This window comes from Nonomuraea cypriaca, assembly GCF_015645445.1.
Classification (GTDB): Bacteria; Actinomycetota; Actinomycetes; order Streptosporangiales; family Streptosporangiaceae; genus Nonomuraea; species Nonomuraea cypriaca.
This window is the reverse complement of sequence record NZ_JADOGI010000085.1, coordinates 1-41,494: the sequence shown is the minus strand read 5'-3', so window position 1 is coordinate 41,494 and position 41,494 is coordinate 1. Positions and strand designations below refer to the sequence as shown.

Annotated in this window: 36 protein-coding genes; 17 read left to right on the top strand and 19 right to left on the bottom strand. The window is 70.6% G+C overall.

Features of this window, described 5'->3' with window-relative positions:
• Positions 1-302, bottom strand: a 302-nt coding sequence (locus ITP53_RS26510; protein WP_407941304.1) for a hypothetical protein, incomplete at its 3' end; no start/stop codon positions are given.
• Positions 303-520: 218 nt separating this feature from the next.
• On the opposite strand from ITP53_RS26510, the gene ITP53_RS26505 reads away from it, so the two are divergent.
• Positions 521-1,861 (top strand): glycoside hydrolase family 43 protein, encoded by a 1,341-nt coding sequence (locus ITP53_RS26505; protein WP_328815816.1) that lies wholly within the window; start codon positions 521-523, stop codon positions 1,859-1,861.
• Positions 1,862-1,876: 15 nt separating this feature from the next.
• Here the strand turns inward: ITP53_RS26505 and ITP53_RS26500 are convergent, their stop codons facing one another.
• Positions 1,877-7,444 carry a WD40 domain-containing protein gene (locus ITP53_RS26500; RefSeq protein WP_195898157.1) on the bottom strand — a complete coding sequence of 1,856 codons (5,568 nt, stop codon included), beginning with the start codon at positions 7,442-7,444 and terminating at the stop codon, positions 1,877-1,879.
• Positions 7,445-7,650: 206 nt separating this feature from the next.
• Here ITP53_RS26500 and ITP53_RS26495 point away from each other — a divergent pair, with 206 nt between their 5' ends.
• Entirely contained in the window at positions 7,651-8,823 is a 1,173-nt protein-coding gene (locus ITP53_RS26495) for an ArsB/NhaD family transporter (RefSeq protein WP_328815813.1), read from the top strand.
• A 9-nt stretch (positions 8,824-8,832) separates the two neighbouring features.
• On the opposite strand, the gene ITP53_RS26490 is transcribed toward ITP53_RS26495, so the two are convergent.
• The 7 genes from ITP53_RS26490 to ITP53_RS26460 form a co-directional block, all read right to left on the bottom strand.
• On the bottom strand, positions 8,833-9,075 hold the full coding sequence (locus tag ITP53_RS26490; protein ID WP_195898156.1) for a hypothetical protein: 243 nt from the start codon (positions 9,073-9,075) through the stop codon (positions 8,833-8,835).
• A gap of 105 nt (positions 9,076-9,180) precedes the next feature.
• Entirely contained in the window at positions 9,181-9,987 is an 807-nt protein-coding gene (locus ITP53_RS26485) for an inositol monophosphatase family protein (RefSeq protein WP_195898155.1), read from the bottom strand.
• Between the two features lie 10 nt (positions 9,988-9,997).
• Positions 9,998-10,612, bottom strand: coding sequence for a hypothetical protein (locus ITP53_RS26480; protein WP_195898154.1), 615 nt, complete (start codon positions 10,610-10,612; stop codon positions 9,998-10,000).
• Positions 10,609-11,676, bottom strand: coding sequence for a hypothetical protein (locus tag ITP53_RS26475; RefSeq protein ID WP_236051199.1), 1,068 nt, complete (start codon positions 11,674-11,676; stop codon positions 10,609-10,611). Before ITP53_RS26475 ends, ITP53_RS26480 begins: the two co-directional genes overlap by 4 nt.
• A 163-nt stretch (positions 11,677-11,839) precedes the next feature.
• Positions 11,840-12,613 carry a sporulation protein gene (locus ITP53_RS26470; RefSeq protein WP_195898153.1) on the bottom strand — a complete coding sequence of 258 codons (774 nt, stop codon included), beginning with the start codon at positions 12,611-12,613 and terminating at the stop codon, positions 11,840-11,842.
• 9 nt (positions 12,614-12,622) lie between these two features.
• Entirely contained in the window at positions 12,623-13,864 is a 1,242-nt protein-coding gene (locus ITP53_RS26465; RefSeq protein WP_195898152.1) for an SPFH domain-containing protein, read from the bottom strand.
• A gap of 1 nt (position 13,865) precedes the next feature.
• Positions 13,866-15,485, bottom strand: coding sequence for an SPFH domain-containing protein (locus ITP53_RS26460; RefSeq protein ID WP_195898151.1), 1,620 nt, complete (start codon positions 15,483-15,485; stop codon positions 13,866-13,868).
• Between the two features lie 140 nt (positions 15,486-15,625).
• On the opposite strand from ITP53_RS26460, the gene ITP53_RS26455 reads away from it, so the two are divergent.
• From ITP53_RS26455 to ITP53_RS26435, 5 genes are all read left to right on the top strand, one after another.
• Positions 15,626-16,540, top strand: coding sequence for an ABC transporter ATP-binding protein (locus tag ITP53_RS26455; RefSeq protein ID WP_195898150.1), 915 nt, complete (start codon positions 15,626-15,628; stop codon positions 16,538-16,540).
• Positions 16,537-17,391: an ABC transporter permease gene (locus tag ITP53_RS26450; RefSeq protein ID WP_195898149.1), complete on the top strand. Its 855-nt coding sequence runs from the start codon at positions 16,537-16,539 to the stop codon at positions 17,389-17,391. The genes ITP53_RS26455 and ITP53_RS26450 overlap by 4 nt, the downstream gene beginning before the upstream one ends.
• A gap of 14 nt (positions 17,392-17,405) precedes the next feature.
• The gene (locus tag ITP53_RS26445; RefSeq protein ID WP_195898148.1) at positions 17,406-17,639 is read left to right on the top strand and encodes a helix-turn-helix transcriptional regulator; all 234 of its coding nucleotides are present in this window, start codon (positions 17,406-17,408) and stop codon (positions 17,637-17,639) included.
• A 77-nt stretch (positions 17,640-17,716) separates the two neighbouring features.
• The gene (gene uvrB, locus ITP53_RS26440; protein ID WP_195898147.1) at positions 17,717-19,825 is read left to right on the top strand and encodes an excinuclease ABC subunit UvrB; all 2,109 of its coding nucleotides are present in this window, start codon (positions 17,717-17,719) and stop codon (positions 19,823-19,825) included.
• A gap of 55 nt (positions 19,826-19,880) precedes the next feature.
• Entirely contained in the window at positions 19,881-20,501 is a 621-nt protein-coding gene (locus ITP53_RS26435; protein WP_195898146.1) for a PepSY domain-containing protein, read from the top strand.
• Between the two features lie 211 nt (positions 20,502-20,712).
• Here ITP53_RS26435 and ITP53_RS26430 read toward each other — a convergent pair whose 3' ends face one another.
• The gene (locus ITP53_RS26430) at positions 20,713-21,474 is read right to left on the bottom strand and encodes an alpha/beta fold hydrolase (RefSeq protein ID WP_195898145.1); all 762 of its coding nucleotides are present in this window, start codon (positions 21,472-21,474) and stop codon (positions 20,713-20,715) included.
• A gap of 57 nt (positions 21,475-21,531) precedes the next feature.
• Between ITP53_RS26430 and ITP53_RS26425 the strand changes: the two genes are divergently transcribed.
• Positions 21,532-22,068 carry a PadR family transcriptional regulator gene (locus ITP53_RS26425; protein WP_195898144.1) on the top strand — a complete coding sequence of 179 codons (537 nt, stop codon included), beginning with the start codon at positions 21,532-21,534 and terminating at the stop codon, positions 22,066-22,068.
• Positions 22,069-22,521: 453 nt separating this feature from the next.
• On the opposite strand, the gene ftrA is transcribed toward ITP53_RS26425, so the two are convergent.
• A complete protein-coding gene (ftrA, locus tag ITP53_RS26420) occupies positions 22,522-23,538 on the bottom strand; it encodes a transcriptional regulator FtrA (RefSeq protein WP_195898143.1) in 1,017 nt (338 codons plus the stop codon).
• A gap of 72 nt (positions 23,539-23,610) precedes the next feature.
• Between ftrA and ITP53_RS26415 the strand changes: the two genes are divergently transcribed.
• A complete protein-coding gene (locus tag ITP53_RS26415; RefSeq protein WP_195898142.1) occupies positions 23,611-24,069 on the top strand; it encodes a rhodanese-like domain-containing protein in 459 nt (152 codons plus the stop codon).
• A gap of 329 nt (positions 24,070-24,398) precedes the next feature.
• A complete protein-coding gene (locus tag ITP53_RS26410) occupies positions 24,399-25,223 on the top strand; it encodes a patatin-like phospholipase family protein (protein ID WP_195898141.1) in 825 nt (274 codons plus the stop codon).
• Positions 25,224-25,306: 83 nt separating this feature from the next.
• Here ITP53_RS26410 and ITP53_RS57890 read toward each other — a convergent pair whose 3' ends face one another.
• The gene (locus ITP53_RS57890; protein WP_195898140.1) at positions 25,307-26,185 is read right to left on the bottom strand and encodes a serine protein kinase RIO; all 879 of its coding nucleotides are present in this window, start codon (positions 26,183-26,185) and stop codon (positions 25,307-25,309) included.
• Positions 26,186-26,607: 422 nt separating this feature from the next.
• Between ITP53_RS57890 and ITP53_RS26400 the strand changes: the two genes are divergently transcribed.
• Entirely contained in the window at positions 26,608-27,090 is a 483-nt protein-coding gene (locus ITP53_RS26400) for a hypothetical protein (protein WP_195898139.1), read from the top strand.
• A 130-nt stretch (positions 27,091-27,220) separates the two neighbouring features.
• Here ITP53_RS26400 and ITP53_RS26395 read toward each other — a convergent pair whose 3' ends face one another.
• The 3 genes from ITP53_RS26395 to ITP53_RS26385 all read right to left on the bottom strand — a co-directional run bounded on the left by ITP53_RS26395 (position 27,221) and on the right by ITP53_RS26385 (position 29,657).
• Positions 27,221-27,934, bottom strand: a complete 714-nt coding sequence (locus ITP53_RS26395; protein ID WP_236051198.1) for a hypothetical protein — start codon at positions 27,932-27,934, stop codon at positions 27,221-27,223.
• A 165-nt stretch (positions 27,935-28,099) separates the two neighbouring features.
• A complete protein-coding gene (locus ITP53_RS26390; RefSeq protein ID WP_195898138.1) occupies positions 28,100-28,705 on the bottom strand; it encodes a DUF4126 domain-containing protein in 606 nt (201 codons plus the stop codon).
• A 46-nt stretch (positions 28,706-28,751) separates the two neighbouring features.
• On the bottom strand, positions 28,752-29,657 hold the full coding sequence (locus ITP53_RS26385; protein WP_195898137.1) for a choline kinase family protein: 906 nt from the start codon (positions 29,655-29,657) through the stop codon (positions 28,752-28,754).
• A gap of 68 nt (positions 29,658-29,725) precedes the next feature.
• Here ITP53_RS26385 and ITP53_RS26380 point away from each other — a divergent pair, with 68 nt between their 5' ends.
• Positions 29,726-32,110: a GcvT family protein gene (locus tag ITP53_RS26380; RefSeq protein WP_195898136.1), complete on the top strand. Its 2,385-nt coding sequence runs from the start codon at positions 29,726-29,728 to the stop codon at positions 32,108-32,110.
• A gap of 4 nt (positions 32,111-32,114) precedes the next feature.
• Here the strand turns inward: ITP53_RS26380 and ITP53_RS26375 are convergent, their stop codons facing one another.
• From ITP53_RS26375 to ITP53_RS26360, 4 genes are all read right to left on the bottom strand, one after another.
• Positions 32,115-32,873 carry a GntR family transcriptional regulator gene (locus tag ITP53_RS26375; RefSeq protein ID WP_195898135.1) on the bottom strand — a complete coding sequence of 253 codons (759 nt, stop codon included), beginning with the start codon at positions 32,871-32,873 and terminating at the stop codon, positions 32,115-32,117.
• Positions 32,874-33,024: 151 nt separating this feature from the next.
• Positions 33,025-33,897 (bottom strand): ROK family transcriptional regulator, encoded by an 873-nt coding sequence (locus tag ITP53_RS26370; RefSeq protein ID WP_236051197.1) that lies wholly within the window; start codon positions 33,895-33,897, stop codon positions 33,025-33,027.
• A 150-nt stretch (positions 33,898-34,047) separates the two neighbouring features.
• On the bottom strand, positions 34,048-35,172 hold the full coding sequence (locus ITP53_RS26365; RefSeq protein ID WP_195898134.1) for an NAD(P)H-dependent flavin oxidoreductase: 1,125 nt from the start codon (positions 35,170-35,172) through the stop codon (positions 34,048-34,050).
• 40 nt (positions 35,173-35,212) lie between these two features.
• Entirely contained in the window at positions 35,213-35,797 is a 585-nt protein-coding gene (locus tag ITP53_RS26360; protein ID WP_328815798.1) for an acyltransferase, read from the bottom strand.
• Positions 35,798-36,153: 356 nt separating this feature from the next.
• On the opposite strand from ITP53_RS26360, the gene ITP53_RS26355 reads away from it, so the two are divergent.
• From ITP53_RS26355 to ITP53_RS26335, 5 genes are all read left to right on the top strand, one after another.
• Positions 36,154-37,818 (top strand): CTP synthase, encoded by a 1,665-nt coding sequence (locus ITP53_RS26355; RefSeq protein WP_195898132.1) that lies wholly within the window; start codon positions 36,154-36,156, stop codon positions 37,816-37,818.
• 50 nt (positions 37,819-37,868) lie between these two features.
• On the top strand, positions 37,869-38,477 hold the full coding sequence (locus tag ITP53_RS26350) for an NUDIX domain-containing protein (protein WP_195898131.1): 609 nt from the start codon (positions 37,869-37,871) through the stop codon (positions 38,475-38,477).
• 15 nt (positions 38,478-38,492) lie between these two features.
• Entirely contained in the window at positions 38,493-39,398 is a 906-nt protein-coding gene (locus ITP53_RS26345; protein ID WP_195898130.1) for a site-specific tyrosine recombinase XerD, read from the top strand.
• A gap of 123 nt (positions 39,399-39,521) precedes the next feature.
• The gene (locus ITP53_RS26340; protein WP_407941305.1) at positions 39,522-40,457 is read left to right on the top strand and encodes a ParA family protein; all 936 of its coding nucleotides are present in this window, start codon (positions 39,522-39,524) and stop codon (positions 40,455-40,457) included.
• Complete coding sequence (locus ITP53_RS26335) at positions 40,454-41,272, top strand: segregation and condensation protein A (RefSeq protein WP_195898128.1); 819 nt, start codon at positions 40,454-40,456, stop codon at positions 41,270-41,272. Before ITP53_RS26340 ends, ITP53_RS26335 begins: the two co-directional genes overlap by 4 nt.
• Positions 41,273-41,494 lie beyond the last annotated feature (222 nt).

The window sequence follows — 41,494 nt, the reverse complement described above, 5'->3', positions numbered from 1 at the left end:
GGGGTGGTGCGTGCGGGCGCCGGGCTCTCGGCGGGCGGGACGGTGGCGGGCCCGGCGACGTCCTCCAGGCCCCCGGTGGGCGGTGCCGGAGGGCTCGGTGTGGCCTGGACGGCCGTAGGGCGGCGGCTGAGTCCCGCGGCCAGCGGTGGGAGCGCGTTGGTGCCGGGAGTGGGGTCCAGCGTCGTACGGATGCCTGGAAGGCCGATCAGCACGCCCGCGAGCGCGAGGTTGAGCAGCCCGATGAGGACGACCACGACCTTGACGGCCCGCGCCCTGCGGCTCCCGGTGAGATCCCCGCTCACGACCGCCCTTCCCGGCCGGTGGCCATGCGTTGTCTCCTTCGTGATGTCCGGCGCAACGGGATTGATCTAGGCATGGATGCCTCGCACAGTCAAGTCGGAGAAGTCGTTGACGGAGCTGACCTTCGTCCATGACCATCGGAAAGGCCGCTCGACAGGAAGGACCGCCGATGCCGCGCTTACCGTTGTGGTGCGCCCTCATAGCCGTTGCCCTGAGCCTCGTGACAGCCCCGCCGGCCGCCGCCGGCGCCCAGACGCAGACGTTCAGGAATCCGGTGAATCCCAGCGCCGACCCCAGCCTGATGTTCCACGACGGCCACTACTACGTGGCCACCACGCGCGGCGATCGGATCGGCATCTGGAAGTCGCCCAGCCTCGCCACCCTGATGGCCGCTCCCGAGCAGGTCGTCTGGCGTGACGGCAACACCAGCCGCAACACCCAGATGTGGGCGCCGGCCTTCCGCCACGTCGGATCGCGCTGGTACATCTACTACACCGCCTCCGACGGAGTCGACGCCAACCACCGCATGTACGTCCTGGAGTCCGCGGGCGACGACCCGATGGGCCCGTACGCGTTCAAGGCCAAGATCGCCGACTTCGGCGAGTACGCCATCGACGGCGAGCCGATCACCCACAACGGGCAGTCGTACTTCGTGTGGGCCGGTCCCGGCCGCGGCATGGGCGGGCCCGCGCAGCTCTACATCGCCCGCATGAGCAACCCCTGGACGGTGACCGGCGGCCGGGTGGCCATCCCGGCCGACGGCGGCTGCGCCGAGGTGCGCGAGGGCCCGACCCCGCTCTACCGCAACGGCCGGACGTTCCTGACGTACTCCACCTGCGACACCGGCAAGCCCGACTACCAGCTCTGGATGAAGAGCATCGCGAACGGCAGGGACCCGATGGTGGCGGCCAACTGGACGCAGCACGCCGGGCCGGTGTTCTCCCGCAACGACGCGACCGGCGTGTGGGGTCCCGGGCACCACTCGTTCTTCCGCTCGCCCGACGGCACGCAGGACTGGATCGCGTACCACGGCAAGAACACCAGCACCTACACCTACGACTTCCGCACCACCCGTGTGCAGAGGTTCACCTGGAACGCCGACGGCACGCCGGGCTTCGGCCGCCCGCTCGCCGCGGGCGCCACCCAGGACCTGCCGTCGGGCGACCCGGGCGCGGCCACGTCGGTGTTCAACGACTTCGACCCGCAGGTCCGGTACACCGGCACCTGGCAGTCCGGCTCCGGCTGCGGCAACCAGTGCTTCTGGAGCAACGACCACTGGAGCGGCCAGGCGGGCGCCACCGCGACGGTCGCCTTCACCGGCACCCGCGTCGCCCTGCTGAGCGTGCGCGACCGGGGCAACGGCATCGCCGCGATCTCCATCGACGGCGGCCCAGAGCAGCGCGTCGACTACTACAGCGGCATCCGGGTCGGCGAGCAGCTCAACTACCTGAGCCCCGTCCTGCCGCCGGGCCCGCACACGCTGCGCGTACGCGTCACCGGCGACAGGAACCCCGCCTCGGGCAGCACCGTGATCAGCATGGATCGGATAGAGGTCTACTGAGGGGCGGGGGCGGGCTCAGAACGGTGAGTCGAGCGGCACCTGCCTGACGTCGGTCAGGTAGGGGTCGAGCTCGCCGAGCTCGAACCGCGCCATGCCGATGACGTGCCAGAACTGCCCGGCGGGCTCGCCCTGGACCTTGTAGCGGCCGTCGGGTGACAGGGCCGCCCAGCCCTCCGGCAGCCCGAGCAGGGTCGCCCGCCGCTCGCCCCCCTCCCAGAGGATCACCACGCCGTCGTCCCCGGCACTGGCCAGCAGGTCGGACGCCGGGCTGAAGGCGACCGACCACACCCGCCGGGCGTGCCCGGTCAGCGTGTGCCGCGACCTGCCGGTCGCGGTGTCCCAGACGCGTACCGTCAGGTCGTCGCCTCCGGTGGCCAGACTGTCGCCGGAGGCGTTGAACGCCACGCTCCACAACCGCCCGTCGTGCTGGAGGGTGCGCGCGAGCCGGGGCCGCCGTGGCTGTCCGGGCGGCACCTCCCACACCATGGCCCTGCCGTCGTTGCCGGCGCTGGCCAGGTGGCGGCCCGTGGGGGAGAAGGCGACCGAGTAGACCCGGTCGGTGTGGCCTTCGAGGGTCGCGACCAGGCCGCCCGAGGTGACGTGCCAGAGGCGTACGAGCTTGTCGTCGCAGGCCGTGGCCACGTGTTCGCCGTCCGGGCTGAACGCGATCGACCTGACCCGCCCGCGGTGGTCCGTCAGGCTGACCGTCATCCGCCCGGTCGGGCGGTACCAGATCCTGACGCTGTCGTCGTCGTTGGCCGTGGCCAGCCTGGTCCCGTCCGGGCTGAACGCCTCCGCCCACACGTGGTCGGTCTCGGCGTTGAGCTCGCGCTCGTAGTCGCCGGTGGTGGCGTTCCAGAAGTGCACGCCGCCGTCGTTGCTGGCGGTGGCGAGCACGGGCCCCGCCGGAGAGAACAAGGCCGAGACCAGCTGGTCTGCCGTGCCGCTGAACTCGCGCAGCCGCCGCCCGGTACGCGGCTCCCACACGCGCACGATGCCGTCGTTGCCGCTGGTCGCCAGCATCGACCCGTCGGCGCTGAACTTGACGGAGGAGATCCGCCGCCCGTGCCCGCGCAGCACCCGCTGGCACTTGCCGGAGCCGGGGTCCCACAGCCGCACGGTGCCGTCGTTGCTGCTGGTGGCGAGCTGCCGGCCGTCGGGACGGAACACGAACGGCCACACCGAGCTGCGATGCCCCGTCAGCTCGATCCGCTGCCCGCCGCTCACCCGCTGCAGGCGGACCACGCCGGCCGCGTCGCCCGAGGCCAATGTCTCGCCGTCGGGGCTGAACGTCACCTGGTAGACGACCGCCGCGTGCGTGGCGTGCACGCCACGCACCTCGCCGTCCGAGCCCCACAGGCGTACGCCGCCCGCCGTGTCGCCGCTCGCCAGCAGCGCGCCGTCGGGGGAGAACGCCAGGCAGTAGATGCCGCCCGTGTGCCCGGTCAGCGTGTGCCGCGCCGTCCACGTGGCGGTGTCCCACAACCTGACGGTGCCGGCCTCGTCGCCGGTGGCCAGCAGGCGGCCGTCCGGGCTGTGCAGCGTGCGGTAGACCTTGCCGCGATGGCCGTCGAGAGAGTGCCGCGGCTGCCCGGACTCCAGGTCCCAGACGCGTACCTGGCCTGCCGCGTCGCCCGTCACCAGCACCGCGTGGCCGTACGACATCGTGTAGATCGGCGAGTGGTGGCCGCTCAGCTCGTGCGCGAGGCGCCCGGTGGCCGTCTCCCACACGCGTACGACGCCGTCACCGCCCCCGGCCGCCACCAGGTCGCCCCCGGGGCTGAGGCGCAGCGGCCAGACGCCGTCGGGGTGCCCCGTCAGCGTGCGCAGCCGCTCGCCGGTGAGGGGGTCCCATAGCACCACCGTGCCGTCGCTCGCGCCGGTGGCCAGCAGGTCGCCCGCGAACGTGACGGCGTACACGCGGCCACGGTGCCCCTGCAGGGTGCGCACGGGCGCGCCCCCGACGCACAGCAGCACGCCGCCGTCCTCGTTGCCCACGGCGATGGTGGCGCCGTCGGGGCTGTAGGCGATCGGCTCGGGCAGGCGGCTGGTCTGGAAGTGATAGCCGTACGGCACTCCGATGCCGGCCGGCGCGAACCCCACCTCCACCGGCTGCCCGGGCACCACCGCCGCGCCGTGGAGGTGGGGCAGCGTGCCGGTCACGTTGATGAGCGAGGCCCGGCGCCAGCGGGCGCCCTCGGCCGTCACATCGCTCAGGTCCACCCGCGTCAGCCGCGCGCCGGACAGGTCGGCTCCGGTCAGGTCGGCCCCCGTCAGCACCGCGCCGTCCAGCCGCGCTCCCACCAGCCTGGCGTCGCGCAGGACGGCCCTGGACAGGTTCGTGCCCGCCAGCGTCGCCTCGGACAGGTCGGCGCCGGTCAGATCGACCTCGCGCAGGTCCCTGGCCGACAGGTCCTCGCCCTTGAGATTCGCGCCGCGCAGGTCGGCGCGGGCCGGCGTGCGCAGCCGGGCCGCGATCTTGACGGCGTTCGCCCCGGCGACGTCGCCGGCCGGCGGATCGGCCACCCACGCGCGTAGCGCCCGTACGTCGGCGAGGTCGCACAGGAACTCCACGATCAGCGCCGACAGCGGTCGCCGTGACAGCAGGACAGGATCGTCCAGCGTGGCGGCGAGATGCCGGGCGATGAGCCATTCCATCACCGACGCGTGGATGAACCCGAACATGCCCTCCTCGGTCCGCACCAGCAGGGAGGCCGAGCCCATCGTGTAGGCGGCGTGGGCGGGCGACAGCTGCCCGCCGGCCAGGTCTGTCAGCGTCTCGCCGAGCTCGGTCAGCTCCCGCACGCCCAGCAGCGACTCCCCGGTGTCCCACAGCCGCAGCGCCAGCGCGGTCACCACCCGCCACAGCTCCTCGGTGGTCAGCGCCGCGGGGGAGCCTGGCACCCTGGCCCGCCGCTCCTCGAAGGCCAGCCACGAGCTGAGGATCTCCTCGTACAGCAGGGCGGGGCTGATCGTGTGGCGGGCGCCCGCCACCGTACGCAGCCGGTCGGCGTCGAGGTCGGCGATGAAGCTCAGCATGCGCGGGTTCTGCGCGAGCGCGAGCAGGTCGGTGATCTCGCCCATCAGCGACATGCGGGCGCCGGCCTCGCCGCCGTCGTCGAACCTGTTGGCCAGGTAGGAGCGGATCTGGTCGGGCGTGAAGTCCTCCACGCTGAACACCCGGCGCTGCGGCAGCACCCCGACCATCTCGCCGAGCGAGGTCAGCACCTGGTTGTGCGACTTGAAGTGCTGGGTGCGGCTGGCCACCACGATCTTCGCCTTGTCCTCGGCCGCCGCCAGCAGCGTGGCCAGGTGGTCGGCCGCCCGCTCGTAGGTCAGCCGGGTCACCAGCTCGTCGAACCCGTCGAACAGCAGCACGATCCGGCCCTGCCTCAGCAGGTAGCGGAAGGCCTTGAGGTCGATGAACTCCTCGCCGTGGCCGGCCAGGTGGGCCGCCACGAGGGCGTCGACCGAGTGCGCCTTGTCGAGGGCGCGCAGCTCGATCAGGATCGGCGTCAGGTGCGGCAGCTCGGCCGGGATCCGTCTGGCCAGCTCGCGCAGGGCGAAGGTCTTGCCGTGGCCGAAGTCGCCGAGCAGCAGCAGGAACCGGCCGTGGTCGGCGGCCAGCAGGCGCATCAGCTCGTCGGTCAGCCCGTGCCTGACCTGGCTGCCTGGGCGGTCCATCTCGCGGTAGCGCTGGGGGACGTACAGGCTGGGCGGGTAGCGGTGGTCGGTGGTCAGCCTGGCGGTCTGCTCCGCGACGTAGCCGGTCAGGTCGAGCAGGCCCTGGAACTCGGTGAAGCTGCGCAGCCGCACGCCCTTGCGCATCAGCTCGTCGCGGAGCGCGCGCGGGGCAGGCGGCCCCTGGTAGACCAGCTCGGCGGCCAGGTCGGCGGCGTGCGCCTGGCGGGCGAAGCCGTCGGCGGCCTCCTCGGTCAGCGGGCCGACGTACGCGCCGATCATCGTCTGGCGGACGAACCCGTCCTCGGGGTGGGTGATCACGAGGTGCGAGGCGAACCTGCGGACCTTGGTCCGCTCGTGCCGCGCCTCGCACACCTCGGTGATCCGGTCGAGCAGCAGCTCGACCGGGCTCGGGGCGCGCTCGTCCGGCTCGGCCTCGGTCAGCGGGGCGGCCGGGCTCTCACCGGTGAAGGTGGCCCGCACGGCCCGCCAGCGGTACGGGACCCGCTCAGGATCGCCCGCGTCTGGCAGCCATGTGCGCGTCCCGTCCGGCGTGATCTCGACCACCTGGTGCCGGCCGGACCGCGGCGCGGCGATCCGGCCCTCGGTCCTCTCGTCCTGGCCGCCGTGGAAGAGCAGGTCGAGCCGGTGGGCCAGCAGCCGGTCGAACGCCGGCGCGTCCCGCAGCGCGCCCGGCGGATGCCCCATCGCGCCCAGCCGCAACCACGCGCTCTCCTCGTACGGCCGCAGGCGCTCGGCGAACCAGGCCGCCTGCGACTCCCCGAGCAGCGCGTACGCGTCCCGCTCCAGGTGACTCATCGCCATCGTCGAGTTGAGCCCCGCCACGACCACCCTGAGATCGGGCACCTCGAACAGCGTCCACGGCTGCCCGCCGTCGAACACCCGGTCGTCCAGCCCCTGGTACACCTCGCCGAACAGCGTGGCGAAATGCCGCCACTTGGGCCAGTAGGGCGCTTGCGGGCTCACGTCGTCGGCCTCGCACGTCATGAAGTAGGCGCTCGCGGCGGCCTTGGTGACGTCGCGCGGGCCCGGCAGCAGCACCAGCCGGTGCGGCTCCAGCCCGATCAGCAGCCGCAGGTCGGTCACGAAACGCGTCGCCTGCCCGAACTGCCGCAGGCTGCCGGACTCCGTCAGGTCGCCGCTCACGACCATGAGGTCGGGGCGGGGCATGCCGCGGTCGTACATGGCGGTCAGATCCGCCCAGATCCGCGCCTGCATGTCCTCGGGCGTGAACGGGTCGCCGGGGTCGGGCAGCGCCCTGCCGAACCTGGGGCCGCCGATGTGCAGCACGCTGATCGACTCGCGTTTCTGGTCGGCGCTCACCGTGGGCGGGAACCTCGGCGCCGTCACCGGCGCCCGGCGCGTCCTGGCCCGCTCGCCCGGCGGCGGCAGCGTCGGCGCGGCCGCGGGCACGCCGGCGCCGTACGGGAACGCGGGCGCCGCCGCCGGCTTGGCCCGGCCCGTCATCGCCTCCCCGACCCGGCCGAGCAGCAGAGCCCTGGCCTGGCCCGAGTCGGTGACGCCCAGCAGGTCGACCCAGGTGATCGTGGACAGCAGGCCCTCCAGCCGGACGTCCTCCAGTCTGATCGTGACGAGCTTCCTCGAGGGGTTGTCGGGGTCGGCCCGCAGCGCCGCCTGCCACTCCATCCGTCCGTAACGCGAGGTCAGGTAGTTGTGCGAGAGCACCGCCACGACCAACTGCGCCTCGCTCACGCCGCGGTCCATGAAGTCGATGAAATTGGTGCCCGGCACGAAGTCCCACGCCTGGATCATGGTCTTGTACCCCGCCGCCTCGAGCTCCCAGGCGATCCAGGTGGCCCATGCCGTGTCGGCCGGGGAGTAGCTGACGAAAATCTCAGTCGGCCTGCCGTCGCGTGACATCCCCCCAGTATCCCGCGAGAACCCTCACCGTCTCGAGGGAGAAACGATCCGAACCCACCTCGCGTAGCAAGGATTTTTGCGAGGGAGCGCCGTCGTCTGGAGGAGTGGAGGGAGCGCAGCGAGCGGAGCGGGGGAAGGCGGCGGCATCGGGCGGACGAGCCCGCCTCGCGAAGCGAGGCCATGAACACTGTGCGATCATCGGTCGGGTGTGGCGGCGATTTGGTGCGCTCGATCGGATCAGGATCGGGCTGCTCGTTCTCGGCATAGGGTTCGTGCCGACAGGGTTGCTGCCCTGGGACGCGGCGCTCGAGAGCCTGGACGAGATAGGGCCGCTGCTGGTCTTCCTGGTCGCGATCATCGTGCTGGCCGAGCTCACCAAGGAGGCCCAGGTCTTCGACACGATCGCGGCGAGGATGGCGGTCCTGGGGCGTGGCAACTATGTCGCCCTTTTCTTCCTCTGCACAGCCTTTGCGTCATTTATTACGATATTTCTGAATTTGGATACGACGGCGGTCCTGCTCACCCCCGTCATGCTCGCACTCGCCCCCAAGGCCCGCATCGCCGCCCTGCCCCTGGCCATGACCACGATCTGGCTGGCCAACACGGCGAGCCTGCTGCTGCCCGTCTCCAACCTCACCAACCTCCTGGGCATGAACAAGATCGGCCTGGACGCCCAGGAGTTCGCGGCCCGCATGTGGGCGCCCCAGCTCGCCTCGATCGCGATGACGATGGTGTTCCTGTGGGTGTTCTACTGGCGCCGCGGCGAGCGGCGCGACCTGCGCTACACGCCGCCGGTGGTGGAGCCGGTGACCGACCGCGTGCTGTTCACCGCCGCGTCGGCAGGCTGCCTGCTGTTCATCGCCCTGCTGCTGCTCAAGGCCCACGTCGCCGTCGCCGCCACGGCCGCCGCCGCGATCGTCGCCGGCGCCTTCCTGGTACGCGCCCGCGAGCGGCTCACGTGGCGCCTGATCCCGTGGCAGCTCGTGATCTTCGTGACCGGCCTGTTCCTGGTGGTGCCCACGCTCAGCAGGCACGGCCTGTCCGACCTGATGACCTGGATGATCGGCGCGGAGGGCGACCCCTACCGTACGGCCGCCGTCGGGGCGGGGCTGTCCAACCTGATCAACAACCTGCCCGCCTACAAGGCCGTGGAGACGGTCATCCCGGCCGTCGACCAGGACCACCTGCTGGCCCTGCTGGCCGGCACGAACGTGGGCCCGGTCATCACCCCGTGGGCGTCGCTGGCCACGCTGCTGTGGTTCGAGTCGTGCCGCCGCCACGACGTCAAGGTGCCGATGCGCCGTTTCCTGCTCACCGGCGCGGGCCTGGCCGTGGCCGGGGTGCTGGTGACGGTGTGGGCGCTGGTCGAGTTCCGCTGAACGGGCCGCTCATGCGGCGGCCAGCGTGTAGGCGCCGGCGACCGTCTCCAGGGCCCAGCGCATCCGCCGCACGTACGTCTCGGGGTGGTCGCCGGCCTCCTGCGCCACGTACGCCGCGCACCCGGCCGGGTCGCCGCCGCACGCGCACAGCCGCTCGTCCACGGCCTGGCGGATCTGGAACGGGGACAGCCGGTCGGACGGCTGCAGAGCGGTCGCGAAGAGCACCTGCGCCAGTTCGGTCGTGGTCATCATGTCGGGCTCCTCTCGGCGTGTGCCGTTCTCCGGCACCCTCTGAATAGACGTCGAACGGCGGCGGAACTCATCGACAAAGGACACACGAAATCTGTGGACTTTTCCTCAAAGGCCGACCACGGAGAGGAGCCCGGCGATGGCCCGCGGGTGCGCGGCGACGAAGCTGCGGTCCTCGGCCGGGCCGTCGAAGCACTCCTCGAACGGCCCGCCGTCCAGCGCCCGGATCTCGATGCCCGCCTCCCTGGCGAGCAGCGCCCCGGCCGGCAGGTCCACCGCCTCGGCCCGGTAGCCGACGATGCCGTCGATGTCGCCGCGCGCCAGCATCGCCCACGACAGCAGCGGCGCCCACAGTTGCAGCACCCGCCGCGCGTTGAGCTCGAGCGCCGTCTTCAGCGCGCGTGTGGTCGGGTCGTTCCTGGCCACGCCGTAGCCCTGGGTCCAGGCCAGGAGAGGCCCGTACGGACTCGGCAGGTAAGGGGGCGCCAGGCGCGCCCCGGAGGAGCCGGTCGCGCCCCGCCCGCGGATCGCCGACCACGTCTGAGCGGCGACCGGATCGTGCACCACGCCCAGCACCGGACGGCCGCCCCGGCACAGTGCCACGCCCACCACGTAGGCGGGCAGGCCGATCGCCACGTTGTTGGTGCCGTCGAGCGGGTCGACCAGCCACGTCCACTCGCCGTCCGCGCCCCCGACCAGCCCCGACTCCTCGGCGATGACCGAGTGCGACGGGTACGCCGTCAGGATCCGCTCGAGCAGCAGCTTCTCCGAGGCCAGATCGAGATCGGTGACCACGTCGCCGGCGTCGCCCTTGGTCCTGATGCCGACCACCCCCCGGGTGCCGTCGCGCAGCAGCGCCCCGGCGGCCTCGGCGGCTTCCACGGCGACCGTGCGAGCGTGGTCCAGGTCCACCATCGGATTCCCCTCAGGTCAGGTGCGCGGTGATCAGGCGTACGGCCAGCGCCGTCTCGCGGGCGTCCAGCGGCTGCCTGGACACGTGGTGCGGGCCCGCGGCCAGCGGGCCGAGCGACAGGTCGCGGCTGCCTGGCCGGCCGCGGCCGAGCGCGATCGTGGCCGCCTCGCCGCCCTCGGGGACGACGCTGGTGTGGAAGCGGCCGGCCGGCAGCGTGTAGGTGTCGCCGGGACCGAACAGCTCCACCAGGCCCGTGTCGTGCCGCACGGTCCGCGGCGTGGGTGCGATGCGGTCGCCGTCGGGCGCGCTGACCACCTCGAACACCCGGTGTGTGGCGTCCGCGCCCGCGTCGGTGACCACCGCGTGCACGTTGCGCATCTGGCCGTAGAGCACGTGGCTGACCAGGTCCCAGCTGTGGCAGTGGATCTGTGAGGTGGTGCTCTCGGCGTGCGCGAGCGAGTCGGACCACATGTGGACGCATACCCCCTCGCCGCCGTCGCGCTCCAGCGGCAGGCAGATGAACCCCAGCGGATGGCGCACCGCCGCCACCTCCGTGGTCAGCGCCTCCAGGGCCCACAGTCTGGCCTGGCCCTGGAGTATCCGCTGGTGGACGCCGTGATGGCTCATGTGCTCACGTTCGGTCTCGTAAAGCGGGCAGCCGGCTCACCGTACGGATCCACGGCACGCAGCGCCTTCCTGGCGACGTCGACGACGTCCTTGCCGTTGTACGTCTTGGGCAGCGGGAGACCCACGCGTTCGAACAGCTCCTGCACCTCCTCGAGGGTGGGCTCGTCGCTGAGCGGCACCTTCTTGTACATCTCCAGCGGCACCCGCCGCGCCTGCTCGAAGCTGAGCCGCAGCTCGGTGTCGCAGTTCTCGTAGTAGAACGTGCCGGCCAGCGCGGTCATCGCCTTGTTCGGGTCCTCGACGGTCATGATCAGGCGGGTGGCCGACAGGTCCCAGCGGAACGTCGTCATCGTCGAGGACAGGCCCACCCCGATGTCGAGCAGGCCGTAGCGCTGGCGGTGCCAGAAGGCGGCCAGGACGGTCGCGTACGACTCCTTCCTGACCCGATCGGCCGTCCACGTCTCGCCGGTCGCGTCAGGGGCGTCGGCGAGTGAGCGGCGGTAGTGCGCGTAGGTCTCGCAGACGTCGGTGTCGGTGGGGTCGATGACCTCGACCCTGACCGTGAGGTGGCGTTTGTCCCTGCGGGCCGCGGCCACGCACTCCGGCAGGGTGACGGCGCGCAGGTAGGTGCCCGTGCCGCCCTTGAAGCTCCAGCGGGTGGTGTCCTTGCGCGCCTCGGCGTGGCACTGGGCGATCTCCTGCCTGCTGCCGAGGACCCTGACGAGCTGCAGCGAGTCGAGCGCCCTGCGGGTGCCGTGGACGAGGGTCTCGATCTCCTCCAGGCGGGCCAGGCGCACGGGCAGCTCGGCCAGCGCGCCCGAGGTGATCGTCTCCTCGACGGGGGCCTGCCGGACGCGGTCGCGCAGCAGCGCCGTGGCCACCAGCGCCATGATGACCAGCGTGGCGGCGTTGACGAGCTGGTCCTGCGTCTCGTCAGGCACGACCGTGTCCGGCATGACGCCCAGCACGCCGATCACGACCGCGAGCAGCAGGGCGATGGCGCCGTCCGCGTTCTGCCCCGCCCATGGGAGGAGCCGCTTCAGCGCCGCCGTGAACCGTGCCATCGCTCGCCCCGCAGTCCGACGATCAGTCAGTTCCCGAGGTCATGGTAACGACCGCGCCATGCGACTGCCAGCATGCGGAAAGGAGCGATCTCCTAACGGCGGCCGGCCGGCGACCGCCGCGCCTCCGGCTGCTGGCGCGGCGCGGTCGCCGGGGTACGCGCATCTAGAACCAGCCGCGGTGGCGGGCCATCTTCTCCAGGCCGCGCTGCATGGCCTGCTCGGCCGTGTTCGGCGGGTCGTCGTAGCGGATGGTGAACCGGTTGTACGCGTCGTGGCTGGAGGTCAGGAAGCCGCCCCGCTTGTCGGCCTCCAGGATGACGTCCATCTGCCGCGGCCCCGCGATGAACGTCAGCTCCAGCTCGGTGAAGTAGCGCCGCCACTGGCCGCCCGCGTAGTACTCGATCTCCTGGAAGAACGGCATCGTCGAGCCGTACAGCGTGCCGCGTTCGAGGTCGGCCTTCTTGAACCGGAAGCCGAGCCGGTCGAGCGCGCCGATGACCTGCTCCTGGGCGGGCAGCGGGCTGACGAACAGCGGGTCGAGGTCGCCCTTGTCGAGCGCGCCCGCCAGCGCCAGCTCCGTCTGCACCCCCAGCTTCATGCCGTGCAGCGGATGCCCCGCGATCGCGCTGATCGGCGTCTCCCACGGAATCGTGACCTCGAAGGGATGCTGGTGCTGCGCGCCCGCGGCGAGCTGGAACGTCCCCGCGACCTGCTGGCGCAGGAAGCTGTACGACCTCTTGTACTCGTTGTCGCCCTGCTCGACCTCCACCACCGCGGTCAGGTCGATGTGGATGCCCTCGACCTTGTAGTCGGAGCCGCCGCCACGGAAATGGACGACGCCGCGAAGCGGCTCGCCGGGGCGCACGCCCGTGTTGGTCAGCACCGTGTCTACCTCGACGCCCGCGCCGAACGCGGCCATCAGTTTGCGGAACACCATGGGGTTCTCCTATGCGGAAGGTGTGTGGCCGTTCACTTGGCCGGTACCAGTGCCCGAGATGCGGGGGAGCAGCTGGGCCAGGAGGAGGGTGGAGAGCGCGGAGTCCGACTGCCCCTGCTGGGTGCGTACGACCAGGGGCTGGGGCGCGTTCTCCGCCAGTTTGGCGCCCACGTCGAGGCGCCTGCGGGCCAGCTCGTACTGCAGCACGGCCCGGTTGTCCCGGTACGAGTCGGCCAGCCGGCGCAGTGCCTTGGCCTCGTTCTCGGCGGAGGTCAGGTCGGCCCGGCCGCGCGCCTCGATCTCCCACGTGACCCGCTGGGCCTCGGTCTCCTGCTCCTCCAGCATGCGCGCCACGTTCTTGCGCGCCGTGTTGTGGGCGGCCTTGACCTCGACCACGCGGGCGTCGCGGGTCTTCTTGGAGCGCTCGATCTCCATCAGCAGGGTGTCGATGCGGCGCTTTCGGGTCAGCTCCCACTCGCGCTCGTAGGCCGAGAGCTCCTTGGCCACCTTCTCGCGGGTGGCCAGATGCTGCTGGTACTGGTCGGGCAGCTGGACGTCGGGGATGTTGGCGCCCGTGACGCGCACGCCGTACCTGCCGAGCTGGCGGTTCAGCGCGTCCTGCATGTCGCCGACGTCGGAGCCGCGCAGGTCGTACGCGCGCTCGGTGTTGACCCTGCGGCTGCGCTGCCTGATCGCGTCCTGCACCGCGCTGGAGAGCACCAGGTCGAAGTTGCCCGCGCCGATCGTGCGGACGAACGCGACGGGGTCCACGATGCGGAACTTCAGGAAGAACTCGATCGACTTCAGCGGCACGTTCTCCGCGGTCGGGCAGGCCACGATGGGCGCCGAGTACGGGATCTCGGTGGAGGTGTCCACGACCGCGTCCACCCGGTCCCACGGCAGCCAGAGGTAGTGGCGGCCGGGCGGCAGCGTGCCGGTGATGGCGCCCCAGCGGCTGCGTACGCCGGTGGTGCCCTCCTCGATCTCGATGATGGCCTTGCGCCACATCGTGACCATCGCCACGACCAGGAAGAACAGCGCCAGCAGCGCGGCGATCAGGGTGAGGTCGGTCAGCACGGCCATGCCGGCGAAGTAGAGCGCCAGGAGCACCAGCGCCATCCACGCGAAGCCGCGCCGGTCCTTGGGGATGACGACGGGCACGAGTTGCCCCTGCTCGCCGCCGCGCAGCAGTTGCCGGATGTCGCCCCAGGAGGCGAGGGATTCCTTGATCTTCGAAAACTCGCGGCTCATCTCAGGCCTCGCCTTCTCCGTGGTGCCTGCCGCTGGGGAGCAGCCGTTCGACCGTTCGCTCCAGGACCGGGTCGGGCGCCGGCGCCTCCTGGGGCTCGGTCACGTTGGCGACGGCCTTCTCGACCAAGGCGGAGATCTCGGCCCCCCGGGCTTCCACCCGCGCGCCGATCTCGTCGAGCCTGGAGCGGATCGCGGCCATGTCCTCCGGGGAGAACAGCACGGCGTCCTTGCCGCCGACGAGCTGCTTGGCCAGGGCCAGGAAGTCGATGTCGGTCTGCTCGCCCACCTGCACCACCTGCGGCAGCCTGGTGGCGACCGACTCCAGCTTGGCCAGCAGATCCTGCTGGAAGCGGTAGTCGAGGATCTCGGGCGCCTCGGCGGCCGACAGCGCCCTGATGTCCAGCGCCTGCGCCTCCAGGAGCGCGGCGTTGGCGTTGGCCGTGGACTCGGCCTCGACCAGGCGCTGCCTGGCCTGTGCCGTGGCCTGGTGGGTGGCGCGTTCGAGCGCGGTGTCCATGCGGGCCTGGTAGCCGGCGATCTCAGCCTGGATGGCGCTCAGCGTCTCCTGCAGCCCGGCCAGTTCCTTGACCAGGTCGCCTTCGTTCTGCTCCTTGCGGAGTTGGAGCTCGTACTCGTAGGTGTAGGCCTCCTTGGCGACGCGGACCATCTCGGGGGCCGCCAGGTCCATGCGGTACTCCTGGCTGGACGGCTCGGCGTGCGTGATGTTCACGTCGGTGAGCCGTACGGCGGGCAGAAACTGCTGGTTGAGGTTCTCCAGCATGCCGAGCGTGCTCTCGCCCACCAGGTCGTAGATGTCCTCGGCCCGCTGGGCGTAGATGAGGGAGCGGGTGACCTCGCTGATGGCGTTCTGGAGCTTGGACTGGAAGCCGCTGACCGAGCCGAGCACGAAGATGAACTCCGCCGGGTTCTCGATCCTGAACTGCAGGAACAGGTCCACGCTTGCCTTGACGCCCTGCTGCGTCGGCGCCTCGCTGATGGGCGCGTTGAACGGGTACTCGCGGGTGGTGTTGACGATGTAGCTGACCCGCTTCCACGGGTTGAACAGCGTCACCCGGCCCGGCTCCGCGATGTGCACCAGCTTGCCGAACTTCGTGATGAGCGCCTTGCAGCCCTCGGGCACCATCACCACGCTGCGCCGCCACCACAGGAACGCGGCGGCCAGGACCAGCACCACCCAGTAGTGCGGCCCGAAGATCAGGTCGGTGTTCGGGATGACGTTGCCGAGCGCGCCGATCAGGCCGAGCACCACCAGGATGCCCAGGGGCACGATCACCTTCGCCGTGCTCCCCTTGGGGATCACCACGGGTGAGATGACGTGCATGCCGTTCTCGGCGAAGCTGCGGTTGACGATCTCGCCGGCCTCGTTCAGCGACGCGGTCCTGGCCTCGATCTGGGTGCCGATGGACACGCCGCCGTCGCGGGCCGCCGCGAAGTCGTGCGGGTTGAGTGCGAAGCCCTTCCCCTGGCCGGCCAGCTGACCTGCCTGGTCGGCGACCTGTCCCATGGCCTGGCCCACTGCCTGCCGCACATCACCCCCTCGGGCGACTGCTTGGGCTACGCCCTGACCGGCCTGGATCAGTGCCTCTCTGGGTCGTGACATTGAACCTTCCTTTTCCGCTACAGGCGAATCCGACCGTATCGGGTGAGACTTACTATTCGCTTGCAAAGCCCCGTCACACATCTATTGCGATCTGTAGTAGATGTGCTATTGATGTAGTAGTCCTACTACTTGGAGGGTTGATGGGAGCGGTGAAAGAGCTCGCGGGCGGTGTCGACCTGGGCAAGAGCGCCGCCGTGATCGAGGTGAGCGGCCTGCGGATGGCGTACGGACAGCACGAGGTCTTACGGGGCGTCGAATTCTCGGTGGCCGCCGGCGAGGTGATCGCCCTGCTCGGGCCGAACGGCGCGGGCAAGACGACGACGATCGAGATCCTGGAGGGCTTCCGGGTGCCCTCTGGCGGCATCGCCCGGGTGCTGGACACCGTTCCCGCCCGCGGGGACGAGCGCTGGCGGGCCAGGCTGGGCGTGGTGCTGCAGTCCTGGCGCGACCACGGGCGCTGGAAGGTGCACCAGCTGCTGGACCACCTGGGCCGCTACTACGAGCCGTACGCGAACCCCGCCAGGCGGCCCTTCGACACCGCCGAGCTGATCGAGGCCGTCGGGCTCGCCCAGCACGCCGGCCGGCGGATCAACCGGCTGTCCGGCGGCCAGCGGCGCCGGCTCGACGTCGCGATCGGCATCGTCGGCCGGCCCGAGGTGCTCTTCCTCGACGAGCCGACGGCCGGGTTCGACCCGCAGGCCAGGCGCGACTTCCACGACCTCGTGCACCGTCTGTCCGACCTGGACGACACCACCATCCTGCTCACCACGCACGACCTGGACGAGGCTGAGAAGCTGGCCGACCGGATCCTCATCCTGGCCGGCGGCAGGATCGTCGCCGACGGCAGCGCCGACCGCCTGTCCCGCGAGTCCTCCCGCGACGCGCAGGTGCGCTGGAGCCGTGACGGCGAGCACTTCGTGCACGCCACCCAGGACGCGACCGGCTTCGTCCGCGGGCTGTTCGAGCAGCACGGGGACGAGATCGGCGACCTGGAGGTACGCCGGGCCACGCTGGAGGACACGTACATGGCGATCGTGAAGAGGGAGGAAGCGTGAACCCCACGCTGCACGCCGCCCGGCTGGGGCTGTCCCGCGGCTGGGTCGAGTTCAAGCACCAGCTCACCAGCCCGCAGGACACCGGCTTCGCCGTGGTCAGCACCATCGCCTTCGTCGTGGTGCTGTACTTCCAGCGCGACGCGAAGGTGCCGGGCACCGACGTGTCGCTGGCGGCGGCCACGCTGCCGGGCATGCTGGGCCTGATGATCCCGCTCAACGGGCTGATCGGCGCGGTGGGAGCGCTGTCCGTCGAGCGGGAGGACGGCACCCTGCTCAGGGCCAAGGCACTGCCGCAGGGCATGGTCGGCTACCTCGTCGGCCGGGTGGTCTCGCTCTCGCTCTCCACCGTGGTCAGCCTGGTGGTGATGATCGTCGCCGGGCTGTTCTTCGTGCCCGGCCTGACGGGGATCGGGCCCGGCGGATGGCTCGCCGTCGTCTGGATCACGGCGCTGGGGCTGCTGGCCTCGCTCCCGCTGGGCGCGGTCATCGGCGCCGTCGCGGGTTCCCCGCAGGCGGCGGCCGGGTTGTCCATGCTCGCGGTCGGCGGGCTCACCGCCGTCTCCGGGATCTTCTACCCGATCTCCGCGCTCGCGGGCTGGCTACAGGCCCTGGCGCACGTCTTCCCGCTGTACTGGCTCGGGCTCGGCATGCGTTCCGCACTGCTGCCCGACGCCGCTGCCGCCGCCGAGATCGGCGGATCCTGGCGGCCGGTGGAGACGACGCTCGTGCTGCTCGCCTGGGCCGTGGCCGGACTGCTGCTGGCGCCCCCGATCCTGCGCAGGATGGCCAGGCGCGAGTCGGGCTCGCTCGTGGAGGAGCGCAGGCAGCGGGCACTGCAGCGGATCGGCTGAGAAGATACGCGGTGATGAGCGAGACCGTCCACAACCGCATCGCGCTGCTGCGCGCAGAGCGGAACGTGACCCGCAGGCAGCTGGCCGACGCGCTGGGGGTGCACTATCAGACCATCGGTTACCTGGAACGCGGGGAGTACAGCCCGTCGCTCTACCTGGCGCTGCGGATCGCCGACTACTTCGAGGTGCCGGTCGAGGTGGTCTTCTCCACCACGCCCTTCCCGCGCATCGGCGAGCGGTCCGCCTGAGGTCGCAGGGACCGGTGGGGTGTTCCAGCAGGAGGGCTTGACGGTTTATGTCAGTCGCTCCGCCTACAGTGGGCATCATGCGACCGGTCACAGATTTGCAGCGGAAGGTGGCGCCGTTCGAGGTCGTCACCGAGATGACTCCGTCCGGCGACCAGCCGACGGCCATCGCCGAGCTGGAGCGCCGCGTCAAGGCCGGGGAGAGGGACAACGTCCTGCTGGGCGCCACCGGCACCGGCAAGACGGCCTCGATCGCCTGGCTGATCGAGCGGCTGCAGCGGCCCGCGCTGATCATGCAGCCCAACAAGACGCTCGCCGCGCAGTTCGCCAACGAGCTGCGGGAGATGCTGCCGAACAACGCGGTGGAATACTTCGTCTCCTATTACGACTACTACCAGCCTGAGGCGTACGTCCCGCAGAGTGACACGTACATCGAGAAGGACTCCTCGATCAACGACGAGGTCGAGCGGCTGCGCCACTCGGCCACCAACTCGCTGCTCACCCGCCGCGACACCATCGTGGTCGCCTCCGTGTCCTGCATCTACGGCCTGGGCACGCCGCAGGAATACGTCGACCGCATGGCCAGGCTCCGCGTCGGCATGGACGTCGACCGGGACCAGCTGCTCCGGCGCCTGGTCGACATGCAGTACACGCGCAACGACCTGGCCTTCACCCGCGGCACCTTCCGGGTGCGCGGCGACACGATCGAGATCATCCCGAAGTACGAAGAGCTGGCCGTGCGCATCGAGATGTTCGGCGACGAGATCGAGAAGCTCTCGACCATGCACCCGCTGACCGGCGAGGTCATCACCGAGGACGAGGAGCTCTACATCTTCCCGGCCTCCCACTACGTCGCGGGCGAGCAGCGCATGGCCGCCGCCGTGACCGGCATCGAGGCGGAGCTGGCCGACCGGCTGGCGGAGCTGGAGCGCCAGGGCAAGCTGCTGGAGGCCCAGCGGTTGCGGATGCGTACGACGTACGACATCGAGATGATGCGGCAGATCGGCACCTGCTCGGGCATCGAAAACTACTCGCGCCACATGGACGGCCGCGAGGCGGGCAGCGCACCCAACACGCTGCTCGACTACTTCCCCGAAGACTTCCTGCTGGTGCTCGACGAGTCCCACCAGACGGTGCCGCAGATCGGCGCCATGTACGAAGGCGACGCCTCCCGCAAGCGCACGCTGGTCGAGCACGGGTTCCGGCTGCCGTCGGCGCTCGACAACCGGCCGCTGAAGTGGGAGGAGTTCCTGGAGCGGATCGGGCAGACCGTCTACCTGTCCGCCACGCCCGGCCCCTACGAGCTGGGGCGGGTCAAGGGCGAGGTCGTGGAGCAGGTCATCCGCCCGACCGGCCTGGTCGACCCGGAGATCGTCGTCAAGCCCACCAAGGGCCAGATCGACGACCTGGTCCACGAGATCCGCGAGCGCGCGGAGCGGGACGAGCGCGTGCTCGTCACGACGCTGACCAAGAAGATGTCGGAAGACCTGACCGACTACCTCCTGGAGCTCGGCATCCGGGTCCGCTACCTGCACAGCGAGGTCGACACGCTGCGGCGCATCGAGCTGCTGCGGGAGCTGCGGACCGGCGAGTTCGACGTGCTCGTCGGCATCAACCTGCTCCGCGAGGGTCTCGACCTGCCCGAGGTGTCCCTGGTGGCCATCCTCGACGCCGACAAGGAGGGCTTCCTCCGCTCGGAGACCTCCCTGATCCAGACCATCGGCCGCGCGGCCCGTAACGTCTCCGGCCAGGTCCACATGTATGCCGACAAGGTCACCCCCTCGATGGAGCGGGCGATCGACGAGACCAACCGGCGCCGGGCCAAGCAGGTCGCTTTCAACGAGGCCAACGGCGTCGATCCCCGTCCTCTGCGCAAGAAGATCGCCGACATCCTGGACTCGTTGCAGCGCGAGGACGCCGACACCGACCGGCTGCTCGGGGGCGGTCGCCAGCAGTCGCGCGGCAAGGCCCCGGTCCCCGGGCTGTCGGCGCGGCAGGCCGGGCAGCACGCCAAGGCCATCGCGGGCGAGATGCCCAGGGCGCAGATGGAGTCGCTGATCGACTCGCTGACGGAGCAGATGCACCAGGCGGCCGCCGATCTGCAGTTCGAGGTGGCGGCCCGGCTGCGCGACGAGATCAAGGAGCTCAAGCGCGAGCTCCGCGACATGCGCGAGGCCGGCGTGCACTAGGCGCCCGCCGCCGACCTGCGGGAATGGTTCGGTTCGGGGTGGGCAGCGACATGGTATGAACAAGACGATCATCGGGGCTCTGGTCGGTACGACGGTGCTCACGGGGGGCTGCGGCACCGTCGAGGGGGGAGTCGAGCGCCTGTCCGTCCAGACCACCCCGACCATCGGCACGCCCACCTCCACCACGCTCACTCCCACCCCGGGCACCCCCACCGGCTCGGCGACCGGCAGCCCTGGCCGGGTGGGCGCGGGCGAGCTGCGCCAGGCCGCCCAGGTGGCGCTGAGCGCGGTGCCGGGCACCACGCTCATCGCGATGGAGACCGAGGAGGGCGGCAGCCTCTGGGAGGTGCACGTCGTCCGCGAGGACGGCACGGAGCACCAGATGGACGTGCGGTCGGGCAAGGTCGTCAGCGGTCCCACGACCGAGGAGGAGGACGCGGTGGAGAAGTCCGTGCACCGTGAACGCGTCAGAGAGGCCAAGCTGAACTACGCGCAGGCGGCGGACAAGATCATGGCCGCCGTGCCCGAAGGGCGCATCACCGAGCTCAACCTCGACACCGAGCGGGGCCGGACCGTCTGGGAGTCCGACATCGTCACCCCCAACGGGGCCAGACACGAGGTGGCCATCGACGCCGCCACCGGCGACGTCACCCGCAACAGCGCCACCACCAGCTGACCCAGCCCACGGCGCCACCGGTCATCCCCAACGGCATGGCCACCGGCTGACCGTGTTCAGGACGTCAGGTGGTCTCCCGCGACGGCGCTGTCCCGGTCCACCGCAGGGTCGGTCCACCGAGGGGTCCCGTCACGGCGGCTGAAGAGCCTCGGCTGCTGCCGGGGAGCCCGTGACGTCGTCAGCGTGGTCAACCGGTGGCTTCTGCGGGTGGTCAGGGCAGGAGCGTGGTGAGGGTGCGGGCGAAGGCTTCCGGGTTGTCGAGCATGATGTTGTGGCCGGACTCCGGGATGCCTAGAACCTGGACGCCCGCCGCGCGCAGCCCGTCGGCCCCCGCCGGCGCGGCACCCTCCGGATACAGGTACGCGCGGGGGATCGGGAGCGCCGCCAAGAGGTCGCGCATCGGCGGCGTGGTGCCCTCGGCCAGGCTGACCGCCGTGCGGTGGAGGCCGCGCAGGTCCGCCAGGCGCATCGTGGACCACCAGTTGGGCCCCACCCGGTCGCGTACGTCCTTCCAGCCGTGCGAGACGAAGGACTCCTCCGTGTAGCTCGCGATTCCGCTGCCGCCCGGCTGGACGGGCGCCGGGGGATAGGGGTCGAGGTTGGCGTCCACGAGGATCAGGTTGGAGACCAGCTCGCCGTGCCGCGCGGCGAGGACCGTCGCGACCGAGCCGCCCATGCTGTGCGCGATGACCGCCGTGCCCTCGACCCCCGCCTTGCGCAGGGCCTCGGCCAGCGCGTCGGCGTGCGCTTCGAGCGTGTAGGTGAAGTCGCGCGGGCGGTCGCTGATGCCGAACCCGAGCAGGTCGATCAGCAGTGAACGGCGTCGCGGCAGCAGCGGGTGCGTGGCGACCCCGGCGTAGTAAGGGGCTGAGGTGGCACCGAGGCCGTGAACGTAGACGCGGGCCGGGTCCGCGCCCGGCAGCTCCACCCAGCGCATCCGCGCGCCGCTGGGGTGGACGATGGCATCGTGCATGTCGCCCTCCTCGTGTATCGGGATCAATATATATCGGAACCGAGGTATGCTGTCATCATGTTGGAGCTTGCCATACTCGGGTTCCTCAGGGATCAGCCCTTACACGGCTACGACCTGCGTAAGCGGGTGGCGGCCTTGATGGGCCACGTGCGTCCGGTGGCCGACGGCACGCTCTACCCGGCGATCAAGCGGATGGCAGTGGCGGGCTGGCTGCTCAGGAAGGACGAGCCGGGAGCGGCCGCCGCGCCCCGGCGCATGCTCTACCTGACCGCCGAAGGGCGAGAGGAGCTGGAGCGGCGGCTGCGGGAGCCCGACGAGCTCGACATCAGCGACGAGAACCGATGGTTCGTGCTGCTCGCCTTCCTCCGGCATCTGGGTGCGGGGCGGGAGCAGGCGACCGTGTTGCGCAGGCGGCTGGCGTTCCTGGAGGAGCCGACCAGCTTCTTCTACGAGGGAGATCGGCCGATGGGGGCCGAGGAGTTCGGGGATCCGTTCAGGAAGGGCCTGCTGACCATCGCGCATGCCACCAGCCAGGCGGAGCTGGCATGGCTCCGCGCCACCATCGAAGCCCTCGAGACCTCTACCGGCCCCTGATCGAGGGACGAAGGCGAGTTGAGCGACATATTGCACTACTCAACCAGCCCGCTTGAGCTTGCCCCGCTACCCCTCCACCTTGGCGGCCGACTCGCCTCGCCCCAACGCCGCTGATATCCGCCCCTCCCGCGTCGCCTCACCGGCATCCCCCAAGACCTCCAGCACATCCCGGTAGGCCCGCGGCAATACCGACACCTCTCCGGCCGCCACGGCGGCACCGTCAACATCCCGATCCGCGACCCACCCGAGGAGGCACTCGACGGCGGTTCACCACCGGTCTCAGCCAACACCTGCGTCGCCGTCTCCCCGGTGATCCGCAGCCGGGAGACCATATCCTCCTCGGTCGCCAACCGCCCGTTCACTCCGCGATCTGCCCGCAACGCCTCGATCAGCTCGATCGTCTTCTTCGCTTCCTCCTCGGTCGCGTCCGTCGCGGTCGTGCACCCGCCATCTTTACGCGGAAGGGGCACGTCTGGCCTTGGGCTCGGTGCCACCGGGCTCAGTGGTGCTGAAGGCGCGTCGGTATGCCGACGGCGAGGTGTGCATGGCCCGGACGAAGTGGGACCGGTAGGTTACCGGGCTGGTGAACCCAACGGTTCGGGCGATCTCCTCGACCGGGGCGGAGGTCTTTTCCAGCAGGGGCAGGCTTGCCTGGATCCGCTGGATGATCAGCCAGCGGGTGGGGCTGGTCCCTGTGCACCGCGCGAAGTGGCGCAGGTAGGTGCGGGTGGACATGTGCGCCCGGTGGGCCAGGGTCTCGACCCTGATCTCCTGCCGAAGGTTGGCGAGGGCCCAGGTCATGGTCTGGGTGATCCGGTCGTCGTCGAGGTCGTGGGGCATCGGCGCCTCGATGAACTGGGCCTGTCCGCCCTCGCGGTGCGGTGGGATCACCAGCCGCCGCGCCACCGCGTTGGCGATGCTCGGCCCGTGGTCCCGGCGTACCAGGTGCAGGCACAGATCCAGTCCTGCCGCGCTGCCGGCGCTGGTGAGCACATCCCCGTCGTCGATGTAGAGGACGTCGGCGTTCACCTTCACAAGCGGGAAACGCCGGCGCAGCAGGCCGGCGTACTGCCAATGGGTGGTCGCTCGTCGGCGATCCAGCAGGCCCGCAGCGGCCAGCGCGAACGCTCCTGAGCAGATGGAGACGATGCGGGCGCCTCGGTCATGGGCCAGGCGTAGCGCCGCGATCAACTCGGGTGAGCACTCGTCCCGTACGTCGCTCACCCCCGGCACGATCACGGTCTGGGCGGAGGCGAAGACGTCGAGACCGTATTCGGTGTTGACGGTGGCGCCGCCGACGATGCGCAGCGGGCCCGGTCGTTCCGCGCACACCGTCAGGTGGTACCAGGGAACGCCCAGCTCGGGCCTTGGCAGCCCGAACACTTCGGTGACGATCCCGGTCTCGAAGGGTGACATGCCGGCGTAGGCGAGCACCGCGACCGTCGGCCCATGCTCCGGAAGAACCCGCATGGCGGGATCCTATCGATAAGCGACATTCCCGCCACTGTCGGAGTTGTGTGGCCGCCCGCGAACATCGTTGCCATGTCCGCTGTTCTCTCCACCGCTCCCGCGCGTCCCGACCAGGCCGCCGACCACTTCGGCGCACGCCTGGCCTTCGAAACCGACGTCTCCGACGTACACACCGACCTGGAGGCCGGACTGCCCGGCCTGATCGTGGTCGACTCCCGCAGCATCGAGTCCTGGGAACAGGGCCACCTGCCCGGCGCCCTTCACCTGCCGACCGCACGGATCGCGGAGGGGGCTCCCCTCGTCGTCCCGCCTGACGTGACGGTCGTCACGTACTGCTGGGGCCCGGGCTGCAACGGCGCGACCCGGGCCGCGCTGGCCTTCGCCCGCCTGGGCTACCAGGTCAAGGAAATGATCGGTGGCTATGAGTACTGGGTGCGCGAGGGCTTCGCGGTCCAGACCTCGGCCGGGCGCATCCTCAGGCCCGCCGATCCACTGACCGCATCGGTCTCCGCCGTGGCCTGCGGCTGCTGAGATGAGCCTCGGAACACCGGCCAGGGGCGACCGGATCTGTTGCCCCTGGCCGCCGCTCAAACCTGCATGCCGGCACCATGCAGGTCGATCTGCTGGCCGCCGCACTTTGGACGAACGGACGTGGACGAACTCGCGACGCCCGTCTGCGCACCGGGGCATGAGCAACCCGGCGCAAGGGCGGGGGCGGGGGGTCAGGCACGAGGTCTCGCAAGTTCGCATCTGATGCGATACGCGGCGGTCGCGAGATACGAGGAGGCCGGCCATGACGCGATCTTGGCGGCGTGGCGTGAGTAATGTGACGTGGATGAATTCGCGGCGAATGGGGTGCGATGAGTGAGGTCAGGCGGGCGCTGGTGCTGGGCGGTGGCGGCGTCGCCGGGATCGCGTGGGCGACTGGCGTACTCACCGCCCTCGCCGAGAGTGGTGTCGATGTCACGACGGCTGATCGGATCGTCGGCACGTCCGCGGGGTCGACGGTGGGCGGTCAGATCACCAGCGGCGTGCCCCTCTCCGACCTCCTCGCGCGGCAGACGGATCCGGCGCTGCAGACACCCGAACTTCCGAGTGGTGTGCCGATGGAGCAGTTGTGGATGCGGTTCCAGGCGATCTACCAGTCCACGCCCGACCCGGCCGAGCAGCGCCGCAAGGTCGGTGCGCTGGCGTTGGAGGCCTCCACCGTCTCCGAGGCCAGGCGGCGGGAGGTCATCGCGGCCCGGCTGCCCGTCCACGACTGGCCCGAGCGTCACCTGGTCATCGTGGCGGTGGAGGCGCTCACCGGTGAGCCCCGGCTGTTCACGGCCGCGTCCGGGGTGGGTCTGGTGGACGCCGTGGCCGCCAGTTGCGCGGTGCCGGGGGTGTGGCCGTGCGTGACCATCGACGGTGTCCGTTACATGGACGGCGGCATCCGTACGAGCACCAACGCCGACTTCGCCGCCGGATTCGACAGGGTGCTGGTGCTGGCGCCGATGCCCGAAACCGGCGAGCCGTCCTGGAAGGGGCTTACCGGCACGGTCGAGGTGATCGAGCCGGACACCGCCTCCCTCGCCGCCTTCGGCCCCAACGCCCTCGCCCCAGAAGTACGCACACCCAGCGCCGAGGCCGGCTACACCCAGGGCCGCTCCGCCGCACCCCGCATCGCCGCAATCTGGAAGTAACCAACCGCCTGGCCCGCGGCTCGGCCCGTGGTCCGGCCCGCTGCTCGGCCCGTGGTCCGGCCTGGTTCGCCAGGGGGTCTTGTTCACGGGGACATGCCGGACTCCTTGCGGAGGAGGGCTGTGAGGGTGTCAGGGTCGGCGGCTGTGACGCCCTTGGCGGCGAACCAGGTGGCGACGTTGCGGGCGTCGCGGCCGAGGAACGAGGGCCCCGCCGGATGCGCGATCACGTCGACGATCTGCGGCAGGTCGATGATGATCAGCCTCCCGTCGTGGACCAGCAGGTTGTACGGGGACAGGTCCCCGTGCGCCAGCCCCTCCCTGGCCAGCGTGACCATGGCCTCGACCAGCTGCTTCCACAGGTCGTCGAGGTCGTCGGAGACCTGTGCCAGCCGGGGCGCCGCGAAGCCGTCCGCCGTACCCATGAACTCCTGCAGGATCTCCGTTCCGACGATCTGCACCGGGTACGGCACGGGAACCCCGAGCGTCCACAACCGGCACAACGCCGAGAACTCGGCGACCGCCCACTGGGCGGCGATCGCCTGCCTCCCGAAGTTCGTGCGGTTGGCCATGGCCCGGTTGATACGGCTCTCGCGAGTCCTGCGGCCCTCCAGGTAACCGGAGTCGCGGTGGAACAGGCGGTGGTCGGACGAGCGGTAGCGCTTGGCGGCCAGCAGGCACACCCGGTCGGTGCCCGGTACGCCCCTGGAGATCAGGTGGACGTCGGCTTCCTTGCCGGTCTTGAGTACGCCGTGCTCGGTGTCGACGGCGGCCAACTCGGTGACCAGCCAGCCGGGGTACGGCTCGGGGCCCTTCTCCGTCGGCGTGCTCTGGTCCCAGGTGGACCAGCGATCACCTTCGGGCGGGCCGTCGTCGGTCGCGTCGGAATTGCTTTCCAGCCATTCGAGGTCGTCGGCGTCAAGGGCGTGCTTGCCACGGCGGCGGTGCTCTGAGTGCTTCGGCACGGTGGGATTGCTCCATGGGATGAGGCCCACCGGCGGCCCGTCGATCAGGTCAGCGAACGTCCGGTGGGAAGGTGTGAGGACGCGGAAAACGGCACGCGAACAATCGTCATCACGGTCTCACCCTCCCTTCGCGTCGCGGCGATCAACTCGGGACAGAGTATGGCGGGCCGCGTCTGACCACCGCAACCGATTAAAACCGCACCGGCCGCCCCTCCCTCCCCGATCGCAGGGAGACGGACGGACGATGCCGTGTTCGAGCGATCATGGGGCACGGATCGATGCTGTGTCCGGGCCTTTGCCGGCTGGATAATGCGGTGCGGGGCGCGGGTGGTGGTTTGTAGCGTGCACTCATGCGACGGTGTGAGGTCTGCGGCTATTGGTAGCCTGCCGGAGCCCACGCTTGCGATCGCTGTGCCGCGCTGGTGGATGAGATCGTCGAGGAGGGCTGGCGGGCATTCCTGGTAGCGGAGTTCGGCAGGTTGGAGCCGCCCGACGAGCGGCTCACCGCGGAGATGGTGGTCGACGAGCCGGACAAGCACCCGTGGCGGGTGGTCGACGCCGCGTACGACCGGCTGACCTGTGCGGAGTGCGGTGGCAGGTTGAGCAGGGGGCCGGCCGGCTGCGCGGCCTGCGACCTGGCGAACGGCTTCCGCTTCGTGGCCATCGAGATCGACCGGCCCGCTGTTCCGCCGGGGAACGAGCACGCACTGCGCGTCAACGTGGCCGTTACTCGTAGGCCGCACTGGGTTTCGGCGTCCGAGGCGCTGCTGCGGCGCCTGTGGCTGCCGGTTCTGCTCGACGGCTGGCTGCCCACCACCGCGCAGGCACAGACCACCAAGGCCATGGCCGGCAAGGGCGCCACCGAGGAGCAGCTCGCCGCGTTCATGTACGGGTCCCGCTCCTAGCGCCGGGCCGCCGCTCGTAGCGCGTCGCGCTCGATCATTTCCAGATGCACGGCAGGGGCCGTGTCCGACCGGTGCCGTGGTCGGTGGCCGGTCGCGTTCGAGGGTGGCTGAGGAGCGAGAGGAATGCTCGTCAGGGGCGGTCTTCGCGCTCGCCCATCGGGCGGCGTTCCTCCACCGGACGACGTTCGCCCATCGGGCGGCGTTCCTCCACCGGACGACGTTCGCCCATCGGGCGGCGTTCCTCCACTGGGCGGCGTTCCTCCACCGAGCGGCGGTAGAGCTCGTCGATCTCGTCGAGCGGGTCCGGCGCCCGACGGCGGGCCTCGATCTCCAGGTCCGTACGGGAGGAGAGGTCGGCGATCCCCGTGGCCGTGTGACTGACCTGGTCGCCGAGGAGGTCGGCGCGGATGCGGGCGCACATGGCCGTCAGCTTCGCCTGGTGCTCGCGTAGCCGGTCGAGTGTGGCATGGTCGACGAACGAGGACAGGCGCCGCTGCTGCGCGTACATGGCGAGCTGCCCGTCATGGACGTCGGCCTGCGCCGTCAGGTCGGCGAGGAGTCTCGGCAGGTCGCCCAGCCCCCAGCCGTCATGCTGCGCCTGCTCGACGGCCTGACGGGTGAGGGACACTTCGCGGCGCAGGTCGATCCGGAGGCGCTCGACTTCGGCGGCGTCGCCCGTGCCCATCGCGTTGACGTGGGTGGTCAGCCGGGTCGTGGCCTGCCTGGCTTTGACGGCGGCCTTCTTGCCGAGCTTGACCAGCAGGTAGATGCCCACCCCGCCGAGCAGCAGAAGGAACGCCAGGATCACCAGCACGATGACAAGGAACTCGCCGATCTCCGCCACCTCCTGTGGGTGTTGATGATTTGAAGGATAGTGCGCTGGAGCGTTTCCGTCGCATCCCACCAAGCAAGCCGTTGATGCCCGCGCGACGATCGCAGGATCGCCCGACAGTGGATCACCGTACGAAGGCGCGAGCGGTGGCGAATCCGCCCGGAGGGGGAGCGGGCGTCAGCCTGAAGGTTGGCCCCGGGCCGCCCTCCTGCGGGCGCGGTAGCGGCGTACCCTCCTGATCAGCCACCACGCGGGCACCGCGAGCAGCAGCAACGCGACGACCACCAGCACGGGGGCGAACACCGCGATCAGGCTCATGCCGAGCGAGCCCGCGTCCTCGGCCGTGCTCACCACCGGCGCGCCCACGCCCGCCGTCCCGGCGTTGACGACCGGTCGCGCGGTGGCCTTGACCGCGTGTACGGCCAGGGCCACCACGATGCCCAGCAGCCAGCCGGCCCACGGGTGCTCGGACATCCAGGCGGAGCTCTCGAACTCGGCGGCGGCGTTCGTGGCCGAGAAGACGACTCCACCCGAGGCCGGTCGGACCACGGTCTGAAGGGCGTCGTTGACGCTGTCGACCGCGGGGATCTTGTCAAGGACCATCTCCGCCACCAGCAACACCGCGATCACGACGATCACTCCCCAGTTGGACAGCCAGGAGTAGCCGTCGGGGAGCTTCACGGAGTCGGTGAGGTTGGCCAGCACGCCCACCACGAGGAGGGGGATGAAGGCGTTGAGCCCGGCGGCCGTGGACAGTCCCAGGCCGGTCAGTGCGGCGAGCATGCCCCCAGTCTGCCCGTCCCGCGGGCCCGCCGTCCCGGGGAGCGCCTCAGTCCGTGCGCGCCGCCTCGTCCATGAGACGCGCCAGCCCCGGATCGGTGAACTCGGTCATCGCGCGGTCGTACTTCTCCATCCCCCAGGACCAGAAGTCGAAGTCGATGCTCTCGTTCGCGCCGTCCTGGATGGAGGCCCAGAGCGTCCAGCCGTACTTGGACATGAGGCCGAGCAGGCGGGCACGGGCGATCTTGTGGCGGAGGCGGCGGCCGTAGTAGGCGGTGACGAGCTCCTCCAGGTGGCCGAGCGGCAGGTCGGACTCGCTCCAGATGTTGCCGAGTTCGAAGCAGGGGTCGTTGTTGCCGGCGTACTCGTAGTCGATCAGCCAGAGGCGCTCGCCGTCGTCGAGGATGTTGCCCGGCAACAGGTCGTTATTACAAGGAACGGTACCTTCGTCCCTTATTTCAAGACATTTCCGAATCTTTGCCACATCGGGCATGAAATCCAGATATTTCGGCGGGAGTCGGAAGCCGCGTTCCCGGACGATCCGTAGATATCGCTGCTGGATGTCGAACATGTCGAAATCCCGTACGAACCTCGGCCCCGCGTGCAGCCGCCTGCACGCCTCCGCGACGCGCGGCAGGTTGGCCCGCTCCCGCAGGTCGGCCTCGGTGAACGTGCGGCCAGGCAGGAACCCCACCACCAGCACTCCGTCACCGGGCAGATAGTCGAGCACGGGCGCGCCCACCCCGGCCGCGGCGGCGGACACCGAGCAGGCGTGCTCGACGTCCCTGTCGATGGCCAGCAGGGCGCCGTCGCTGGCCGACACGCGCACCACGTACGCGCCGCCTGGGGTGGTCACCTTGTAGTTGTGGTTGGTCAGACCGCCGGGCAACTCCTCCACGGAGCGCGGCACGCCGGTCAACAAGGGAATGCGATCGAAGACCTCGGGCACGGCCATGCTAGATGCTAGCTCTACCAGCCTAAACGGTCTAGACCTTTTAGGGAGTGGAGGCTAGCCTCGCGACCATGAGTGACTCGGCCCGCATCGTGATCATCGGCGGCGGGGTGGGCGGCGCGTCCGTCGCCTACCACCTCACCCAACTCGGCGAGCGCGACGTCGTCCTGCTGGAACGGGACGAGCTCACCAGCGGCTCCACCTTCCACTCCGCGGGACTCGTCGGCCAGCTCCGCTCCGACCCCACGCTGACCCGGATGAACCAGTACTCCGTCGAGCTCTACCGAAGCCTGGACGCCGGGTGGACGGAGTGCGGCGGCATCAAACTGGCCTCCACGCCCGAGCGGATGGAGGAGATCCGCCGGCAGATCGGGTGGGCTCGGACGTTCGGGCTGCCGCTGGAGGAGATCTCGGTGGCCGAGGCGGTGGAGCTGTTCCCGCTCATGGATCCCGCGGGGGTCGTGGGGGCCGCGTACCTGCCGACCGACGGGCAGGTGGACCCGTCGCAGCTCTGCTACGCGCTCGCCGCCCGGGCGCGCGAGGGCGGGGCGGTGATCCGGCCGCGCACCCGCGTGCTCGGCGTGTCGACCGCCGGCGGCCGGGTCACCGGGGTGCGTACCGACCGGGGGGACATCGACTGCGAGATCGTGGTGAACTGCGGCGGCATGTTCGCCGCCGAGATCGGCCGGATGGCCGGCGTGCGGATCCCGATCGTGCCCATGTCCCACCAGTACGTGGTCACGGACGCCTTCCACGACCACACCGGCCTGCCCACGCTGCGCGACCCGGACCTGCTCGTCTACTACCGGCAGGAGGTCCAGGGACTCGTCATGGGCGGGTACGAGCGCACCTGCGCCCCCTGGACGGCCGCCCACAACTCCTTCGACGCGGTGCCCCCGGACTTCAACGGCCGGCTACTGACCGAAGATTGGCCGCGATTTGAGGAAATTTCGGATAATTCCCGGATTCGCGTCCCCGCGATGGCCGACGTCGGGATCCGCAAGCTGATCAACGGGCCGGAGGCGTTCACCCCGGACAACGAGTTCTGCCTGGGGGAGACCGAGGTGCGCGGGTTCTTCGTCGCCGCCGGGTTCTGCGCGCACGGCATCGCGGGAGCGGGCGGCATCGGCCGGGTGATGGCGGAGTGGATCGTCGAGGGCGAGCCCGGCATGGACGTCTGGCACATGGACATCCGCCGCTTCGGCCGCCAGTACCGCTCGCCGTCGTACACGCTCAAGCGGGCGGTCGAGAACTACGAGACGTACTACGACATCCGCTACCCGGGCCACGAGCGGTCGGCGGGGCGCCCGCTGCGGGTCTCGCCCGCGTACACCTGGCACGCCGCCCACGGAGCCGTCTTCGGCGAGAAGGCGGGCTGGGAGCGGGTCAACCACTACGACGCGAACGCGAACGGGCAGCAGGAGGACGAACGGCCGATGGGCTGGGCGGGCCGCTCGTGGTCGCCCGCGATCGGGGCCGAGCACCGGGCCACCCGCACGGCCGCCGGGTTGTTCGACGAGACCTCGTTCTCGAAGATCGAGGTCACCGGGCCCGGCGCGGCCGATCTGCTGGAGTGGGTGTGCGACAACCGGGTCGCCCGCCGGGTCGGCGCCGTGACCTACACCCAGGCGCTCAACCGGCGCGGCGGCATCGAGTGCGACTTCACCGTCACCCGGCGCGGCGAGGAGGAGTTCCTGGTCGTCACCGGGACCGCGTTCGGCTCGCACGACCTCGGGTGGCTGCGCAAGCAGGCCGCGCGCACCGGCGCTCAGGTCAGGATCGCCGACGTCACCGGCCAGTACGCCTGCTTCGCCCTGTGGGGCCCGAGCGCCCGCGACATCCTGTCCGGGCTCACCCCCGGTCCGCTGGACTTCCCGTTCATGTCGGCGCGCGAGCTCACCGTCGGCGACGTGCCGGTGCTGGCCCTGCGGGTGACGTTCGTGGGGGAGGCGGGCTGGGAGTTGTACTGCTCCAGCGAGTACGGCGCCGCGTTGTGGCGGGCGTTGTGGGCGGCGGGGGAGCCGTACGGGATGGTGGCGGGCGGTTACCGGGCCATCGACAGCCTCAGGCTGGAGAAGGGCTACCGGGTGTGGGGGGCGGACATCGGGCCGGAGACGACGCCGTACGAGGCGGGCCTGGGGTTCTGCGTCAAGATGGACAAGGACTTCCTTGGGAAGGACGCGCTCGACCCTTCGCCGGAGCGGCGGCTGCGGTGCGTGACGCTGCGCGACCCGCGGGCCGTCGCGCTCGGCAACGAGCCGGTGCGGGTGGACGGTCAGGTGGTGGCGCGCGTCACCTCCGGCGGGTACGGCTACACCGTGCGCGAGTCCATCGCCTACGCCTACCTGCCGGTCGGGCCTGGGACCAAGGTGGAGATCGAGATCGAGGGTGCCTGGGTGGCGGGCACGGTGGTCGAGGACCCGCTCTACGACCCCGCGGGCGCGCGGGTGCGGTGAGCGGCTAGGGTCCGGCGGGTGCGGTGACGCCGCTGCGCACGGAGATCCTGACCCGGTCGGGCCGGAACAGGTCACGGGCGAACTCCACCGGCGTCCCGTCCGCCGCGTACGCCGTCCGCTCGATCAGCATGAGCGGTGTGCCGGGCGCGACGCCCAGTTCGGCGGCCTCGGCGGGGCGGGCGGTCACCGGGGCGAGATGCTCGACCGCGGTGCGCGGCTCCAGGTCGTAGCGGGTGGCCAGCAACGTGTACAGGGAGCCGCCGAGGTCCTGGGCCAGGAGGCCGGGCAGGTCGCGGAAGTAGGAGCGTTCGAGTGCCACCGGGGAGCGGCCGGCCGAGCGTACCCGGGCCACCTCGTGCACCGGCGAGCCCACTGGGACCTCCAGCGCCCTGGCCACCGCACGCGGGGCGGGAACGGTCGCGGCCACCAGGATCCGCGCCTCGGCCCGCAGGTGGGCGCGCCGCATCTGCTCGGTGAACCCGGCGAGGCCCGTCAGGTCGCACTCGATGCGCGGCTCGGCCACGAACGCCCCGCCGGAGCGGCCGGGCAGCCTGATCAGCACGCCGTCGCGTTCCAGCGTGGCCAGCGCCTGCCTGAGCGTCATCCTGCTCACGCCGAGCCGCCCGGCCAGCTCCCGCTCGCCGGGCAGCCGGTCGCCCGGCGCCATCTCGCCGCTGGAGATCGACTCGAGCAGCCAGCGCTCGATCTGCACGTGCGCGGGGACTCCGGTGCCACGCTCCAGCTCAGGCGGTGTCCCGACCACAGGCGCATCGTAGCCCGGACCACGACATCCCGGACGACCGCGCTACCCCTTGATCGCGCCCTCGTTCCAGCCGTACGCCCTGCCCCAGGGGGCCATGTTCACGAGGCGGCCCGGCGACCACTTGGCGCCAGGCCGAACCTGGTGCGCTCGATCACGTCCAGCGAGTGGCCCAGGGCGCCGTGGACGACGGCGTCGTCCCGGAGCGCCGAGACCTCCAGGGCGGGCCGGCCCAAGGGCCGGCCGGACAGATGGCGCCGGACCGCGGCGAGCAGCGTCTCGCCGCACCTGGACAGGGGGCCGCCGATGACCACGAGCCGCCGGCGTCGTCGGAGGCGCCCCGGTAGAGCTCGCCGTTCAGCACGATGCCGGCGCCGACGCGCTCGCCCCAGTGGATCATCACCAGCGAGTCCGCGAGCCGCGCCGCGCCGCGCCGGCGCTCGCCCCGCGTGGCCAGCCGCACGTCGTTGTCCACGTGGACCGGGCAGCCCAGGCTCTCGCGCAGGCGGCGGGCAAGCAGGTCGCCGGCCAGCGCTGGCAGGCTCGGGACGAGCTCGATGACCCCGGTCGCCGGATCGGCGATGCCGGGCGTGCCCACCGAGGCGAACCACGGGTCGCCGACGCCCGCGGAGTCCAGCGTGCGCCGTACGGTGGCCAGCAGCGTCTCCACCACCGTCTCGCCGTCCAGCCCGGGGCCGAGCCGCACGACCTCGCTCGCGGCGATCGTCCCGGCCAGGTCCGACACCGCCACCCGCAGGTCCCGCGGGCTGATCGAGAGGCCGAGCACGTGGCCCGCCTCGGTGCGGAAGCGGATGAGCCGCACGGGCCGCCCCGGCCTGGCCGAGCCGCGATCGAGGGAGCAGAACTCGACCAGGCCCTCCTCGGCCAGTGCGGTCAGCGAGCGGGTGACCGTCTGGCGGGACAACCCCACGGCCTTGGCCAGAGCGGACACGCTCATGCCGGTCTCGGCCCTGAGCCGGCGCAGGACGGCGACGGTGTTGACGTCCCGCATGAGCTGCGGCTCCATGAAGTCTCCCTGGCATCTGCCGATGTGCCATTACGGACTGTACGGAATTGGATTCGCCGGGGAGTGTGAGCCGCGGAATTCGGGCGCAGGACATCCATGCACACAGACCGACATACGTGCCGCCTGGTCAGGGGTAGCCGGGCGCCGGGGTCACTCGGACAGGCGGGCCAGGCGCTCCACCGCGTCGGCGTACTCGCTGATGATGTCGTACACCACCTGCCGGGCCGGCTTCACCTGGTCGAGCTGGCCCACGACCTGCCCGACGTAGTAGTTGACCAGCTCCAGCGCCCCAGGCTCGCCCCGCTCGGCCGCCGCGCCGATGCGGGCCATCGCGCCCTCGGCCACCAGCATCTGCAGCGGCATCCCGAGCGCTCCCGGGCTCTCCTGGCCGGAGTCCCACTCCTCGGTCCAGGCCGACTTGAGCTGCCTGGCCGGCTTGCCCGTACGGGAAGTGGACCGGACCGTGTCCAGCGACGAGGCGGCCAGCAGTTTGCGCTTGACCGCGGGAGCCGTCTCCGCCTCCTCGGTGGTGAGCCAGACGGACCCGCACCACACGCCCTGAGCCCCGAGCGCCATGGCGGCCGCCATCTGCCGCCCGGACGCGATCCCGCCCGCCGCCAGCACGGGCACCGGCGCGACCGCGTCCACCACCTGCGGCACCAGCACCATCGTGGAGATCTCCCCGGTGTGCCCGCCCGCCTCCGTGCCCTGCGCGACGATCAGGTCCACGCCCGCCGTCACCTGCCTGCGGGCGTGCTCGACCGTCCCGGCCAGCGCGGCCACCGTGACGCCCGCCTGCCGCGCCGCGCTCACCATCTCGGGCGGGGGCGGCCCGAGCGCGCTGGCGATCAGCCCGATCGGGTGCTTGAGCGCCACGTCGATCAGCCCCGACGCGCCCGTGGCCGTCATCCGCCGGCCGAACTCGTCGGCCACCGGGGTCAGCGGCCGCGCGGGGGCGCGCACGCCGTACTTGGACATGAGGTGCGTCACGAAGTCACGATGCCGGTCGGGAACGTGGTCCAGGAGGTGCGCGCGCCGGTCGAGCGCGGAGGCGTCGAGCCTGCCGGGGACGAGCACGTCCACGCCGTACGGCCGGCCGCCCACCTGCTCGTCGATCCAGCTCAGCTCGGCGTCGAGCCGTTCGGGCGAGTACGCCACCGCGCCCAGCACCCCGAACCCGCCCGCGTTCGTGACGGCGGCCACCACGTCGCGGCAGTGGCTGAAGGCGAACAGGGGGAACTCGGTGCCCAGCCGTTCGCACAGATCGGTCCGCATGAGACGACGCTAACGCCCGCGGACGTGCCTGTCAGCGCCGTCAGGTCGTCAGGTGCCAGCCGAGTTCAGGGTCGTAGCTGCGGACCATTCTCGCCGGGACCCCGGCGACCACGCTGTGGTCGGGGAACTCGCCGCGGACGACCGCGCCGCCCGCCACCACGCACTGGCGGCCCAGCGTCGTGCCGGGCAGGATGATGGCGCCCGCGCCCAGCCATGAGCCGGGGCCGATCGAGACCGGGCTGTTGCGCGGCCACTGCCTGCCGATCGGCACGTCTGGGTCGTCGTAGACGTGGTTCTGGTCGGTGATGTAGACGTACGGGCCGGTGAAGACGTCGTGGCCGATGTCGATCGACTGGTGCGCCACGATGTGCGAGCCCCGGCCGATCGAACAGCCGCGGCCGATGCGCAGGATCGAGTCCGGTCCCAGGTCCTGTCCAGGGCCCATGCCGCACGAGATCGACACACGCTCGCCGATCAGCGTGTGGTCGCCGACCTCGATCCACTGCTCGCCGAAGATCGCTCCGGGAGGGAACGCGATGTTGACCCCTGGCCCGAGACGGCGGAACCGGTGGCCCGCCGGACTGGCCGGAGTGATCGCGCCGGCGTGGCGGATCGCCGTGTACACACGGTGTATCAGTGTGCCCAAGGCCCGCCGTACAAATGACATAAGCCCCAAAGCTACCGCTGTGTTGATGGCCTCCACTGCGTGGAGGCGGGCTCGTCCGCCCGATGCCGCCGTCTTCCCCCGCTCCGCTCGCTTCGCTCCCTACGCTCCTCCAGACGACGGCGCTCCCTCGCTGTGTTGATGGCCTCCACTGCGTGGAGGCGGGCTCGTCCGCCCGATGCAAAATCATGTTCATGGCCGGGCTTCGTGCGGTGGGCTGCTTGCCAGTTCGTACCGTTCGGGCATGTGAGGGGCGTTGTTTGATATCCTGAGAGCCCGTGGACACTTCGACCACACCTCGAGCCACGGGAGCCCCTTTGCGCAGCGCATCGCAAACCAAGCATCTGTTCGTCACCGGCGGTGTCGCCTCCAGTCTCGGCAAGGGGCTCACGGCATCAAGTCTCGGTCGCCTGCTCAAGGCACGAGGTCTCAGGGTCACCATGCAGAAGCTCGACCCTTACCTCAACGTCGACCCCGGCACCATGAACCCGTTCCAGCACGGCGAGGTGTTCGTCACCGACGACGGTGCCGAGACCGACCTCGACGTCGGCCACTACGAGCGGTTCCTCGACACCGACCTGCACGGCTCGGCCAACGTGACCACCGGCCAGGTCTACTCCAACGTCATCGCCAAGGAGCGGCGGGGCGAATACCTGGGCGACACCGTCCAGGTCATCCCGCACATCACCAACGAGATCAAGGATCGGATCCGGGGCATGGCCGGTCCCGAGGTGGACGTGGTCATCACCGAGGTCGGCGGCACGGTCGGCGACATCGAGTCGCTGCCGTTCCTGGAGGCCGTGCGGCAGATCAGGCACGAGGTGGGGCGCGACAACGTGTTCTTCCTGCACGTGTCGCTGCTGCCGTACATCGGGCCGTCCGGCGAGCTCAAGACCAAGCCGACCCAGCACAGCGTGGCCGCGCTGCGCAGCATCGGCATCCAACCGGACGCGATCGTGCTGCGGTCCGACCGGCCCGTCACGACGGCGATCAAGCGCAAGATCAGCTTGATGTGCGACGTGGACGAGGACGCCGTCGTCTCCGCAGTGGACGCGGTCTCGATCTACGACATCCCGAAGGTGCTCCACTCCGAGGGGCTCGACGCGTACGTGGTGCGCCGGCTCGGCCTGCCGTTCCGCGACGTCGACTGGAAGGAGTGGGAGCAGCTCCTGCGCCGGGTGCACCGGCCGGCGAAGGAGGTCACCATCGCCCTGGTCGGGAAATATATTGATTTGCCGGATGCGTACTTGTCCGTCACCGAGGCCCTGCGGGCCGGCGGGTTCGCGAACGACGCGCGGGTCAACATCCGGTGGGTCAAGAGCGACGACTGCGAGACCCCCGAGGGCTCCGAGCGCGAGCTCGACGGCGTCGACGGCGTGCTGATCCCCGGCGGGTTCGGCGTGCGCGGCATCGAGGGCAAGATCGGTGCCATCCGGTACGCCCGCGAGGGCAAGATCCCGCTGCTCGGCATCTGCCTCGGCATGCAGGGCATGGTCATCGAGGCGGCCCGCAACATGGCCGGCATCGTGGACGCCAACTCCGCCGAGTTCGACCCCGACACCAAGCACCCGGTCATCTCCACCATGGCCGACCAGGAGGACGTCGTCGCCGGCGAGCGCGACATGGGCGGCACCATGCGCCTGGGCAGCTACACCGCCAAGCTCGTCGAGGGCACCCTGGCCAGGCAGCTCTACAGCGGCAAGGCCAAGGCCGACGAGCGCCACCGCCACCGCTACGAGGTCAACAACACCTACCGCGACCACCTGGAGAAGGTCGGCCTGGTGTTCTCCGGGCTGTCGCCCGACGGCCGCCTGGTCGAGTACACCGAGCTGCCCGTGGACGTACACCCCTTCTTCATCGGCACCCAGGCGCACCCCGAGTTCCGCTCCCGTCCGACGCGGGCCAACCCGATGTTCAAGGGCCTCGTCGGCGCGGCCCTGGTCTACGCAGACGGCCGCGTGGCGGAGAAGGTCGGCCAGTGAGCGAGGCTGGGCGCGGCATGGGTGACGAGCGACCGAGAGCGAGAGCCGCCATGATCACGGACACGCCCGAGGTGTGGGACGTCGTCGACACCAAGGAACGCTTCGAGGGCTACGTCATCCGCGTGGTCACCGACACCGTCAAGATGCCCCGCGACGAGGTCGCCGACCGCGACTACGTGGTGCATCCCGGCGCCGTCGCCGTCCTCGCGCTCGACGACCAGGACCGGGTCCTGATGATCAGGCAGTACCGCCACCCCACCCGCCACCTCATGTGGGAGCTGCCCGCCGGGATCCGCGACGTGGCGGGCGAACCCCTCGTCGCCACCGCCGCGCGCGAGCTCGCCGAGGAGGCCGGATACCGTGCGGAAACCTGGTACACGCTCATCGACCTGCGCTCCTCACCCGGCATGAGCGACGAGCGCGTACGGGTGTTCCTCGCCCGCGACCTCACCGAGATCCCCGAGGAGGACAACTCCTTCGTGCACCGGCACGAGGAGATCGACATGCCGGTCGAATGGGTGCCGCTGGCCGACGCGGTGGAGAACGCCCTCATGGGAATGATCCACAGTTCCCCGGCCGTGGCCGGTATCCTCGCCGCATATGCGGCTTCGGTTGAGGGGTTCGCCCTGTTGCGCCCCGCCGACGCCCCGGAGGCGTGACGGAAGGACCGGTTCGTGGAGGCAGTGCTCTCCAGCTACCTCGCCCATCTGGCGGTGGAGCGGAGCCTGGCTGCCAACACGCTCGCGTCCTACCGTCGTGACCTGCGCCGATATGTCGACCACCTGCAGGCGCGCGGCCGCCTGCAGCTCGACGAGGTGGGGGAGGCCGACGTACAGGCCTTCCTCGCGGCGCTGCGCGAGGGCGACGGCGACCACCCCGCCCTCGTGGCCAGCTCCGCGGCCCGCGCCGTCTCCGCCGTGCGCGGGCTGCACAGGTTCGCTCTGCGCGAAGGCGTCATGGCCCACGATCCCGCCCACGAGGTACGCCCGCCGCGCCAGCCCCGCCGCCTGCCCAAGGCGATCGCCGTGGACGAGGTCGAGCGGCTCATCGCCGCGTCGGGCCCCGAGGGCGCGCCCCTCACGCTGCGCAACCGCGCACTCCTCGAGGTCCTGTACGGCACCGGCGCCCGCATCTCCGAGGCCGTCGGGCTGGCCGTGGACGACCTCGAGGACGACCAGGTGCGCCTGCGCGGCAAGGGCGGCCGTACCCGTGTCGTGCCCTTGGGGCGCTACGCCCGCTCCGCCCTGGACGCGTACCTCGTGCGCGCCCGGCCCGGCCTGCTCGCCCACGGGCGCGGCACCCCCGGCGTCTTCCTGAACGCCAGGGGCGGGCGTCTGACCAGGCAGGGGGCGTGGGAGGTGCTCCAGGCCGCCGCCGAACGCGCCGGACTAGCCGGGATAAGTCCGCATGTTCTCCGGCATTCCTTTGCAACTCATCTCTTGGACGGCGGCGCCGACGTTAGGGTGGTTCAGGAGTTGCTCGGCCATGCCTCTGTGACGACCACACAGGTCTACACCCTGGTCACGGTCGACAAGCTCCGCGAGGTCTATGCCGCGGCGCATCCCCGTGCCCGGCAGTGATCTATAGTCTTTTGGGACGTGCGGCACCCACGGCGTGCCGCCTTGCCGCGTTAAGTGGTGACGCCATAGTGTCCGTCCGGACGGTCCGGTTCGGGATCGTCAGGGAGGTTCGAGCTGGTGACTGTGACGACCAAGGGTTCGACCCCGGGGACCCCCGACAACCCCTGGGGCGACACGAAGACCAACGCGCCTTCCAATGGCGTCAACCTGGGCCCGACACGGCGGCCCCGACCCGTGTTCCCCGAGCCCGTGCCGCCTGACGTGCACGGACCTGCCCGGGTGGTCGCGATGGTCAACCAAAAGGGTGGCGTCGGGAAGACCACGACAACCATCAATCTGGGCGCCGCGCTCGTCGAGTGCGGGCTCAAGGTCCTGCTGGTCGACTTCGACCCGCAGGGCGCCCTGTCCGTCGGCCTGGGCATTAACCCGCTGCAGCTCGACCTGACGGTCTACAACCTGCTGCTGGAGCGCAACGTCACCGCCGAGGACGTGCTGATCGAGACCGGCGTCGACGGGCTCGACCTGCTGCCCAGCAACATCGACCTGTCGGCCGCCGAAGTGCAGCTCGTCACCGAGGTCGCCCGTGAGCAGGTGCTCGGCCGCGTGATCAAGCCGCTGCTGCCGCACTACGACGTGTGCCTCATCGACTGCCAGCCGTCTCTCGGCCTGCTCACGATCAACGCGCTGACCTGCGCCCACGGCGTCATGGTGCCGCTGGAGTGCGAGTTCTTCGCCCTGCGCGGCGTGGCGTTGCTCATGGACACGATCTCCAAGGTTCAGGAGCGCCTCAACGAGGACCTGGAGATCGAGGGGCTGCTCGCCACCATGTACGACGCCCGCACCCTGCACGGGCGCGAGGTGCTGGCCCGGGTGGTGGAGGCGTTCGGCGACAAGGTGTTCCACACCGTGATCAACCGTACGGTCCGGTTCCCCGACGCCACGGTCGCCGGTGAGCCGATCACCACGTTCGACCCGTCGTCCCTGGGCGCCAACGCCTACCGTGAGCTGGCCCGCGAGGTGCTGTCGCGCTGGCCGCAGCCTGCCACAATGGCCAGGTGACCGCAGAGCAGACGCCACCCCAGGGCTTCCAGGTCCACCTGGACGTCTTCGAGGGCCCCTTCGATCTGCTCCTTGGCCTCATCGCCAAGCACAAGCTGGACATCACCGAGGTCTCGCTCTCCAAGGTCACCGACGAGTTCATCGCGTACATCCGCTCCAGGGGGCCCGAGTGGGACCTCGACCAGACCAGCCACTTCCTGCTGGTCGCGGCCACCCTGCTCGATCTGAAGGCGGCCAGGCTGCTGCCGTCGGGCGAGGTGGAGGACGAGGAGGACCTGGCGCTGCTGGAGGCCAGGGACCTGCTGTTCGCGCGGTTGCTGCAGTACAAGGCGTACAAGGAAGTGGCGAAGATCTTCGCTGGGCGGATGGCCGAGGAGGCGCTGCGCTTTCCGCGTACGGTGCCGATGGAGGCGCAGTTCGCCAACCTGCTGCCCGAGCTCATCCTCGGCATCGGGCCCGAGCAGCTCGCCAAGATCGCGGCGAGGGCCTTCGTGCCGAAGCTGCCGCCCACGGTCAACGTGGGGCACATCTACCAGCCGCTGGCCAGCGTCAAGGAGCAGGCGGCCATCCTCGTCATGCACCTGCGCCGGCTCCGGCGGGCCACCTTCCGCGCGCTCGTCTCGGACTGCGACGGGACCTTCGAGGTCATCGCCAGGTTTCTGGCCGTGCTCGAACTGTTCAGGGAGTCGGCGGTGACGTTCGAACAGATCGAACCGCTGGGAGACTTGCACGTAACCTGGACGGGCTCCGACGACGGCGACGTCGCGGTGGGAGACGACTACGAGGAATCCGCGGAGAAACCACCCAATGACTGACAACCCACTGCCCACCCCGCGCAAGTCCCCTGACTCGGAGCCGCCGCTGCCCGCCTGGATGACTCTCCCGGGATCCCTCGTCCAACCCCCCGCCCCAGCCGCGGAGACCACCCCGCCGCCTGCCGGCACGGCACCACCCGAGCCTGCCCCGCCGCCCGACGATCAAGCGCCGGTTGACGGTGGGGCGTCGGCTGACGATCAGGCGCCGGTTGACCGTGAGAC

Excerpts from the sequence above, each read along its gene's own strand:
- ITP53_RS26500 (WP_195898157.1), bottom strand. The coding sequence starts at position 7,444 with ATGTCACGCGACGGCAGGCCGACTGAGATTTTCGTCAGCTACTCCCCG.
- ITP53_RS26490 (WP_195898156.1), bottom strand. The coding sequence starts at position 9,075 with ATGATGACCACGACCGAACTGGCGCAGGTGCTCTTCGCGACCGCTCTG.
- ITP53_RS26485 (WP_195898155.1), bottom strand. The coding sequence starts at position 9,987 with ATGGTGGACCTGGACCACGCTCGCACGGTCGCCGTGGAAGCCGCCGAG.
- ITP53_RS26480 (WP_195898154.1), bottom strand. The coding sequence starts at position 10,612 with ATGAGCCATCACGGCGTCCACCAGCGGATACTCCAGGGCCAGGCCAGA.
- ITP53_RS26475 (WP_236051199.1), bottom strand. The coding sequence starts at position 11,676 with ATGGCACGGTTCACGGCGGCGCTGAAGCGGCTCCTCCCATGGGCGGGG.
- ITP53_RS26470 (WP_195898153.1), bottom strand. The coding sequence starts at position 12,613 with ATGGTGTTCCGCAAACTGATGGCCGCGTTCGGCGCGGGCGTCGAGGTA.
- ITP53_RS26465 (WP_195898152.1), bottom strand. The coding sequence starts at position 13,864 with ATGAGCCGCGAGTTTTCGAAGATCAAGGAATCCCTCGCCTCCTGGGGC.
- ITP53_RS26460 (WP_195898151.1), bottom strand. The coding sequence starts at position 15,485 with ATGTCACGACCCAGAGAGGCACTGATCCAGGCCGGTCAGGGCGTAGCC.
- ITP53_RS26455 (WP_195898150.1), top strand. The coding sequence starts at position 15,626 with ATGGGAGCGGTGAAAGAGCTCGCGGGCGGTGTCGACCTGGGCAAGAGC.
- ITP53_RS26445 (WP_195898148.1), top strand. The coding sequence starts at position 17,406 with ATGAGCGAGACCGTCCACAACCGCATCGCGCTGCTGCGCGCAGAGCGG.
- uvrB (WP_195898147.1), top strand. The coding sequence starts at position 17,717 with ATGCGACCGGTCACAGATTTGCAGCGGAAGGTGGCGCCGTTCGAGGTC.
- ITP53_RS26435 (WP_195898146.1), top strand. The coding sequence starts at position 19,881 with ATGAACAAGACGATCATCGGGGCTCTGGTCGGTACGACGGTGCTCACG.
- ITP53_RS26430 (WP_195898145.1), bottom strand. The coding sequence starts at position 21,474 with ATGCACGATGCCATCGTCCACCCCAGCGGCGCGCGGATGCGCTGGGTG.
- ITP53_RS26425 (WP_195898144.1), top strand. The coding sequence starts at position 21,532 with ATGTTGGAGCTTGCCATACTCGGGTTCCTCAGGGATCAGCCCTTACAC.
- ftrA (WP_195898143.1), bottom strand. The coding sequence starts at position 23,538 with ATGCGGGTTCTTCCGGAGCATGGGCCGACGGTCGCGGTGCTCGCCTAC.
- ITP53_RS26415 (WP_195898142.1), top strand. The coding sequence starts at position 23,611 with ATGTCCGCTGTTCTCTCCACCGCTCCCGCGCGTCCCGACCAGGCCGCC.
- ITP53_RS26410 (WP_195898141.1), top strand. The coding sequence starts at position 24,399 with ATGAGTGAGGTCAGGCGGGCGCTGGTGCTGGGCGGTGGCGGCGTCGCC.
- ITP53_RS26390 (WP_195898138.1), bottom strand. The coding sequence starts at position 28,705 with ATGCTCGCCGCACTGACCGGCCTGGGACTGTCCACGGCCGCCGGGCTC.
- ITP53_RS26385 (WP_195898137.1), bottom strand. The coding sequence starts at position 29,657 with ATGGCCGTGCCCGAGGTCTTCGATCGCATTCCCTTGTTGACCGGCGTG.
- ITP53_RS26380 (WP_195898136.1), top strand. The coding sequence starts at position 29,726 with ATGAGTGACTCGGCCCGCATCGTGATCATCGGCGGCGGGGTGGGCGGC.
- ITP53_RS26370 (WP_236051197.1), bottom strand. The coding sequence starts at position 33,897 with ATGGAGCCGCAGCTCATGCGGGACGTCAACACCGTCGCCGTCCTGCGC.
- ITP53_RS26365 (WP_195898134.1), bottom strand. The coding sequence starts at position 35,172 with ATGCGGACCGATCTGTGCGAACGGCTGGGCACCGAGTTCCCCCTGTTC.
- ITP53_RS26350 (WP_195898131.1), top strand. The coding sequence starts at position 37,869 with ATGATCACGGACACGCCCGAGGTGTGGGACGTCGTCGACACCAAGGAA.